The sequence below is a fragment of the Sphingomonas sp. GW821-FHT12D09 genome, assembly GCF_058807215.1.
Window position 1 is genome coordinate 274059 of the sequence record NZ_JBXAQL010000004.1, and the last position, 51633, is coordinate 325691.

The window sequence follows — 51633 nt, forward strand, 5'->3', positions numbered from 1 at the left end:
TGCCACGCCGATACCGGCGAACTGCATACCGAGATCGAGATGGTCAGCGTCCATGTCGACCTGGCAACGCGCAAGTCGAAGCCGATCCCGGAGAATGTGCGGGCACGGCTGGAGGGGCTGGGCGGCTGACCTGCCTGCTATTTTCGCTGGATCTGATGCGCGGCGTAGCAATGCGGGCGACCACCCTGCCCCCTTATCATGACATTCGCGGACGAACATGCGGGATTGACAAAATGCATCATATATGACACATCGTCATCACCGGGCGGTGGTCCGGATAAAGTCCCTCTGACGGGCAAACACGCGGCAATCCCGCCGCACACAAAAAAGGAGATGCTTATGAGAAATAGAATGTTCGAAAGGCGAAGATATGAAGAAGGTTACATTCTTTCAGACCGCTAATGGCAATCAGCTTGTAGCGGATTTCATTCGATCGCTTCCCGGCGATGACCGCGAGGTTATTGGTACCGACTTGATGAGACTGCAGATCGGCTACCCTATGGGCCCGCCTCTCTGCAAGCATATCAAAGGACCTATCTGGGAGCTTCGAAGTACCGTCCCCTCCAAACGGGAGGTTCGGTTGCTCTACTTTTTTGATGCCAACAGTCAGCAGATCATCGTTGTTCACGCTTTCATCAAAACGACACGAACAACGCCAAAGTCTGACATCGATCTGGCGGATAAGAGGCGGAGTGAGTTTTAAGGAGTAAAAATGGTGGAGAAGCAGGGTCCTAGAGATCCTAGCAACTTTACGAGCCTGAACGATCTTCTGGATGAGGATGGCATTCGTGAAGAAGTCACCGTCATGGCGATCAAGCAAGTGATTGCTGACGCCCTTCGTGGAGCCATGAAAGATCATGGCCTCACGAAGGCTGCCATGGCAGAAAGAATGCAAACCAGCCGGAAGCAGCTCGATAGAGTGCTTGATCCGAACGAACACAATGTGACACTTGAAACACTGGCTCGCGCAGCAAAAAGCGTTGGACGGACACTGAAGGTGGAGCTGGCATAAGCAGCTCCGCCTGCTTTTTGTGCCTCGCAATGCAAAATATCGTTGCTTAATAACGCTCGCGATCAAAAGGGGCGAGCTATCGACGGGAATTCTACTCCGCCGCCTTCACCTCGACTGCATCATCATCGCGCACCACATCCTCCGGCAGCGCCCAGAGCAGGTCGCCCTTGCCCAGCGCGCGCCCGTCATGGCTAAGCACCTGCACCGTCTGGATCGGCCGGCTGTCGCGCGCGTCGACCAGCACCGGGAAGGCCTGGACGCCGGTCTCCCAGCGCTCGCCCCATTGCCTGAGCGAAACCATCGCCGGCAGCAGCGCATAGCCCTTGTCGGTCAGGTGGTATTCGATCTTGCGGCGATCGTCGGCGCAGGGCTCGCGGTTCAGGATGCCCTTGTCGACCAGCCGTGCCAGCCGGTTGGCCAGGATGTTGCGCGCGATGCCCAGCTCGCTCTGGAATTCCTCGAAGTGATGCAGCCCGTTGAACGAGCCGCGCAGGATCAGGAACGACCAGCGTTCCCCCATCGCCTCCAGCGCCGCCGGCAGACTGCAGTCATTCGCCAGCTGCCGCAGCGATTCTCGAATGGCACCACCCATGACTTGTCACCCTAAAGCAAAAGCGGACGTTACGGAATGGCGTAACATCTTGCATTGCAGCAATAGTTTCTGGTTGCAACTTACCTTGTTGTCAATTAGACAATGAGTCGCGGCTTATGCTGCATGTTTTCAGATCCCCAGGAGGATTTCCCATGACCCGCTTTTTCGCCGCAGCGGCCGCGGCCACGCTGGCTCTCGTCCCCGCCGCCGGCATCGCGCAGGGTGCCACGAACGGCTATTACGCCGCGACCCCGGTGAGCGCGCCGGCCAAGGCCAGCGTCGTCACCCGCTCGACGCTGTGGAAGTGCGGCGAAGGCACCTGCATCGCCGCCAAGGCCAATGCGCGTGACGGCATCGTCTGCGAACTGGTTGCCCGCGAAGTCGGCAAGCTCTCGGCCTTCCGCGCCAATGGCGCCGAATTCGACGCTGCCAGCCTCGAGAAGTGCAACGCCAAGGCGCACTGAGCTGGCGCCCGCGCCACACCCGTTCAGGTAAAATGTTGAGCGCGGTCCGGAAAATCCCGGATCGCGCTCAATTTTATTGCAAAGCAACAGCGGCGCGCCCCATCTAGAACCCGTGCTGCGCCAATATGAACTTGTCGACCGGGTCCTGAGCTACGACCCCGATGCCGATGAAGCCATGCTCAACCGGGCTTACGTCTTCTCGGTCAACGCGCACGGCACCCAGAAGCGGGCCAGCGGCGACCCCTATTTCAGCCACCCGATCGAAGTGGCCGGCATCCTCACCGACCTGCACCTCGACGACGAGACGATCGTCACCGCGATCCTGCACGACACGGTCGAGGACACCGTCGCCACGCCCGAGGACATCCAGCGCCTGTTCGGCGACAATGTCGCGCGCATGGTCGACGGCGTGACCAAGCTCTCCAAGATCGAAGCGCAGACCGAGAGCGAGCGCGCCGCCGAGAACCTGCGCAAGTTCCTGCTCGCCATGTCGGACGATGTCCGCGTGCTGCTCGTCAAGCTGGCCGACCGCCTGCACAACATGCGCACGCTGGTCCACATCAAGAACCCCGACAAGCGCAAGCGCATCGCCCGCGAGACGATGGATATCTACGCCCCGCTCGCCGAGCGGATCGGCATGTACGAGTTCATGAAGGAGATGCAGACGCTCGCCTTCAAGGAGCTCGAGCCCGAAGCGTATGAATCGATCCACAAGCGGCTCGACAGCCTGAAGGTCGAGGGCGAGGACCGCATCGCCAAGATCGCCTCGGGCCTGAAACTCCTGCTGTCCCGCGGCGGCATCGAGGCCGAGATCACCGGGCGCGAGAAGCACCCCTATTCGATCTGGAAGAAGATGTCGGAGCGGCATGTGTCGCTCGAGCAGCTCAGCGACATCATGGCCTTTCGCGCGATCGTCGATACCGAGGAGGAATGCTACCGTGCGCTGGGCGTGATCCACCGCCGCTGGCCGATGGTCCCGGGCCGGTTCAAGGACTATGTCTCCACCCCCAAGCGCAACGGCTATCGCTCGCTCCACACCAGCATCATCCATGCCGGCGACACGCGCATCGAGATCCAGATCCGCACGCGCGACATGCATGCCCAGGCCGAGTTCGGCCTCGCGGCGCACTGGGCCTACAAGGCGAGCAACGTCCGCCCCGATACCCAGGTCAGCTGGATCAAGGACCTGATCGAGATCCTGGAACATGCCGAGAGCCCCGAGGAGCTGCTCGAGCATACCCGCATGGCGATGTACCAGGACCGGATCTTCGCCTTCACCCCCAAGGGCGAGTTGATCCAGCTGCCCAAGGGCGCGACGCCGATCGACTTCGCCTATGCGGTCCACTCGAACCTGGGCGACCAGGCGGTGGGCGCCAAGATCAACGGCCGCGTCGTGCCCCTGCGCACCGAGATCGCCCAGGGCGACCAGGTCGCGATCCTGCGCTCCAAGGCGCAGGACCCCCAGGCCAATTGGCTCAACTTCGCGATCACCGGCAAGGCGCGCGCCGCGATCCGCCGCCATATCCGCCACAAGGAGCGCGAGGAATCGATCGCGCTGGGCCGCAAGCTCTATGACGAGATCGTGCTGCGCCTGCCCACCCCGCCGGGCGAAGGTGCGCTCAAGGATGCCTTGAAGCGCCTCAAGCTCCAGGACGAGGCCGCGCTGATGGAAGCGATCGCCCGCCGCCAGTTCACCGATTTCCAGGTGATGGAAGCGGTGATGCCCGGCTCGACCGAGGGCGAGGACGTCCACGACCTGCCACCGCAGCAGCACGCGATCGAGATCAAGGGCCTCACCCCCGGCGTGGCGTTCCACTTCTCCGCCGATTGCCGCCCCGTCCCCGGCGACCGCATCGTCGGCATCCGCCGCGCCGGCGAGCCGATCGAGGTCCACCGCATCGACTGCCCCAGCCTGGCCGACACCGGCGAGGAGGACTGGGTCGATCTCACCTGGGGCGACAAGGCCGAGGGCGGCGTCGCCCAGATCGAGATCACCCTCAAGAACGAGCCCGGCGCGCTCGGCGCGATCGCCACGCTGATCGGCCAGCACAAGGCCAACATCCTCGGCCTGCGCATGGATAATCGCGACACGACCTTCCACACCAACACGATGGACCTGGAAGTGCGCAACGCCGCGCACCTGATGCGGCTGCTCGCAGCCCTGCGCGCGGCGGACGCTGTGAGCTCGGCCGAGCGGGCCTAGGGCCGACTTCCATCCAGTTTTCCCTCCCTGCAAGACAGGGGAGTCAGGCGGGAAGCCTCGGCGTTCCCGTCGCCCAGCTAACCCTTTTGGGTGGGTTGGCAGGCAGCATTGCCTCCCACAGACGGGACGGGCTTCTCCCCTTCTCGTCCCGGAGCCCAGCATGCGCCTCAACCGTCTCCTCCTCCTCGCCGTCGTGCTGGCCGCAACCACGCCCGGCGCCGCCATCGCGCAGCAGGCGCCGGCGGGATATGCGGTAGGCCCGCAGTACGACACGACGCATGTCTATGTCGCGCCGGCCGACTTCGACCGCTTCGTCGCCAGCGTGGTCGCGACCTTTGGCGGCACCCCGACCAAGAAGGGCGCCTTCCAGGTAACCCCGACCAGCAGCAAGACCCTGTCGCAGGCGATCCTCACCCCCGCCGGCTCCTTCTCCGTCTTCGGCTTTCTGACGCCGATCCCCTACCCGTTCGGCGCCGAGCGCACCGGCTATCTCGTCACCGACATCGACGCGGCGGTCGCCTCCGCGCAGCGCCACGGCGCCACCCGCCTGATCGCGAGCTTCCCCGATCCGATCGGGCGCGACGTCGTGGTGCAATGGCCGGGCGGGGTGAACATGCAATTCTACTGGCACACCCAGAAACCGAGCTACCCGGCCCAGACGACGGTGCAGGAGAACCGGATCTACCTGACGCCCGAGGCAGCGCCGGCCTTCCTGCGTGCCTGGACCGGCTATGCGCATGCCCGCATCACCGCCGACGACAAGGCCGCGCCGGGGATCGAGATCGGCCAGCCCGGCAAGACCTATCGCCGCATCCGCCTGACCTCGGGCTATGGCCGCATGACCGTGTTCGTCTCCGACAACCAGCTGCCCTGGCCCTATGGCCGCGAGATGACCGGCTATGAAGTCGCCGACCTCCCCGCGACCCTCGCCCGCGCCGGCAGCGCCGGCGTCGAGACCTTGGTCGCGCCGCATGCCGAACCCGGCCGCATCTCGGCGATCGTCCGCTTCCCCGGCGGCTATATCGCGGAGATCCACGCGCCGGCGGGCTGAGCCCCGTTATCCGAAGAGGTCGTCGATCGCCTTGGCGATATTGTGCGTCGTGTACGGCTTCTGCACCACGGTCGCCGATCGGTGGTCCATCGGCAGGCTCGCCTGCTCGCCATAGCCCGACGCGAAGAAGAAGGGGATGCCGAGCTCGGTCAGCCGGTCCGCGACGCCGAAGCTCGTCTGGTCGCCGAGGTTGATGTCCAGGATCGCGAAGTCGACGCGCTCCTGGTCGAGGATATTGTGCGCTGCCTCGGGCGTGGACGCGGTGTTCACCGTGGCACCGAAGCGGTCGAGAATATCCTCGGCATCGAGCGCGATGATCAGGCTGTCCTCGACCAGCAGGATCGATTTCTCGCCAAGGAAGGACGGATCGACCGGATGCTGGCTCGACACCGCCGGGCGAGGGACGCGGATCTGCGTGCCGCCATAGGATTTGGGCTCTGACACATGCCGGGCGGGAATGCAGAACTGCGCGCGCACGCCGTCCGGATTATAGTCGATGCGCGCCCGGCCGCCGAGATCATAGGGGACCGAGCGGTTGACGATCGTCGTGCCGAAGCCCTTGCGCTTGGGCGGCGACACCGGCGGGCCGCCTACTTCCTGCCACACCAGCACCAGGTCGCCCGTGTGATCGCGCGACCAGTCGATATGGACTTCGCCTTCACCCGACAGGCTGCCGTACTTGGTCGAGTTGGTGACCAGCTCGTGGATGACCAGCGCCATGGTCGAATAGGCCTGCGGGTTGAGCAGGATCGGATCGCCCTTGGAGATGATCGCGCTCTGGCGGGTCGCGGCAAAGGCGGCCGCCTCCGCATCGATCATCGCCGCGAGCGGGGCCGGGCCCCAATGGTCGTCGGTGATCTGGTTGTGCGCGCGGGCGAGCGCGTGGATGCGCCCGTCGACCAGCCGCACGAACTCCTTCACTTCGTCATTGTCCGGCTGCGACTGCCGGATCAGGCCGCGGATCACGCCGAGGATGTTGCGGACGCGGTGGTTGAGCTCCGCGATCAGCATCTCCTGGCGCGCCGTCGACTGGCGGCGCTCGGCGGCGGCTTCGTCCGCCAGGCGCAGCACCACTTCGATCAGGGTCGCGCGCAGCGTCTCGGCGACGCGCAGTTCCGCGGCGGTGAACGGCTCGGCATGGCCCTCGACGGTTTCCTGCCATTCCGCGAAGCTTTCGCGCGGCGTCAGGCGCGGGCCGTTGGGGCCATATTCGGTCGGCTTGTGGGGATCGCCCGCCCAGCGCACCGATTGCTTCAGCTCCGAGCGGAACAGCACGACATAGTCGCGCGGCGAGCGTGAGATCGGGATCGCGAGCAACCCGGCGGCGCTCGCGGCGAAGCCACCGGCATCCTCGATCAGGCTGCCGATATGGTCGGTCGTATAGACGCGCCCCGCCGCCAGGCCGTTCAGGGCGCGGACGATGCGGCGGAAATCCTCGGTAGGCGGAGTCGAGCCGGAAAAGGCGTAATTGCCATTGATCCAGATCCCGACGCCGTTGGCCGGAATCGCGCTGGTCAGGATATCGCCGAGCCAGTCGGGATCGTTGAGCAGCGTCTCGTCCGAAGCGACGGCACCGAGCAGCTGGTCCGATATGTCGCGCGCGCGCTGCTCATATTCGCCGATCAGCCGGCGCTCGCGCGATTCCAGCCGCATCGAGAACATCTGCGCGAACAGCTCGCACACCGAGCGCCGCTCGAAAGTCGGCGAGCGCGGCGAGTAATTATGGCAGGCGAACATGCCCCACAGCTCGTCATCGACCACGATCGAGATCGACAGCGATGCGGCGACGCCCATGTTCTTGAGATATTCGATATGGATCGGCGAGACCGAGCGCAGGATCGACAGCGACAGGTCGAGCCGCCTGCCCGCCGCATCGACCTCGGGGACGATCGGCACCGGCTCTGCACTCACATCGCGGATCACGCGGACCAGGTTGCGCTTGTAGAGCGCGCGGGCCTGGCGCGGGATGTCGCTAGCCGGGTAGTTCAGCCCCAGGAAGCTGCCGATGCCGGACTTGCAGGCCTCGGCGACGACCGCGCCGGCGCCGCTCTCGGCGAATTTGTAGACCATGACGCGGTCATAGCCGAGCAACGCCCGCACCTGCCGCGCGCCCTCGCGGTAGAAGGCAGTCATGTCCCGGGTCCGGTCTAGCCGCGACATCATCGCGCGGACGGCATTGGTGGCGTCGCTGCCCGCGGCCGTGCCCGGCTCCGCCTCGATGATGATCTGGCCGGCGGAGAAATGCACCGCGACGTCATAGGGCTGGCCCGAGGTGCCGATCTGGCAGCCGAACAGCCGCTCGACCATGTCGGGCTCGCTCAGATAGGAAATCTTGTTGCGCAGGTCGTGCAGCAGCGCCGCCGGCACGTAATCGGCGAGCGGATTGCCGATCAGGTCTTCGGGACCAAAGCCGAGCAGGTCGCGGATGTTTCGCGACACCCGCGCGATCATCCAGTCGGTGCTGACCGCGATGAGGAAACCGGGAGACTGGATCGCGCCGAGGAGGTGAATGGGTTCGCGGTCGCAGTTGGTCAGATCGACCTTTTCGAATTCAGCCACGCATACCCCATGTCGTCGGATGGCCGAAGCCGGTCTGGCGCTTTGGTAACGCCCGCGGATCATTTCGGTTGCAAATCGGTGGGTAGGCAGCCGTCGCGTCCAGCGCGAGGAAGCCTAAGGCCTGGCAAGCCCGCCGGCATTAATCTGGCGCAAGCGCTCCGCTCCGGGCGCCCTGCAGATGCGTCCGCCCGGCGATTTCGAACGCAGTGAACAGGGCGGCCGCGGCCTCGATCGCCTGTCGAAGCGCTTCCTCGCCCCCCAGGCGCGCATCCAGCATCGCCAGCAGCGATCGCCAGGCCGAGGAATCGACACCGCCCAGGAAGCGCGCCGGGAAATCGTCCGGCACCGCACGCTTGAGCACGGCTCCGCCCAGCCGCGAGCCTTCGAGGACATAGAGCGCGCCGAGCAAAGCCGGCTCGCCTTCGAAGACGAGATCGCCCGCCGGCGGCGGCATGCGCTCGCCCAGTTCCGCGAGATCGGCTTCGAGCAAGGCGGTGCGCCGCCGCGCCGGCCAGTCCGGCACCAGCTCCGCGATCCCACCACGCTCGAGCGCGCGTTCCGCGGGGATGTGCGCCGCCGCCTGGGCGCGGAGGAACTGCGCATAGGCGGCGCGATCGCGCAATTTCGCGGTCGAGAAGATCGCATCGACGCGGTCATGATGTCCGGCGGTCGCATCTCTCAAGGCGCTGCGCGCGCTGGCGGCAATGGTCATGACGCCCGTATAGGCGATCGGCTCTCGAATGGAACGGGCGCCCGGCCGACTCTGCAGGCCCGCGAAAACGCTCCTTCCAAAATAGGATTTCGCCTGTCACCCCGGACGGGCTCTTTCTCAGCGTCGAGTCGTCACCAGCACGATGTTCAACCACTCGGTTGAACGTCGTTCTCACACACGTGAGACTATCAAGAGATTCAACGAATCGTTCAACCACCCGGTTGAACATCATCCCACCGCAAAACAAAAAAAGGGGCGAGCCGGACGGGCTTGGGTTCCGTCCGGCTCGCCCCGACCCTCTCCGACCAAGGACAGAGGGCCTTTCCCGAGGGGGGAATTTAGTTCGCGGCCCTGGTCGCCTGGTCCATCAGTGCCTTGGCGGTCTTGATCGCCTCGGCTTCGCTGGTCTTGCCCTGCTGGATCTCGTCGGCGATCTCGAGCACCCGGCCGGCGATCACGGTGCCGTGATCGGCTTCCTCGGTGACCCGGATGCCGTGCTTGGCCGCGGCGATGCGATCCCATTCGGCGCGGATCGCGGCCCAATAGCCCTTGGTCGCCGCCCAATAGTCATCCGCTGCCTTCACGTCGAAATCGCCGAAGCGGGTATAGCTGTTGAGCACATATTCCTGGACGACGGGCGTGTCGGTGCCGTCCATCTTGAGATTGTCCTGCCAGTGGATCCAGCCGGCCGGCGAGATGGCATGGCGGTTGACCCCCAGATAGCGGTCATAGACCGGCCCGCGCACCGCATCCCGCCTTGCCAGCGGCCGCCAGGTCCGGTTCGACTCCCAGCGGCGCTGGCCGCCGACCGCGGTCCACTTGCCCCAGCCGCCATAGCGGGGGCTGTCGTCCACCTGGTACACCGTCTGCGACCAGGCGCCCTTGCGCTCGGCGGCGGGCACGTCGGCCCAGGTCCAGGCGTCGCGATCCGAATAGACCAGCACTTTGGCCGGCTCGTACTGCCAGTCCTGGCGCCAATGCTTGATCACCATCTTCTTGCCGTCGCCCATGTCGACGACGAGGAGATGCTGGAGCCGGATCATCCTGCCATTGTCCTCGATGACCCGGACGACTTCGTTGCCGCCCGACACCTTGACCGGGATCGGGGTATAGTCGGCGCGCCAGGAGGTGCTCTCCTGCATGTCGAACTTCACCTTGTAGGTGCCCGCCATCGCCAGGATGTCGGCGCGGTCCGCCTCGAAGGCCGGTTTGACCGCCGAGGCCGGCGCGCCCTGGGCAAGCAGGGGCGCCGGCGCGAACAACAACAGGGCAATTGGTAGAAGCAGCTTCATGATCTTGGTCCTCAGAAGCGGTTGACGTTAGAAGCGGTAGCTGACCGAGACCGAGCCGTTGCGGCCCGGCTGGGTATAGGCGTCCTTGACGGTCGACGTGCTGGGCAGGCCGCGCACGTCGTTCCACCAGGCGTATTTGGCGTCGAAGAGGTTGAACACGCCGGCGCGCAGCGTCAGCTCTTGGGTCACTCGGAAAAATGCCGTCGCGTCGAGGATCGTGAAAGCGCCCGGCGTGTAGCAGGTGCCGGTGCATACGCCGGTGGTGGCGCTCAGCTCCTTCTGGGCGCTGTGCGTCGCTGTCACGTCGCCGCCGAAGCCGCCGTCCGGCGCCCGGTAGCCGAGACCGACGACCAGCTTGAGCGGGTCGACCGTCGAGAGCGGCGAGCGCGCGCCGCTCGGGTCGATCACGTCGCCCTTGGCATAGGAGATCGCCATCTTGCCGAACAGGCCATTGCCCGCGGTCGCCGTGAAGGTCGCCTCGGCACCCTTCACCTCCACCTTGTCGAGGTTGATGAACTGGTAGACCGCCGGGTTTGCGGGCGTGAAGCCGCCGCTCGTCACTTCCTGCGAGATGAAGTCGTCATAGTTGGAGAGGAAGCCGGTGACGTTCAGCCCCACCGCGCCGCTGTTCAGCCGGAAGCCGGCTTCCCAGCTCTCGCTGGTCTCGGGGCGCAGGTTCGGGTTGGGCCGCGAGGTGTAGCCAAAGGCGAGGTTGGAGAAGAACTGATTGACCTGGCTCGGCTCGGGCGCCTTGAAGCCCTGGGCATAGTTGGCGAAGAAGCGGATCTCTTCGCCCAGCTTGAGCACCGCGCCCAGCTTGGGCGAGATGCGCGAGCCGGACTGCGCCGCGCCGGCAAAGGCGGGGAGCAGCGGGTCGGCTTCGGGCGAAAGGTCATAGGCGTCGAAGCGCAGCGCCGGGTAGAGCGTCAGCGGGCCGAACGCGATCTCGTCGGCGACGAACGCACCCGCCAACATGTAGTTGGTCTCGGGGAAGGCGCGGGTCGGGAAGGTCTCGCCGGCCGGCGGCACCACGCCGTCGCGCAGCCCTTCCTGGTGCGTCTTGCTGATGTCGCCGCCGAACAGCACGCGGTGCGTCACCGCGCCGGTGTCGAAGCGCATGCCGACTTCGGCCGAGCCGTCGAACACGGTGTTCTCGAAGGTGTTGAGCCGCTCGCGATCGGCCGCGGGGGTGCGGTCCTCGTCGGTGAACTGGCGGTTCTCGCCGTCCTGCCAATAGGCGCTGATCCGGGCATGGTCGAACAGGCCGTCGCCCTTCCAGAACCAGTCGCCGGCGATGCGGCCGCGCTTGGTGCTGTCATGCGCCTGGAGCAGGTCGACCGTGGTGCTGAGCCCAGTCAGCACGTTGGTGTAGACCTTGCTGTCCTGATATTCGCCGGTCAGGCGGAAGCGGTTCGAGCTGTCGGGCTCATAGACGATGCGGCCGAGCACGGCGTTGGACTGGCCGTCCTGCGGATTGGGCTCGGTGCGCGCCGCGCCGGTACCGCCCACGCTGCCCTTGTTGTCGAGCTCGCGGAAATCGCGGCGGGTATAGGAGAGCATCGCCGAGAGATCGCCGAAGCGGCCGGCGAGGATGCCGGTCTCGGCGAACTCGTTGTCCGCCGAGCTGTAGCCGGCGCGGACCAGGCCGCCGACCTTCTTGTCGCCGCCCAGGAAATCGGCGGGATCGCTGGTGGTGAAGCTGATCGCACCGGCCAGGCCGTCGCTGCCGTACAGCGCCGATGCCGGGCCGCGCAGGACCTCGACCGACTTGACCAGCCCGACATCGACATAGTCGCGGCCCGAGGACTGGGCGCCGAAGGTGAAGCCGTCGGGCACGCGCACGCCGTCCACCTGGATCAGCACGCGGTTGCCGCCGATGCCGCGGACGATGAAGCCTTCATTGCCCGCGCGCCCGGTGACGCCCAGCGCCGCGCCGAAGCGCGTTGGCCCGCGCGGCACGCTGATGCCCGGCTCGTAGCGGACCAGGTCCTTGATGTCGGTGACGAGCTGGTCGGCGATCTTCTTGTCGTCGATCACGGTGACGGTGGCGGGCACGTCCTTCACATCGGTCGGGATGCGCGTAGCGGTGACGGTGATCGTCGAATCCTCCTCGGCCGGCTTCTTGTCCTGGTCCTGCGCCAGCGCCGGCATCGCCGCTGCAAGTGCCCAAAGACTGATCCCCACCCCGATATACCCGCGCATGCCCTGAACTTCCTTCTGCTAATGCAACTGACTCTCAATTGCGATTGCGTTAGGCGGGCGCGGCGGGAGCGTCAACCCCGTAACGAAAGAGAGAGAGAGAGAGAGAGAGAGAGAGAGAGGGACCTGACCGCTGGCGCGGGCCTGAGCGATGATCCCCAATGAGATCATCCACCAGACGCCGCGGCTGCGCATCCTCGCCGCACTCGATGCCGAGGCCAAGGGCGCGCAGCTCGAATTCGCGCGGCTCAAGGCCATCTCCCAGGCGACCGACGGCAATCTCGGCGCGCATCTCGCGACGCTGGAAAAGGCGGGGTACATCGCGATCGAGAAAGAGCCGGTGGGCAAGCGCACGCGCACCCTGGTCGCGATCACCGCCGAGGGCCGCCGCGCCTTTGCCGAGCACCTGCTCTTCCTGCGGGACCTCGTCGATCGCGCGGGGGGATAATCCCCTTCTCGACGGCGGCCTGCCGCAACGCTAGAGCGTCCGGTCATGCAAAAGCGTCCCAAGCTCTCCGTCGTCATTCCCTGCTACAATGAAGAGGCGTGCCTCGAAGCGCTGCACGGCCGCGTCTCCGCCGCCGCGCGCGGCGCGGTGGGGGACGATTACGAGATCGTGCTGATCAACGACGGCTCGCGCGACAAGAGCTGGGAAGTGATGCAGCGCATCTCCGCCGCCGATCCGCGCCTCGTCGCGATCAACCTCTCGCGCAACCACGGCCACCAGCTCGCGCTCACCGCGGGCCTCGACCTGTGTTCGGGCGAGGAGATACTGATCATCGACGCGGACCTGCAGGATCCGCCCGAGCTGCTCACCGACATGCGCGCAGCGATGCGCTCGCAGGGCGCCGACGTCGTCTATGCCGTGCGCCGCAAGCGCGACGGCGAGACGATCTTCAAGAAGATCACCGCCGCCTTCTTCTACCGGATGCTCGACCGGATCACCGACACGCCGATCCCGCTCGACACCGGCGACTTCCGCCTGATGACAAGGCGCGCGCTCGACGCGTTCCTGTCGCTGCCCGAGCAGGCGCGCTTCATCCGCGGCATGGTCGCCTGGGTCGGCTTCCGCCAGGTGCCCTTCCCCTATGACCGCCATGAGCGCCTCGCCGGCGAGAGCAAATACCCGCTCGGCAAGATGATCCGCTTCGCCCTGGACGCGATAACCGGCTTCTCGACCGCGCCCTTGCGCTTCGCCAGCCATGTCGGCCTGGTGCTGACCGGCCTGTCCGCGCTGCTGGTGCTCTACATCGTCGCCGGCTTCCTGATGGGCGCGGCTATCCCCGGCTGGACCTCGCTGATGCTCGTCGTCGTCGTGCTTGGCGCAGTGCAGATGTTCGTGCTCGGCATGATCGGCGAGTATCTCGGCCGGCTCTATGTCGAATCGAAGCACCGCCCGCTCTACATCGTCGCCGATGTCGCCGGCCCGGTGATGGGCCATGCCAGGCTCGGCTATCGCTTCGAGGACAGCGCCGAGGCGCGCGAGTTCGCCGACGACAAGTAACCGTCATCCCGGCGAAAGCCGGGAAGGCGGGTTACTTCGGCGCCGCCAGCACGATGATCGACAGGCCGGGCGGCATCGGCAGCCGGCCGAGCAGGTGCCGCTCGATCCCGAACACCGCTTCGAACGCCGCGTTGAGCGCCCTGGGCGGCGGCGAATCGTCGCTGTCGTCCTTGCCGGTCAGCTTGCCGAACAGCCGCGCCGCGACCGCCACCGGGAAGAGCAGCGAGTTGAACCAGCGCAGCTTGCGCCAGCCCAGCCCCGCCTTTTCCAGCGATGCGGCGAGCGAGGCCTTGGAATAACGCCGCTTGTGGTGGTTCACCACGTCATGCGCGCTCCACATCCACTGGTGCGCCGGCACGGTGATCAGGATCTTGCCGCCGGGCTTGAGCACCCGCGCGATCGCCTGCAGCGCCGCGACATCGTCCTCGACATGCTCGATCACGTCGAGCACCGCGACCATGTCGTAGCTGTCGTTCTCGACACCGGCGAGCTCGGGCAGCGGCGACGAGCCGACCTTCTTGCCCAGCCGCTCGCTCGCCTGGGCGGCGGCGGTCTCGTCGATCTCGATCGCGTCGATCTCGCCGAACTGGGCGAGCATCGGCAGATTGTGCCCGGTACCGCAGCCGATCTCGAGGATGCGCGCGCCCGCGGGCACCTCGGCATAGCGCTTCAGATAGTCCGCCAGGATCTCGCGGCGCGCGCGATACCACCAGTGCGTGGTGTCATGCGCAGCCATGCGCTCGTAGACGATGCGGTCCATCTTACTTGAATACCAGATAGCGGTTGAGCGCGAAGGTAACGACGGGCGTGACGAAGATCACGGGGATGAGCGGTACCCAGGTCGGCTCGTGGAGCGGCCCGGTGAAGAGCCAGGTGAAGAAGGCATTCATTGCCATGCCGACCGACTGGACTGCCAGGAACTTCGACTGGGTGCCGACGCCGCCCTCGGCCTCGTGCCCCTTGAAGCTCCAGCGGCTGTGGAAGACCCAGCCGAACACCACCGCGACCAGGAAACCCGCGATCGAGGCGAGCACCGGCGGGATCGCATAGGTAGCCAGCGGCCAGTAGACGGCGGAATAGACGAAGGTCGATGCTAGGCCGACGATGCCGAAGCGCACCAGCTGTCCCAGCACGCCGTTCGCCCACATCTCTTCAAATCGCTTGATTACAGCCGTCACTATCGCTTGCCCAAGAACCGCGGGCCGCCCTAATGCGTGCAGCCGAGCGAGGGAAGCGATTTTGAAGTCAGACGCGCAGGGCGGGTTCCGCCTCGACCAGGAACTGGACCGCAACTGGCTGCGCTGGATGGCGCTCTTCTGGGTCTGCGTCGTCGCCTGGTTCCTCTACGATCGCCAGGGCAACATCTACTGGCTGTTGCTCGGCGATACCGACGACAACATGCGCCTGATGCAGGTCCGCGCCTGGCTCGCCGGCCAGGGCTGGTACGATCTGCGCCAATATCGCCTCGATCCGGCGCTGGGCGGCTTCGACATCCACTGGTCGCGCCTCGTCGACCTGCCGCTCGCCGGGCTGATCCTCGCATTGAAGCCCTTCGTCGGCACCGCCACTGCCGAGAAATGGGCGTGCGGCATCGCCCCACTGCTTCCGCTCGCCGTCACCATGACCGGCCTGTCGCTCGCGGTGCGCCGCCTCGTCGCGCCCTGGGCCTGGCCGGTGGCGCTGGTCGTGCTGATGGGCTGCACCTCGACCATGTCGATGTACGCGCCGATGCGGATCGATCATCATGGCTGGCAGCTCGCCTTCCTCGCGCTCACCGTCGCCGGCCTCGCCGACCCGAAGCGCGCCCGCGGCGGCGCCATGGTCGGCCTGTCGAGCGCCGCCTCGCTCACCATCGGGCTCGAGCTGCTGCCGTATTGCGCGATGGCCGGCGCGATCATCGCACTGCGCTGGATCTGGGACCGCGAGGATGTCCGCCGCATGCAGGTCTATGGCCTGACGCTCGGCGGCGGCTCGGCGCTCGGCTTTGCGCTCTTCGCCTCCAACGCCAACCAGGTCATGCGCTGCGACGCGCTGACGCCGGTCTGGCTGAGCGTCATGGTCGCCGCCGGCGCGCTGCTGTTCGGCCTGTCGCTGTTGAACCCCGCCAATCGCTGGGTCCGCCTCGCCTTCGCCGCGGCCGCAGGCGGCGTGATCGTCGGCGGCTTCGCGCTGTGCTTCCCGCAATGCCTGGGCCGCCCCGAGCAAGTCTCGGACGAGCTCGCCAACACCTGGCTCAACAATGTCCGCGAGGCGCGGCCGATCTACAAGCACGCCTTCAAGACCGCATTCCCGATGGCCGTGCTGCCGGTGATCGGCGTGCTCGGCGCGCTCTTCGCCACCTGGCGTGCCCGCCGCAGCGAAGCGCTGGTCGGCTGGGCCGCGGTCGCACTGTTCACTGCCTTCGCCAGCGCGATGCTGCTGTGGCAGGTCCGCGCAGCTCCCGCCGCGCAGTTGCTCGCAGTGCCGGGCTCGACTGCCCTGCTCGTCGTCGCAATCCCCTGGTTCCTCGGCAGCCGCGAGCCCTTTGCCCGCTGGATCGGCGAGGTCCCAGCCCGCCTGCTCGGCATCCTCGTGCGCGTATTCGGCACGGTCGGCGCCTTCCTGCTTCTCTCTGGCCTCTGGGCCGGGCTCGTTCCGCCGCTCTTCACCGGCGGCGATACCGCCAAGCCCGGCAAGCCCGCCCCGCCCGACAAGGTTGCCGCCGCCAACGCCGCCTGTGCGCGGATGAGCAACCTGCGCCTGCTCAACGATATTCCACCGGCGATCCTGTTCACCCATGTCGATCTGGGACCCCGGCTGATCACCGTCACCCATCACAGCGGCATCGCCGGCCCCTATCACCGCAACGGCCGCGCGATCCTCGACGTCCACCACGCCTTCACCTGGGCGACGCCGAACTTCCGCCCGATCGCCGCCGCGCATCATGCGCAATATCTGCTGGTCTGCCCGGACATGTCCGAAACGACGCTCTACCGCGCCCGCGGGCCCAATGGCTTCTATTCCCAGCTGGTGAACGGCGATGTGCCGAACTGGCTCGAACCGGTGAAGCTGCGCGACGGGCCAACCGGCAAGCCGCTGCCGTTCAAGCTGTGGAAGATCCGCTATGACCTGCCGGATGTGGCGGTGAAGGCTCCGGCAAAACAATAGCCGTCATCCCCGCGAAGGCGGGGATCCAGGGTTACTCTGCGCCGCGGTTCTACTTGACTCTGGATCCCCGCCTTCGCGGGGATGACGATTTTAGGGGTTCAATGCCCCGCCACCGCCCGCCCGGCGACCAGCGCAGCGCTGATCCCGTCGATCACGAACTGCACCGCCAGCGCGCCGAGCAGCACGCCGAGCAACCGCGACACCACTGCCTCGATCTTCGCCCCGACCACCCGCATCAGCGGACCCGCCGCCAGCAGCGCAAGCAGCGTCAGCAACAGGATCGCCGCCATCGCCGCGAGCACCACCACGGTGCGCTCGATCCCGTTGTTCTGCGACATCAGCAGCATCGTCGATGCGATCGAGCCCGGCCCGGCGATCATCGGCATCGCCATCGGGAAGATCGAGATATCGGCCGGCTCGCTCGCCTTCACCTTTTCGGCCCGGTCCTCGCGCCGCTCGGTGCGCTTCTCGAACACCATTTCGAGCGCGATCAGGAACAGCATGATGCCGCCGGCGATCTTGAAGGCGTTCAGGCTGATGCCGAGCGCACGCAGCAGCGCCTCGCCGAACAGCGCGAAGCCGAACAGGATGCACGCCGCGACCAGCACCGCGCGAGTCGCCATCACCCGGCGATGCACCGCGCTCGTCCCCGCGGTCAGACCGGCGAAGATCGGCGCGCAGCCGGGCGGATCGATCACCACGAAGAAGGTGATGAAGGTCGAGATGAAGAGTTCGATCATGCGAGCGCGCCCCGCATCAGATCACACCCTTCTCGAGCGGCACCCCGGCATTGCGGTGCGCGGCGACCAGCGTGTTGCGCAGCAGGCAGGCGATGGTCATCGGCCCGACGCCGCCCGGCACCGGCGTGATCGCGCCCGCGACGCTCGCCGCGCTGTCGAAATCGACATCGCCGACCAGGCCGTTGTCGGTCCGGTTGATGCCGACGTCGATCACGGTCGCGCCGGGCTTCAGCCACTCGCCCTTGACGAAATGGGCGCGGCCCACCGCGGCGACGACGATATCGGCATGCTTCAGATAATGCGGCAGGTTGCGCGTCCTGGAATGGACGAGGGTCACCGTGGCGCTAGCCCTGGTCAGCAGCGCGGCCATCGGCTTGCCGACGATGTTCGAGCGGCCGATCACCACGGCGTCGAGCCCGCTCAGATCGCCCAGCCGGTCCTCGAGCAGCATCAGGCAGCCGAGCGGGGTGCACGGCACGAAGCCGTTGAGCCCGGTTGCCAGCCGCCCGGCATTGACCGGGTGGAAGCCGTCGACGTCCTTGTCCGGGCTGATCCGGGTGAGCACCGCCTGCTCGTCGATGTGCTTGGGCAGCGGCAGCTGGACGAGGATGCCGTCCACCGCCGAGTCGCCATTGAGCTGGTCGATCAGCGCGATCAGGTCCTCTTCGCGCGTTTCGGCGGGCAGCTTGTGCTCGAAGCTTTCCATGCCCGCTTCACGGGTCATCTTGCCCTTGGAGCGAACATAGACCGAGGAGGCCGGGTCCTCGCCGACCAGCACTACGGCCAGTCCGGGCGCGCGCCCGGCGGCCTCGCGGAATGCAGGAACCAGGTCCGCCACGCGGGCACGCAGGCCCGCCGCGAACGCCTTGCCGTCGATGATCTCAGCCGTCATGCGACCCGCCATAGAGCCTGAGTGCGATCTCTTCCAGCGCCGCGGGGTCTCCTTCGATACGAAGCCGTTTCAGCCGCGCCGTATCGCCTGCGATCAGCGTCACCGCGCGCCTCGGCACCCCAAAGGCGCCCGCCACCAACGGCACCAGAGCCACATTGGCCGCGCCCTCCACCGGCGGCGCGGCAAGGCGCGCGGCGAAATGCGCGTCGGTGCCCGCGGCAAAGGCGTCGCGCGCGGCGCGCGGAGTCACCCGGACCGCGATCTCCACGCCGTCGGCGCTGCGCCGCCAGGCCGGCACGCGCGGCTCAGCCGGCGCTGGCGGCCAGTTGGGCGGCGATCGTCGGCAGCACGAAGTTGCTCAGCACATAGATGATCAGCAGCGCGACCAGCGGGCTCAGGTCGAGCGCGCCGAAATCGGGCAGGACCTTGCGGATCGGGCGGTAGATCGGCTTGGTGATCACGTCGAGCGCGTGCCAGACCGAGCGGACGAACTCGTTGTAGAGGTTGATCACGTTGAACGCGACCAGCCACGACAGGATCGCCTGGATGACGATGACGACGCTCAGCGCCCAGAGCAGAAAGCCGATGATGTCGACGATCATGAGAAGGAAGGGGATCAATGCGCTCTCCGCGTGGGGTTCTTGCCTCCAAGATTAGGGAATGCGGGGCCCCGCAACAACCCCGTCGCCGGGCACGCGCTTGCAATGTAGGATTTAGCCTGCTGGGCTCGCGCGGCCAGGCCTCGCGCCGGGCCGCTCTTTGACATGTTGGAAAGATAGGATCGCGCACGCGCAAGCATGTTGCGCCACGCCCGAAACTTCGCGCGGCATCCATGCCCGCAGTGCGCGCGTTTCGTAAAGTTCGAGCGCCACGGCGTGAAGTTTCACCGAGTCGCGCTGGATGCGCGTGTTGGGAACTCAGGCGTGGACCAGCGTGCCCGCGCCGCTCCGCGTGAAGATCTCGAGCAGCATCGCATGCGGGATGCGCCCGTCGAGGATCACCGCAGCATCCACGCCCCGCTCGACGGCATGCACGCAGGTCTCGACCTTGGGGATCATGCCCCCCTTGATCGTGCCGTCAGACTTCAGCGCCTCGATCCGCGCCGGATCGAGATCGGTCAGCAGCTCGCCCGACTTGTCGAGCACGCCCGCCACGTCGGTCAGCAGGAAGAAGCGCGAGGCACCGATCGCGGCGGCGATCGCCCCGGCCATGGTGTCGGCATTGATGTTGTAGGTGTGCCCGTCCGCGCCCAGCGCGATCGGCGCGACCACCGGGATGAAGTCCTGCGCCGCCAGCGCGTGGAGGATCGCCGGGTTCACCGCGGTCGGCTCGCCGACGAAGCCGAGGTCGACGTGACGTTCGATGCCCTGGAGCGGATCGGCCTCGCGGCCCGTCACCTTCTCGGCGGTGACCAGGCCGGCGTCCTTGCCCGAGATGCCGACGGCGCGCCCGCCCGCGGCGCCGATCCAGCTGACGATCTCCTTGTTGATCGATCCGGCCAGGACCATCTCGGCGATCTTCGCGGTCTCGGCGTCGGTGACGCGAAGCCCGCCGACGAAGTTCGATTCGACGCCGAGCCGCTTGAGCATCGCGCCGATCTGCGGGCCGCCGCCGTGCACGACGATCGGATTGATGCCGACGGCCTTGAGCAGCACCACGTCCTCGGCGAAGTCGCGTTGCAGCTCGGGATCGCCCATCGCGTGGCCGCCATATTTCACGACGAAGGTCGCCCCGGCATAGCGCTGCAGATAGGGCAGCGCCTCGGTGAGCGTTTCGGCCTTGGCAAGCAGCGCGGGATCAGGGGCGTTGGTCATGGCGGCCCCATAGGGCCAGTGGACCGGCCCCGCAACTTTCAGCGGAAAACCGGGGTGATGCGGACATAGGTCAGCCAGTTGTTCGAGCCGCGGCACTCGGGCATCGCGCGCGCCTCGGTCAGGACGAAGCCCTTGCCGTTCCACACATAGGCCTCGCTCGATCCGCAATCGCCGATGCCGCGCCCCTTGTTGTAGCTCGACAGCACGCCCTTCTCGAACCCGGCATTGACCAGCGCGCCGTCGCCGAAGTCGAAGTCTGCGCGGGTCGCCTTGCCGCCCGCCACGATGAAGGCGACGCTGCTGAAGTTATAGGCGCCGGCACCGCAGGGCAGCAGCGCCAGCGTCTTGCCGCCGCCGAGTGCGAACGTCTCGACCTCGGGCACGCTCTCGGCGCCCTTGTACAGGTCCTCGCATTCGGCCTGCTTCTCCATTCCGGCGCGCATCGCCTTGGAGACACCGGTCGGGGAGCCGGCGGGGCGGACGGCGACGATCCGTTCGGGTGCGGGCTCGGGCGGCACGGTGCCGGCGGGCTTTGCGCCCTTGGCGACCGCGGCGGTGACGGTGCCGGCGCGGCCCTGGTCGGCGTCGATGTAGCGCAACGCCGCCGAGGAGCCCTTGAGCGAGACCCGCGCCACGGTCTTGCCTGCGACATCGACTAGGGCGGCTTGCTTGCCGTTGGTCATCGCCGCGACTGCGCGGGCGGCCTCGGCATTGTCGAGGGTGATCCCGTCGTCCGAAGCGGCAGCGGTGGCGATCACCTTGTCGTCGATCGTGAAGCTCAGCGTGCCGGTGACGGTGCGATAGGCGGAGAACTCGAGCCGGAAGGCGCCGGTCGGGCCGGCCCAGCGCGTGAGCGACAGGCTGCCGGAATCGTCGTCCGGGATCGCCTCGTCGGCGGGGAACAACGACGTCATCTCGCAGCGATGGCCATTGTCGCAGGCGACGACCCAGTCGGCGAACGACTTGACCGCATCGTCTTGCGTGGCCTGGGCAGCGAGGAGAAGGGGGAAGGGCAGCATGGCGGCAAGCCTAGCCGATCGGTGCGCGAATCGATAGGAGCGGCGCAAAGGAGAAGGTGCGATGAAGACGGTTGGCGTGATCGGGGCGGGACAGATGGGCGCGGGCATCGCGCAGGTTTCGGCGCAGGCGGGCTATGTCGTGCTGCTCTCGGACGTCGACCAGGCGCGCGCCGAGGCCGGCAAGGCAGGTATCGCCAAGCATATCGCCCGCGCGGTCGAAAAGGAGAAGATCGGCGCCGCCGATGCCGAAACCGCGCTCGCCAACATCACCTGCGTCGGCGGCACCGATGGTTTCGCGCCTTGCGACCTCGTCATCGAGGCGGCGACCGAGCGCGAGGCGATCAAGCGCCAGATCTTCGAGAGCGTCGGCAAGGTGCTGGGCAAGGACGCGATCCTGGCGAGCAACACCTCGTCGATCCCGATCACCCGCCTGGCGCAAGCTTCGCCCGACCCCGCCCGCTTCATGGGCGTGCACTTCTTCAACCCGGTGCCGGTGATGGGCCTGATCGAGCTGATCCGCGGCCTCGCCACCTCCGATGTCACCGTCGCCGCGGTCGAGAAGTTCGGTCAGTCGCTCGGCAAGCGTATCGTCCATGCCAACGACGCGCCCGGCTTCATCGTCAACCGCGTGCTGATGCCGATGCTCAACGAGGCCTGCTTCGCGCTGGGTGAAGGCGTGGCGACGATCCCGGACATCGACGCCGCCTGCCAGCTCGGCCTCAACCATCCGATGGGGCCGTTCACCCTGGCCGACTTTATCGGGCTCGACACCTGCCTGGAGATTACCCGCGTGCTGTTCGAAGGCACCGGCGATCCCAAGTTCCGCCCGGCCCCGCTGCTGGTGAAATATGTCGAAGCCGGCTGGTATGGTCGCAAGACCAAGCGCGGCTTCTACGACTATAGCGGCGCGGAGCCCGTACCGACGCGCTGAGGCATCTCCATCCGGGCGGCGAACTCGGCCTGGCGGTCGAGCGCCCATTTGGCCAGCGTATCGAACGGGATCGCCGCGAGGAAGGCGATCCCCGCCCTCCCGCCATGTGCCCAGCGGACCACGCCGCGATGCGGATCGAGCCCGCGGATGCCGAGCGTCACTTCGTCGCCTTCGCGCAGCAGATCGGTCTCGATCTTGGCGCCGCCCTGCGACACGTCGATCAGCGTGAGCGACTGGCGTACCCCCTCTGCATGGAGGCACACCGGACAGGCGATGCGCAGCCGGGGCATGCGGTGGACGAGGCCCGCCTCGCCATGGACGGGCGCGTGGAGCACATCGAGCACGTCGATCTGCTCGTCGAACTGCACGCCGACCATGCCATCGGCCGACCAGGCGATGCGCCCGGAAATCTCGTTGCCCGAACGGATTTCCATCGACACCGCCTCGCCTGGAGGCAGGCTTGCATGGATCTTGCCCATCAGTCCGCCCGGCGAGATGTTGCGGATCAGGCAGAGCGCCTCGTAGCCGGCCCATCGCAGCATCGCCGAGCGATAGACGGAGATCTTCGAACGGTCATCGCTGCGGCGTTCCATGACGGGTACTTCAGGCTGGAAGGAGATTTCGGTGCGGGCGCTGTCCTCGAGGGGCGCGACCACGACTCTGGGCACCGGCGGTCCCTGACGCTTCGTAGAGGCTACCGCCCGCGGCAGCGCATGGATGCCCGGCCGGACGGGTTGAAAGGCCAGCGACAGGCAATCCCCGACCCGGCCCAACGCCTCTTCGCCGGGCGTGGGCGGGGGTTGGCGCAGGATGCGCAGCGGGCGGGGACCCGAGCCGGAAGAGGAACTCAAGTTAGTCACGCTTTACTCCGGTTACAGAAACTGGAGAGCGCACATCTGCCCCGTCTGGAACGGAGGAATGATGGCGCGCGACCCGCTCTCCATCCAATGTCGATTGTTATCGGCAGGATCGGCGCGCCCCCCGGCGCAGCGTCGTCCCTGCAACGTTACGCAGATTTTACCGGCCGCCCGGTATCCAAAAAGTTAACGCGCGGCTCGAAACCATCAGGGCAGCAGCAATCCGGCCAGCGCCGCGCTCATCAGATTGGCGAGGCTACCCGCGAGCAGCGCGCGCAGGCCTAGCTTGGCGATCATCGGCCGCTGGTTCGGCGCGAGGCTGCCGGTCGCAGCCATCTGGATCGCGATCGAGCTGAAATTGGCGAAACCACACAGTGCGAAGGTGATGATCGCCCGGGTGCGCGGCGCCAGGTCGGTCATCGCGCCGAGGTCGATGAAGGCGACGAACTCGTTGAGCACCACCTTGGTGCCGAACAGGCCGCCCGCCGCGGTCGCCTCGTGCCAAGAGATGCCGAGCAGATACATGACCGGCGCGAAGATCGTGCCGATGATCTTCTGGAAGCTGAGATTCTGGAGGAAACCCGCCCAGGCGGCGTGGCCGCTCAGATCGTAGACCCAGTTGCCCGCCCCGGCGAGCAAGCCATTGGCGAGTGCGACAAGTGCCACAAAGGCAAGCACCATCGCGCCCACCGCCACGGCGATCTTGACGCCGGTCGAGGCGCCCGAAGCAGCGGCCATGATGATGTTGGCGGCGCGCTCTTCCTCCACGTCATCCTCGGCGACCTTGATCGCCTGGTCCTCGACATCATCGCCGAGCGGCAGCTCGCCGTCCCTCACGGCATCGTCGGGCATGATGATCTTGGCCATCAGCAGGCCGCCAGGCGCGGCCATGAACGACGCGGCGAGCAGATAGGGCAGCGCGCTCGCACCGAGCAGGCTGGCATAGGCAGCGAGGATCGTGCCGGCGACGCCCGCCATGCCGACGGTCATCACTGCGAAGAGCTGCGACGGCGTGAGCCGCGCGAGATAGGGGCGGATGACCAGCGGCGATTCGCTCTGGCCGACGAAGATGTTCGCCGCCGCGCACAGCGACTCGACCTTGGAAGTGCCGACCACCTTCTCGATCGCGCCCCCGATCCAGCGGATCACGAACTGCATGACGCCGAGATGGTAGAGGATCGAAACCAAGGCGGCGAAGAAGATGATCACCGGCAGCGCCGCGATCGCGAAGCTGTTGCCGCCCAGCTCGGGCTTGGCGAGCGGGCCGAACAGGAAGCTGGTGCCGGCACCGGCATAGCCGAGCAGCGCCGAGACGCCGCCCGACAGGCCATGCAGCGCCGCCTGGCCCCAGCTCGTCCGCAGTACCAATGCCGCGATGCCGACCTGGAGGAGGAAGGCGGCGCCGACGACGCGCAAATTGATCCCGCGCTTGTTCGACGAAAACAGGAAAGCGATCGCAAGGATCGCGATTACGCCGAAGATGCCGATCGGAAACTGATTCAATTGCCCAAACCCCCAAGGCAAACGCCCAAGCCTGTGAGCATACACGCTCGATACGACATGGCCAGAGGCAGCCGACTCCGTTCCCCGGAGATCCCTGCGCGGCGGGAAAGTCACAAAGGTCCCGACATCTCGCGTGCCTGCGCCCACTCGCATGCACGGGGCGAACGCTTCGCGGCCCCGCCCGGTGGAGGCGGCCAGGCGGGAGATAACGGAACAGAATGTGTGGAGCTTCGGTGAGCCGATAGAACAAATAAAGAACATTGTCAAGGCCAAAGTGCCGCACCCAGGCGGCAGGGCTTGCAGCGCGGGCATTTCGCGCTAGCGTCCCGCCATGGACACTATCCGCCTCCCGCGTTCGCTCTTCTTCCTGTCTATCTTCTATGGCGGCATGGTCTGCATTGCCGGCGTGCTGGGCAACAAGCAGGTTGCACTCGGCCCGATCTCGCAGATCGGCAACTGGGTCGGCGTCGGCCCGCTTGCGGTGGAAGCGGGGATCTTCGCCTTCCTGCTGCTCGTCTCGGTCTCGAGCGCCGTCGCCGAACTGCACGGACCGGACACGGCGCGGCGGCTGGTGGTGATCGGCTTCGTGCCGCTGGTTACTTCCGTCCTCCTCTCGATGCTCGTCCTCGCCCTCCCCCCTTCACCGAGCATGGCGCCCGACCGTCTCAATGCCTTCGACCTGATGATGAGCGGCACGCCGCGCATCTGGCTGGGCGGGATCGTCGCCTATGGCATCTCGCAGATCCTCAACGTCACCATCTTCTCCGCGCTCAAGAGCGGCGGCGGCAAGCTGCTCTGGCTGCGCGCCGCGATCGCATCGGTGCTGAGCCAGATCGCCGACACGCTGATCTTCGTCACCATCGCCTTTTACGGCGTCTTCCCGATCGGCGAGCTGCTGGTCGGGCAGATGCTGAGCAAGGTGGTGCTGAGCATCGTGCTGGTGCCGGCGCTGATCTACATGTTCGTCGCGATCGGGCGCTCGCTCGATGGGCGGCGGGGGTTGAACTGAACTAAGCCCATCTCCCTTTTATCGTCATCCCGGCGAAAGCCGGGACCCAGAGCCAAAAAGCGCCGTCGCCCGTTACCCTGGGCCCCGGCTTTCGCCGGGGTGACGCAGCGCATCACGGCGCCAGGCGGATCGGCTGGGCTTCGCAGAGGATCAGCGCGAACCAGTCATTCTCGTCGGTCCATTCCTGAAGCGGGGTCCAGCCGCCGGCGCGCAGCAGCATGCGGGCGCCGTTACGGCCGTATTTATGGCTGTTCTCCGTGTGGATCGTCTCGCCGGCCCGCATCGAGAAAGGCCGCCCCTCGACGGTGAACTCCATGTCGCGCACCGCCTCTAGGTGCATCTCGATCCGCGCGGCATCGTCGTTCCACACAGCGACGTGGCGGAAGGCCTCGACGGGGATCGTGCCGCCCAGCTCGCGGTTGATCCGCTCGAGCAGGTTGAGGTTGAACGCCGCAGTGACCCCTTGCGCATCGTCATAGGCGGGGACGAGCACCTCGGGCGGCTTGACGCGGTCCATGCCGATCAGCAGCCGCGCGCCGTCGCCCAGCCAGTCGCGCATCGCGCGCAGCAGATTGACCGCGTGGAAGGCCTGCATGTTGCCGATCGTCGAGCCGGGGAAGAAGCCGAGCTTGGGCATGCCGGCGACTTGCTCGGGCAGCGGCACGGGCCGCAGGAAATTGGCCTCGACCGGATAGACCGGCAGGCCGGGGAATGCCTGGCCCAGCTCGGCGGCGGACTGGCGGAGGAAATCGCCCGAAATGTCGATCGGCACATAGGCGGCGGGATCGATGGCCCGCAGCAGCAGCGGCGTCTTCACCGACGAGCCCGATCCGAACTCGACCACCGCCGCGCCGCGCGCCGCCAGCGCACCGAGTTCGGGCCCGGTCCTGCGGAGCAGCTCGGTCTCGGTGCGGGTGGGATAATATTCGGGAAGCTGGGTGATCTCCTCGAACAATTCCGACCCGCGGCGGTCGTAGAACCAGCGGGCAGGGATGGCGCGGGGACGCGCTTCGAGGCCGCTCAGCACATCGGCGCGGAAATGCGGATCGGCGAGGCTGGCCTGGCCGTCTTCGAGTTCCTGCTTGAGCATTACTGGCCGGCCTTTCTCAAAGTTACGCCATCCCGGCGAAAGCCGGGACCCAGAGCACCAAACGCCAGGCCTCGTGACTCCTGGGCCCCGGCTTCGCCGGGGTGACGGAGAAAAGGCGGCGCGGTGCCCGCATCAAATATCTTTCGCCAAGCGGACGCCGGTGAACTGCCAGCGCTGATGGGGATAGAAGAAGTTGCGGTAGCTGGCCCGGCTGTGCCCCCGGGGCGTGGCGCAGGACGAGCCGCGCAGCACGAACTGGCCGCTCATGAACTTGCCATTATACTCGCCGACCGCGCCCTCGGCCGACTTGAAGCCGGGATATGGGCGGAAGGCGCTGCCGGTCCATTCCCAGACATCGCCGAAGAAGGCGGGCCCTTCCGCCGAAGGGCGTGGCTCGACGGGGCCCGCGGCGTCGAGCTGGTTGCCGCCATTCGGATCATGCGCCGAGGCGGCCGCTTCCCATTCGAACTCGGTGGGCAGGCGGGCGCCAGCCCAGCTGGCATAGGCGTCGGCCTCGAAGAAGCTGACATGGGTGACCGGCGCGGCGGGATCGATCGGGCGGCGGCCGTCGAGCCCGAAGCGGGTCCATGTTCCCCGCTCCTGGCGCCAGTAGAGCGGCGCTTCGATGCCTTCCGCCTTCACCCAGGCCCAGCCGTCGGACAGCCAGTGGCGCGGATCTTGGTAGCCGCCATCGGCGATGAAGGCCGCCCATTCGCCGTTGGTGACGGTGCGATCGGCCAGGGCATGCGGGGTGAGCAAGGCCTGGTGGCCGGGGCCTTCGCAGTCGAAGAAGAAGCCGTCATTCAACCGATCGGTTGAGCGATTCATTGAATCCCTTGACACGCCCACGTGCACGAGGCCCGCCTGCCCCTCCATCCAGCCGATCGGGCCGGGCATCGCCACGGGGACCTTGGGAGGGCCCTGCCACACCGCCGGCTCGAGCGGGTTGACCGAGAAATGGTGGAGGATGTCGGTGAGCAGCAATTCCTGATGCTGCTCCTCATGATTGCACCCCAGCAGGACAAGCGCCTGCGCCGCCTCCGGCAGATCGGGCAGCGCATCGACCAAGGCGGCATCGACATGCGCGCGATAGGCGAGGATCTCGGCCAGGCTGGGCCGCGAGAGCATGCCGCGGCGCGGGCGCGCATGGCGCTGCCCCTCGGCCTCGTAATAGCTGTTGAACAGGAACGGCCAGCGCTCGTCGTGAAGCGCATAGCCCGGGACATGGTCGCGCAGCACGAAGGTTTCGAAGAACCAGGTCGTGTGGGCGAGGTGCCATTTGGCCGGCGAGGCATCGTCCATCGACTGGATCGTGGCGTCGGCATCGGAGAGCGGGCGGATCAGCGCTTCGCTGAGTGCGCGTACGCCGGAGAAACGCGCCTCTAGCGCGCTGGAAGCCGGAGCGGATCCCGTTTCCGTTCTCATTATGTTCTCCTAGAGGCGTGCGCCATCGCCGTCAACCGGAGAGATATAGGTGTCCGAATTGCCCCCGGTAGGCGTTAAACGTCGCGCGAATGGCTTTTGTTCAGCACGATCGGGAATAAGCGTGCGAAAGCAGCGGCTTCGCGCTCATCGCGAGGCGCCGGGAACCCAGAGCACGTCGCCCGCCTCATTCTGGTTCACCGCGCGGGCGGCGACGAAGAGCAGATCGGACAGGCGGTTGAGATAGGCGAGCGGCTGCGGGCTGACCCCGGCGGCGACGGCAGTGCGCTCGGCCCGGCGCGTGACGGCGCGGGCGAGGTGCAGCTCGGCCGCGCCGGGGGCACCGGCGGGCAGGACGAAGCTGGTCAGCGGCTCGAGCGCGGAGTTGATATGGTCGATGCGCTCCTCGAGCCAGGCGACCTGGGCCGGGGTGATGCGCAGCGCGCCTTCGATCCCCGCGGGCGTAGCGAGATCGGCGCCGAGGTCGAACAGGTCGTTCTGGATATGCGCGAGCATGCCGCCGAACGCGTGATGGCCGAGCCGGGCACGGGCGACGCCGAGCGCGCAATTGGCTTCGTCGACATCGCCGATCGCGGCCATGCGCAGGCTTGCCTTGGATACGCGCGAGCCGTCGACAAGACCGGTGGTGCCATCGTCGCCGGTGCGGGTGTAGATCTTGTTGAGCTTGACCATGATGCGGGCGCTTTACGCCTGTGGGGGAAGCGGATCAAATTCCTCCCCGGGCAAAGCTCGGGGAGGAATGCATGGAGTCAGGCATGCTTGGAGCGGAGCAGCAGCAGCCCGAAGCCGATGAAGACCGTGCCAGTGACGCGGTTGAACCATTTCTTCAGCGCGGGCCGCTCGAGATGGCGGGCGAGGCCGCGGCCGCCGAGTGCATAGACTGCGTACCAGAAGCACTCGATCACTGCGAAGGTGAGCACCAGGATGGCGAATTGGGGCGGCTTGGGGGCGGCGGCGCTGACGAACTGGGGGAAGAAGGCGGCGGCGAAGAGCAGCGCCTTGGGGTTGGAGATGCTGATCGCGTAGCCGCCGCGAAAGAGCTGGGCCGGGGTAAGGCGCTTGTCGGCGAGCGCGGTGTCGTCGGTCATGTCGAGCGGGGTCGGGTCGGCGCGCCAGGCCTTGATGCCGAGCCAGATCAGATAGGCGGTGCCGGCCCAGCGCAGCACTTCGAACGCGCCGGGAATGGCGAGGAGCAAGGCGGTGAGGCCGGCCGCCGATGCCGCGAGGATCGTCACCAGCCCGGCGAGGCACCCGGCCATCGCCAGCACGGTACGGCGCAGGCCAAAATCGACGCTGCGCGAGAGGATGTGGAGCATGTTGGGGCCGGGCGTTCCCGAGAGCAGGAACACGGCCAGGACGAACAGCCACCAGGTCTGGAGAGTCATCGCGGGACCCGTCGATAGTCTTGGGAGGAAAGGGGCGCCTGGCCCCGGCGCGTCAGCTCTTGGCCGACAGCATCATCAGGATGAGCGCGATGATGCCGATCGCGATCGCCTGGAACAGGATGCGCTGCTGCATCAGCTTTTGCGACTTGAGCGCGCGCGGGCTGGGGCCGTCGCCTTGATGCTCCATATCCTGGCTGGTGGTGCCCGCCATGTTCACCAGCCCCTTGATGAGGATGAACAGGGTCGCGAGCATCGCGGCGACGAGCAGGATGGCAAGGAAGATCATGGCGCTCAGCTTAGTCCCGCGCGGCGGCGATGCCAACCGGCAGTTGTCCTGCACGCAACTGGTCGGCGAGGGCGCGGCCGTCGGTGCCGGCAAGCCGCATCGCCTCGAGGCTGGGCGCGCCGTGGCGCTTGGCGAGCCGCTGGCCGTCGGAGCCGAGCAGCAGGGGGTGGTGGCGATATTCGGGCGTGGGCAGGCCGAGCAGCGCTTGCAGCAGCCGGTGGACATGCGTGGCGGCGAACAGGTCGACGCCGCGGACGATGTCGGTGATGCCCTGGGCGGCATCGTCCAGGGTGACGGCCAGGTGGTAGCTGGCGGGCGCGTCCTTGCGGGCGAGGACGACGTCGCCTGCCGAGCGGGGGTCGGCCTGGATCCAGCCGGCAAAGGCGTCGTGCCACCATAAATCCCTCTCCCCTTGTGGGAGAGGGAGATTTAAGGCTCTCTCCATGTCCAGCCGCCAGCAATGCGGCCTGGTGAGGTCCGGCGCTTCCAGCCCGCGGCAGGTGCCGGGATACACCGCGCCCTCGGGCCCATGCGGGGCGGAGGCGCTGGCGGCGATGTCGGCGCGGGTGCAGAAACAGGGATAGAGCAGGCCTTCGCCACGCAGGCGATCCAGCGCGCCCTCGTACAAGGCGAGACGCTGCGACTGGAAGGTCACCTCACCGTCCCATTCCAGCCCGAGCCATTCGAGGTCGCGCAGGATCGCCGCGACATGCTCGGGGCGCGAGCGGGTCCCGTCGATATCCTCGATGCGTAGCGTGAAGGCTCCGCCACGGTCGCGCGCGAAGTCGTGCGCCTGGGTCGCCGACCAGGCATGCCCCAGGTGCAGGCGGCCGGTGGGGCTCGGGGCGAAACGGGTGTGGATAACCATCAAAGCGGCCCTTGACCGCGAGTCGCGGGATATGGTGTCATCACCCGGTCACGCTTCTCGGCGAGATGCGTGCCATCGACTTTGGGCGAGGGAGGCGCATGTATCATCCCGATCTGATCCGACATCCGGACGGCTGCCCTGCCCTTGTGCTCAACGCCGACTATACGCCGCTCAGCTATTATCCGCTGAGCGTGTGGCCCTGGCAGACGGCGGTCAAGGCGCTGTTCCTCGATAGGGTGGACGTGGTCTCCTATTACGAGCGCGAGGTGCGAAGTCCCAGCGCGAGGCTGAAGCTTCCTTCGGTCATCGCGCTCAAGCAATATGTCAGACCTTCGCAATTCCCCGCCTTCACGCGCTTCAACCTGTTCCTTCGCGACAAATTCTCCTGCCAATATTGCGGGACCCAGCGCGACCTCACCTTCGACCATGTCATTCCCCGCGCCCAGGGCGGACGCACGACCTGGGAGAATGTCGCGACGGCATGTGCGCCGTGCAACCTCAAAAAGGGCGGGCGCACGCCCCTGCAGGCCGCGATGCCGCTCCACATCCAGCCGATCCGGCCGACCAGCTGGCACTTGCAGGAGCATGGCAAGCGCTTCCCGCCCAACTACCTCCATGAGACGTGGCGTGACTGGCTCTACTGGGACGTGGAGTTGCTGGCCTGAGCCCCAAGCGACACGGCAAAGAAACCCTGGGCCCCGGCTTTCGCCGGGGTGACGGCAGGGGGGATGGGCGCTAGCATTCCGCGAACGACGTCTTGCGGGGGATATTAGGATGAGCGGATTCCAGACGACGCGGCGGCAGGCCATTGCGCTATCGCTGGGGAGCACGGCGGCGCTGGCGATCCCGCGCTGGGCATATGCCGCCGAACTCGACGAAGCCGCGATCGATGCAATCGTCCAGCCCTTCCTCGCCGCGTTCGAGACGCCGGGCGTCGCGGTGGCGATCGTGCGCCCGGGGATGCCGGCGTTCGTGAAGGGATACGGCGTGCGCACGCTCGGCAGGCCCGCGCCGGTGGACGCGCACACCCGCTTCGGCATCGCGTCGCACTCCAAGGCGTTCACCGCCGCCGCGCTGGCGCTGCTCGTCGATGACGGCAAGCTCGGCTGGGAAGACCCGGTCGTGAAACACATCCCCGAATTCCGCATGTCCGATCCCGCGGTCACCCAGATGATGACGGTGCGCGACCTGCTGGTGCACCGCTCCGGACTTCCGCTCGGTGCCGGGGACCTGATGTTCTTCCCGGCCGGCACGCATGTCGCCGCCGACGTGCTCAAGGCGCTGCCCTATCTTAAGCCGGCGCGCGGGTTCCGGGCGGGCTATGATTACGACAATATCCTCTACATCGTCGCCGGCATCCTGATCGAGCGCGCCTCGGGCATCCCCTGGGACAAGTTCGTCGAGACCCGGCTGTTCGTGCCGCTCGGCATGGGCGACGCCGTGGGCGCGCGGCGCTCGCTCAGGACCGACAATGTCGCCGGGCGGCATGCCCGGCTGGGCCCGCCGGTGCGCGGAGTCGGCAAGCTCGAAGTGGTGCAGCCCGACGAAGGCGACATGGTCGATGCCGCGGGCGGGATCAACGCGAGCGTGACCGACATGGCCAAGTGGCTGCAGGTGCAGCTGGCGCAGGGCAAGCTGCCCGACGGCAAGCAGCTCTGGTCGAAGGAACAGGCCCGCGAGATGTGGAAGCCGCAGACGATCACCGCGTCGAGCGACGGGCCCACCGCCGACAATCCGTCGCGGCCGATCCTCCAGGCCTATGCGCTGGGCTGGTTCGTCCAGGATTATCGCGGACTAAGGATGATCCAGCACAGCGGCGGCCTGTCGGGCCAGGTGACGTATAGTGGATTGCTGCCGTCGCGCGGGATCGGCGTGTCGGTGTTCAGCAATGTCGAGGAGCCGGTCTCCTCGGCGATCCGCAACGCGATCCTCGACCGCCTGATCGACGCGCCGGCGTTCGACTGGGTCTCGGCCTATCGCACCCGGATGAAGGCGGGGGCGGACGAGGCGCTGGCCAGCGTCGAGGGCGGGGTGGACAAGGCGCCGGCGGGCGCACCGTCGCTGCCGCTTGCCGCCTATGCCGGGCGCTACCGCGATCCCTGGTATGGCGACGTCGTGGTCAGCACCAAAAGCGGCAAATTGTGGATCGACTTCACCCCGACCCCGGTTTTCAAGAGCGTGCTCGAGCCCTGGGGGCCGGACGCCTTCCGCACCCGCTTCGCCAAGGATGCGGGCGAGGACGCAGTGGTCAGCTTCGTCGTGAAGGACGGCAAGGTTACGGCCATGACGATGAAGCCGCTCTCGCCACTGGCCGATTTCAGCTATGATTATCAGCACCTTGCCTTCGTGCCGGTGCCGTAATCAACTGTATTATTGAAGTAATACAGATGCTGCGCTAATAGGGTGCCATGCACGCGGCGGATTCGACCATAGATGGCTGACGGCGACGATCCGAAGAACGTGCGCTTCCCGCTGCGGCGGTCGGGCGACGATTTCGAGCCGACGCCCATAGCGGCGCCGAAGCCCGAGCCGCGTGCCTGGCGCCCGCCTTCGGTGGAGAAACTCGGCGAAGGGCTGGGCGAGGCGCTCAAGCGGCTCAAGCCCGAGAAGCAGGCGCCGCTCGAGCTTTCGGGGGGCCTGCCGCCGCCCGAGGCCGCATCGATCCGCCCGCGCTGGCGCGCGACGCCACCCCCCCCTCCCCCGCCGCCGATCCAGCCCGGTTATCCCGAACCGCTGCCGGCAGGCGGCTACACCAGCAACTTGCCGGTGGTGCTCAAGAAGCGGAGCTGGCTGCGCTATGCGAGCTGGGTCATCGCAGGGTTCATCCTGCTGTTCTTCATCGCGGTCGCCTGGCTGGCGCTGACCGCACCGCTCTCCAAGTCGCTGCAGCCGCCGGCACCGCCGTCGATCACCTTGCTCTCCGCCGAGGGCAAGCCGATCGCGCGGCGCGGTGCGGTGATCGCCGAGCCGGTCGATGCGTCCAAGCTGCCCGAGCATGTCCGCAACGCGTTCGTCGGCATCGAGGACCGGCGCTTCTACAGCCATTGGGGCGTCGATCCGCGCGGGATCATGCGCGCGTTCGTGCACAATGTTTCGAGCAGCGGGGGATCGCAGGGCGGCAGCACGATCACCCAGCAGCTCGCCAAGAACGCCTTCCTCAATTCGCAGCGGACCTTTGGGCGCAAGGCGCAGGAAGTGCTGATCGCCTTCTGGCTGGAGGCCTGGCTGAGCAAGGACGAGATCCTCTCGCGCTATCTCTCCAACGTCTATTTCGGCGACAATGTGTATGGGTTGCGCGCAGCGGCGCGGCATTATTTCAGCACCGAGCCCGAGAATCTGAACCTGAGCCAGGCGACCCTGCTCGCCGGGCTGGTGCAGGCGCCGAGCCGGCTGGCGCCGACGGGCAACCTCAAGGGCGCGCGCGAGCGGCAGAAGCTGGTGATCAGCGCGATGGTCGATGCCGGGCTGATCAGCAAGGCGCGCGGCGACTCGATCCGCCCGGCGGTGCTTCATGTCAGCAAGTCCGAGGACAACCTGCCCAACGGCACCTATTTCGCCGACTGGGTGCTGCCCCAGGCGCGCGACCAGGCTGGCGGCGTGAGCACCGAGCAGACCGTGCAGACCACGCTGGAGCTCAATGCGCAGCAGGCGGCCGAGCGCGCGGTGCGCAGCGCTGGGCTGCGCAAGTCGCAGATTGCGATCGTGGCGATGCACTATGACGGCACCGTGATCGCGATGGTCGGCGGCAAGAATTACGCCGAGAGCCCGTTCAACCGCGCCACCCAGGCGCGGCGCCAGCCGGGATCGACCTTCAAGCTGTTCGTCTACCTGGCGGCGCTGCGCGGCGGGATGACGCCGGACACGATCGTCGAAGACAGCCCCGTGCAGATCGGCGACTGGAAGCCGGAGAATTCGCATGGCAACTATGCCGGCAGGATCACGCTGCGCCAGGCCTTCGCCAAATCGTCCAACGTCGTCGCGGCGCGGCTGACGCAGAAAATGGGCGTGCGCGAAGTGACGCGGGCGGCACGCGACCTGGGCATCTCGACGCCGATCGGGGACGACGCCTCGATCGCGCTGGGCACCTCCACGGTGTCGCTGCTCGAGCTGACCGCCGCCTATGCCTCGGTCGCCAATGGTTCCTATCCGGTGCGTCCGCAGGGGCTGAGCGACGACGAGGCGGCGAGCGACTGGTTGGCCAAAAGGTTGGGCGCGCCGTCGCGCTTCAATGGCGCGCAGCTCGACGATCTGCGGAGCCTGCTGGCGACGGTGGTGGAGGACGGCACCGGGCGCAGCGCGATGCTGCCGATCGCGACCTATGGCAAGACCGGCACGACGCAGGACAATCGCGACGCGCTGTTCATTGGATATGCTGGGGGCATCGTCTGCGGCGTGTGGCTGGGCAATGACGACAACTCGCCCAATCCGGGCCTGTCGGGCAGCGGCTTGCCGGCGCGGGTATGGCGCGACTTCATGACGCGCGCGCTCGACCTCAAGATCCCGCCGCCCGAGCCGACGGTAGAGCCCGACGGCAATGACGTGACGCTCGACGATGTGCTGAACGGCGTGGGCGACTTCATCCAAGGCACGGGGATCGAGACGCAGGTGGTGCCGGACGGCGTCGATCCCGACGAGCAGGGCGAGGCCCCGGTCGAGGACCGCCGTCGCCGGCGCGAGCAGGCGCCGGACGGGCCGCCGGACCGGTTCCGGCCCGATGATCGGCGGGGCGAGGAGCGGTAATCCCACAATTCCTCCCCGAGCTTGGCTCGGGGAGGGGGACCATTTGCGCAGCAAATGGTGGAGGGGCCGGCGCGACCGCGCCGGTGCCCGGCGCACCCCTCCACCACCGCCTTCGGCGGCGGTCCCCCTCCCCCAGGCAAGCTGGGGGAGGAATTTAAGGTGACATGTTGACGCCGCCAGCGCCCCCCAGCATGGACCAGCCATGCGCTTCTTCTCCGACAACGCCGCCGCCGTCTGCCCCGAAGTGCTTGCCGCACTGGGGAGCGTGAACCAGCTCGACACCGCCTATGACGGCGATCGCTGGTCCAAGTCGCTCGACGGGGCGTTTTCGGATCTGTTCGGCACGCTAGTCCGCGCGCTGTGGGTGCCGACCGGCACTGCGGCGAACAGCCTGGCGCTGGCGGCGCTCTGCCCGCCCTATGGCGGGGTGGTCTGCCACCGCGACGCGCACATCAATGTCGACGAATGCGGCGCGCCCGAATTCTACACGCACGGTGCCAAGCTGCTGGTCGGCGAAGGCGAAGGATCGAAGCTTACCCCGGACGCAATCCGTGCGGTGATCGATCCGATTCGCCCGGACGTCCACCAGGTCCAGCCGCATGCGATCTCGATCACCAACGCAACCGAATATGGCCTGGCCTATACGCCCGACGAAGTGGCGGCGATCGGGGCGCTGGCCCGCGAACGCAAGCTCGGGCTGCACATGGACGGGGCGCGCTTCGCCAATGCGGTGGCGCATCTGGGCTGCCATCCGGGCGACGTGACGTGGCGGGCGGGCGTGGATGCGCTGAGCTTCGGCTTCGTCAAGAATGGCGGGATGAGCGCCGAGGCCCTGGTTTTCTTCAAACCCGAGCTGGCGGACGCGACGCTCTATCGCCGCAAGCGCGCGGGGCTGCTGTTTTCCAAGGGGCGCTATCTGGCGGCGCAGATCCTGGCGCTGCTCGAAGGGGATCTTTGGCTGAAGAACGGGCGCGCGGCCAATGCGGGTGCGGCGCTGCTGGCGCAGGCGGCGGGAGATCGGCTGGTGCATGCCGTCGAGGCGAACGAGGTGTTCCTGCAGGTGAGCGCCGAGGAGGCCGCGTCGCTGCGGGCGCTGGGCTTCGACTTCTACGACTGGGCCGTCGGTGAAGCGCGGCTGGTGATCTCCTGGGACCAGAGCGAGGATGCGATCAAGCCGCTCGCGGACGCGATCGCCGGGTTGTGAGGGTGGGCTATTCTAATTCCTCCCCGGAACGGGGAGGGGGACCATTCGCGCCAGCGAATGGTGGAGAGGGGGCCCGTTCCCCTCAAGGGATTCCGCTGATCGAGTGGGGGCTCCCTCCACCACGCCGCTTCGCGTCGCGGCCCCCCTCCCCGTTCCGGGGAGGAATTAGATGAACTCCCCCCGCTCCGCCCGCCTCACCGTCCTGATCCCGTTCGCGATCATCACCTTGATCTGGGGATCGACCTGGATCGTGATCCGCGACCAGCTTTCGGTGGTGCCGCCGAGCTGGTCGGTGACGTACCGCTTCACCGTTGCCGGGGTGACGATGCTCGCCTGGGCGCTGCTGCGCGGGGACGGCCTGAAGCTCGACATGCGGGGCATGCGCTTCGCGGTGCTGCTGGGGCTCGCGCAGTTCGTGTTCAACTTCAACTTCGTCTACCGCGCCGAGCAGCACATCACCTCGGGCGTAGTGGCGGTGGTCTATGCGCTGCTGCTGGTGCCCAATGCCGTGCTGGCGCGGATCTTCCTGGGGCAGAAGATGGGACGGCAGCTGCTGGTCGGCTCCGGGATCGCGATGGCAGGCGTGGCTTTGCTGTTCGTGCATGAGGCACGGTTGAGCCCGGTGGGGCCGCATGCGGCGCTGCTCGGCATCGGCATCGCGATGCTCGGGGTGATGAGCGCGTCGATCGCCAACGTCATGCAGGCGACGCAGACCGCCAAGGCCTATCCGATGGCGACCATGCTCGGCTGGGCGATGCTGACCGGGGCGGCGATCGACGCGGTCTTCGCGCTCGCCACGGTCGGACCGCCGATGTTCGATCCGCGGCCGAGCTATGGGCTGGGCATCCTCTATCTCGGCGTGCTGGGATCGGCGGTGTCGTTCAGCCTGTATTTCCAGCTGATCCGCACGATCGGGCCGGCCAAGGCAGCCTACACCAGCGTGCTGATCCCGGTGATCGCGATGCTCTTCTCGACATTGTTCGAAGGCTATCGCTGGTCGGTGCTGGCAGGCGGCGGCGCGGTGCTGGTGGTCGCGGGGCTGGTGGTGGCGCTCAAGGCGCGCAGGCCCAACCGGTAATCGGGGTAAAGCGGGCGCCAGCCCAGCACCCGCTTGGCCTTGGCGTTCGCGATGCGGCGGTTCTCGGCATAGAAGGCGCGGGCCTGGGGAGTGAGGTTCGCCTGGTCGAGCGGGACCAAAGGCGGGACCGGCAGGCCGAGCAGCGCACAGCCATAGGCGATGACGTCGCTCTGCGGCGCAGGCGCGTCATCGGCGAGGTTATAGGCACCGGGTGGGCCGTCAAAGCCCGCGATGATGCCTTCCACGATATCGTCGACATGGACGCGGCTGAAGACCTGGCCGGGGATGTCGATGCGGGTTGTGGTGCCGCCGCGGATGCGGTCGAGCGCGGAACGGCCGGGGCCGTAGATGCCGGGCAGGCGGAAGACATGCGCATTCGGCAGCGCGAGCCATCGGGCATCCGCCTCGCTGCGGGCGGTGCGGCGGCCGGTGCCGGTGGGGGCGGTCTCATCGACCCAGGCGCCTTGGGTGTCGCCATAGACACCGGTCGAGGAGAGATAGCCGATCCACGCGCCGGAACTGGCGATCTCGCTCTGGTAGGCGGCGAGCACGGGGTCTTCGTCGCCCGGCGGGACGGTGGAGAGGATATGGGTGGCGTGGGCGATGTCCTGCGCGCGGTTGGCGAAGGTGTCGCGGGTAACGCTGGTCATGTCCGCCTGGCCGGCAAGGCGCGCGATCAGGCGAGAGGCGGTGTAGCCGGCGCCGAAGATCAGGAGGCGCACGTCACAACTCCTAAGTCGTCATCCCGGCGAAAGCCGGGACCCAGAGCCAAAAGCGCACGCAGAGAAACCCCGGGCCCCGGCTTTCGCAGGGGTGACGACAGGAGGTCACTGCGCCCCATATCCCCCGAACTGCACGCCGAAGAAGTCACCCTTGTTCCAGCGCGGGCGATCGGCGCCGTCGGTGAGCGCGCGGGCGACGGCATAGTTGACGCGCATATATTTGGCGGCCGAATCCCAGTTGAACGGCAGGTCGATCTGGTCCGAAGGCTTGTGGTAATTCTCCGCCAGGAACTTGCGCTGCGCCACCGCGCCCTCGCCGCCCGGGCCCGTATCGAGCGACACGGCCGGGATGCCCGACTTGACGAAGCTGTAGTGATCCGAGCGGACGAAGAACATCTCCTCGGGCGCGGGATCGGGGACGACGCCCAGCCCCTCGGTGGCAGCTGCCGCGGCGATCACGGGCCCGAGGCTCGAGCGCTCGCCGCCCAGCGCGACGAGATCGACCACCGGATAGGTGAGGATCGGCATGTCCATGTTGACGTCGGCGACGAGCTTGTCCTTGGGCACCGGCGGATAATGCGCGAAGAAATCGGAGCCGATCAGCCCCTTCTCCTCCGCCGCGAGTGCCACGAACAGCATCGAGCGCTTCGGCTTCTCGCCCGAGGCAATGAACTTGCGCGCGACCTCGAGCATCGTCGAGACGCCGATCGCATTGTCCATCGCGCCGTTATAGATGCGGTCGCCGTTCACCGGATCGCCGATGCCGACATGATCGAGATGCGCGGAGAGGACGACATATTCGTCCCTGAGACCGGGATCGGAGCCGGGGATCAGCCCGACCACGTTGCGCGTCGCCTGGATGACGATCTTGGTCTTGCTGGCTAGCTTGAGCGTGCCGAGCAGCGCGCCCGTCGGCACCTTGGTCGCCTTGCGCTGGGCGCCGAGCACGTCGGCCCATTTGATCCGGGAGCCCTGGAACAGCTTCTCCGCGCCGGCCGGGCCGATATAGCCGACCGGCGGCGCACCTGCGGCGGTGGCGAAGGCCGTGCCGTCGGGCCGCGCCCAGCCGCTGCGCTCATAATCATAGAAGCTGGCGAAGGTCTCGAACGGGAATTGCTCGCGCTGCGCCAGCGACTCGAGGACGATCACCGCGACCGCGCCCTTGTTCTGGGCGATCAGCGCCTTCTGGTCGTCATCGCCGAAATGCGCCTCGACCGCGTTGGGCAGGCCCTTCGGCACGCCCGCCAGCACCGCGACGATCTTGCCACGCACGTCGAGCCCCTTGAAATCGTCGCGCTTCCCCTCGGGATAGACGATCCCGTAGCCGGCGAAGACGATCCCGCCTTCGGCCTTGAAATCAGGGGTGGCGGGGGCTGGCGTGTTCACGAAATCGATGCCGAACTGGAGCGGGATCTCCGCCGATCCGCGCAACAGGCTCCATTTGGCCTTCTCGGCGGGCTTGTAGCCGATCAGCTTGAAGGGCTGGAACCAGCTTCCCTCCGCGCCCGGCTGCAGGCCGATCGCGAGCATCTGCGCGGCGACATATTCGGCCGCCACGTCATAGTCGCGCGTCCCCGCCTCACGCCCGCGCAGGGCATCGGAGGCGAGGAACTGGACATGGCTTTTCAGCGCTGCCTGCTCGGGAGTGAGCGCCGCGGGCGCCGGAGCCGGAGAGGTTTGAGCCTGGGCCAGCGGCGCCGCGAACAGGGCCGCGGCGGCGAGCAGGAAGCGCTGGAGGATCACTTCGCCATCGGCCCCTTGTAGAGCGTGCCGAAGAAGTCGCCCTTGTTCCACACCGGCTTGTCATCGGCATCTGCGATGGCGCGGGCGATCGCATAATTGAGGGCGACGAAGCGCAGCCCCTGCTTCCAGTCGATCAGTTCCACCTGGTCCGAAGGCTGGTGGTAATGCTTGTCGAGGAACTCCTTGGTCGCCGCGGCACCGGGGCCGCCCGGCCCGAGATCGAGCGACACCGCGGGGATGCCTGCCTTGACGAAGCTGTAATGATCCGAGCGGACGAACGAAGCTTCCTCGGGCGTGGGATCGGGGACGAGCTTGACGCCCTGCGCCGCCGCCGCTGCCTCGACCAGCTTGCCGACGGTGCTGCGATCCGCGCCATAGGCGACGAGATCGACGAAGTCATAGGTCAGGATCGGCATGTCGAGATTGACGTCGGCGATGATCGATCCCTTGGGCACCGTCGGATTGGCAGCGAAATATTCGGAGCCGACCAGGCCCTGCTCCTCCGCCGTCACCGCGACGAACAGCATCGAGCGGCGCGGCGCCTTGCCCGAGGCCTGGAAGCGCCCGGCGACTTCGAGCATCGAGGCGGTGCCGACGGCATTGTCCATCGCGCCATTGTAGATGGTGTCGCCCTTCGCATCGGGCGTGCCCACGCCGACATGATCGAGATGGGCGGAGATCACGACATATTCGCCCGCCTTGTCGGTGCCCGGCAGCATGCCGACGACATTGTTGGCGGTGAGCGTGCGGACTTCGGTGTTGGAGGTACCGGTGGCGGTCACGCCGAGTGCGCCCGTCGGCAGCTTCTTGTCCGCCTTGTCTGCGGCAAGAACCGCGTCCCATTTGATCTTCGAGCCGGCGAACAGCTTGGCCGCGCCATCGAACCCGACATAGGCGAAGGCCGGTGCGGCGGCGCCTTCGGGCGAGCCCTGCCAGCTCATCGCGCCGCTCTTCCAGCGGGGGGCGGTCTGGCCGAACGAATAGAGCGCGTGGCGGGCATTGCCCTCGATCAGGATCACCCCGATCGCGCCGTGTGCCGCCGCGGTGCGCGACTGCTCGACCGGCGTGCTTAGATGCGCGCGGATATCGCTGGGCTGGTCATGCGGCGAATCGCGCAGCACCGCGACGATCGCACCCTTGGCATTCAGCCCCTTATATTCGACCTCGCTGCCATAGCCGGCAAAGACCACCGGCGCCGACAGGCTGAGCTTGGGGTTGGAGGGGACGGAGCGGGTGAGATAGTCCTTGCCCCATTCCATCACCGTCTCGACCGAACCGCGCTTGAGGACGAGGCTGCCATGATCGGCGGGATTATAGGCGACCAAAGGCACCGGCTGGAGCCAGCTGCCGTTGACGCCGGCGGGCTTGAGGCCGGCGGCGAGCATCTGGGCTGCGACATATTGCTCGGCGATCGTCAGCTCGGGGCTGCCGGTGTCGCGGCCCTTCATTGCATCGGACGCGAGGAACTGGACATGCGCCTTGAGCGCGGCATCCTGGCTGAGGTCCTGGGCGAAGGCGGGCGTTGCCGCGAACAGCGCGGTCGCGGCGAGTAGGAGTGCGCGCTTCATCTTACTTGGCTCCCGGGCCGTTATAGGTGACCCCGAAGAAATCGCCCTTGTTCCACACCGGACGCTGGTCGCCATCCGCGATCTCACGGGCGATCCGGTAGTTCACGTCGACGAAACGCACGCCCGATTCCCAATCGATCGCCGGCAGCTGGCCGACTTCGTCCGAGGGCTGGTGATAATGGTTCTTCATGAAGTCATCGATTGCCGCGCGACCGGGGCCGCCCGCACCGGGCCAGAGGAAGACCGAGGGCACGCCCTTGCGGACGAAGTTGTAATGGTCGGAACGGACGAAGATGTTCTCGCCGGGCAGCGGATCATCCGACAGCGGCACGCCGATCGCCTTGCCGGCGCGCTCGACGATGGGCCCCAGTGTCGAATGGCTGGCGCCGTACACCACCACGTCCTGGAACTTGTAGGTGATGATCGGCATGTCGAGATTGACGTCGGCGACGATGTTCTCCGCCGGCACGGTCGGGTGGTTGGCGAAATAGTCCGAGCCGATCAGGCCCTTCTCCTCGGCGGTGACCGCGAGGAACAGGATCGAGCGGCGGGGCTTGGTGCCCACCGTCTTGAAGCGCTTGGCCTCCTCGATCAGCGAAGCGATGCCGACCGCGTCGTCGAGCGCGCCGTTGTTGATCGTGTCGCCGGTCTTGTCCGGACGGCCGACGCCGATGTGATCGAGATGCCCGGAGAGGACGACGACTTCCTTGGACAGCGTCGGATCGCTGCCGGGGATCAGGCCGGCGACATTGTAGCTCTGGACGGGCGTGAGCGCGGTCTTGGCGGCGACGGTGACGGTGACCGGCAGTACTTCTGCCTTGAACACCGCGTCGGGCACATTGGCGGCGGCCTGCACCGCTTCCCATTTCTGCTTGGCGCCCGCGAACAGCTTGGCGGCACCGATCATGCTGATCGTGCCGGCCGAGGGTGTGCCTGGCGCTGCGATATGGCCGGTGCCGTCCGGATTGGCCCAGGTGAAGCGCGGACGCGTCACCGCGCCGGCATAGAAGCTGAAGGGGCGCGAAACGGCGGTGCGCGGCGATTCGAGCGTGATCGTGGCGACCGCACCGTGCTTGGCCGCGATCTCCGACTTTGCGGCGGGATTGGAGAAATGCGCGGCGACTTCGCCGGGGAAGCTCTCGGGCGCGCCGCCGAAATAGGCGACGATCTTACCCTTCACATTGACGCCCTTGTAGTCGTCTCGCCCCTGGCCGACGATGCCATAGCCGACGAACACCACCGGCGCGGTGACGGTGTAGTTCGGTGTCTCGGGATTGGCCGAGGAGACGAAGTCGGTGCCGAATTCGAGCGCGACCGGGGCGGTTCCCTTGCGCGCCAGCGACATCGTTCCCTGGCCATCGAGCTTGGCGCTGATCAGCGGCACGCTCTGGAGATAGCCGCCGTCATCGCCGGCCGGCTTCAGACCCGCGGCATAGAATTGCGCCGCGACATATTGCGCGGCGATGTTGAATTCGGGGCTGCCGGCCTCGCGGCCCTTCATTGCGTCCGACGCCAGGAACATCACATGGCTCTTGAGCGCGGCCTGGTCGGCGGGCAGCTCGGCGTTGACGATCGCATTGCGCTCGGCGGCGCTGGGCGTCGGGGCCGGCGCGGGAGCCGAAGCCGGTGCGGTCTGGGCATAGGCAGGCATTGCCAGCATCAGCGCAAGGGCGAGCGGCGTCGTGGTGCGAAACATGGGGGAAACCTCTTGGGGGAATTCGGGTTGTCGCTTGGGTAGCACGGCTTGGCGCAGGCGCAAGCTGGCAGATTTTCGAGGTGGCGAGCGGCGTGCTTGCCCTTATATCCGAGGTATCATGGTAGACGCACGCACCGCTCCGCAGACTCCCCACATCACCCGCCGCGAGGATTATCGCGCGCCCGACTGGATGGTGCCGGAGATCGCGCTCGACTTCGAGCTGGATCCGACAGCGACGCGGGTTCGCGCCGTGCTGAAGGTCGAGCGCAATGGCGCGCATGACCGGCCGCTGGTGCTGGACGGCGACGGGCTGGCCGCGGAATCGGTCAGGGTCGATGGCACCGAGGCGCAGGGCTGGCGGATGGACGGGCCCAATCTCGTCATCCCGCTCAGCGGCGACGCGCACGAGATCGAAACGGTCGTGACGATCGCGCCCGAGCGCAACACGCAGCTCCAGGGGCTCTATGCTTCGTCCGGCATGCTGTGCACCCAGTGCGAGGCCGAGGGCTTCCGCCGCATCACCTTCTTCCCCGACCGGCCCGACGTGCTCTCCCGGTACAAGGTGCGCATGGCCGGCGACAAGGCGCGCTTCCCGGTGCTGCTCGCCAATGGCGATCCGATCGCGCAGGGCGAGGGCGAGAACGGCACGCACTGGGCCGAGTGGCATGATCCCTTCCCCAAGCCGAGCTATCTGTTCGCGCTGGTCGCCGGCGACCTGGTCGCCAACAAGGGCGTCTTCACCACGATGAGCGGGCGCAGCGTCGAGCTGGGCATCTGGGTGCGCGAAGGCGATTTGCCCAAGACCGATCACGCGCTGCACGCGCTCAAGCTTTCCATGGCCTGGGACGAGAGCGTCTATGGCCGCGAGTACGATCTCGACGTGTTCAACATCGTCGCGGTGGACGATTTCAATTTCGGCGCGATGGAGAACAAGGGGCTGAACGTCTTCAACAGCCGCTACATCCTCGCCGACCCCGATACCGCCACCGATTACGACTATGACGCGATCGCCGCGGTGGTGGCGCATGAGTATTTCCACAACTGGTCTGGCAACCGCGTTACGTGCCGCGACTGGTTCCAGCTGAGCCTGAAGGAAGGCTTCACCGTCTTCCGCGACCAGAGCTTCTCGGGCGACCAGGGCAGCAAGGCAGTCAAGCGGATCGAGGATGTGCGCGGGCTTCGGGCCAGCCAGTTCCCCGAGGATTCGGGGCCCCTCGCGCATCCGGTACGCCCGGACGAATATATCGAGATCTCGAACTTCTACACGGCGACCATCTACAACAAGGGCGCCGAAGTGATCCGGATGATGTCGACCATCCTGGGGCCGCAGAAATTCCGCGCGGCGACCGATCTCTATTTCGACCGGTTCGACGGCACCGCCGCCACCTGCGAGGATTTCGTCCAGTGCATGGAGGAAGCCGGCGGGGTGGACCTGCAGCAATTCCGCCGCTGGTACAGCCAGGCGGGCACGCCGCGCGTCTCGGCCAATTTGACCCAGGAAGGCGGCCGTGCGCGGCTGAAGCTCGCGCAGAGCGTGCCGCCGACACCTGGCCAGCCGGTCAAAGAACCGATGGTGCTGCCGCTCAAGATCAAGCTGTTCGGCGGCTTCACCGGGCGGCCGATGTGCGAGGAGCAGCTGGTGCTGCTCAAGGACGCGGCGCAGGAGATCGTGTTCGAGAATTTGTCCGAAACGCCGGTGCTGTCGGTCAACCGCGGCTTCTCCGCGCCGGTGATCGTCGAGACCAACCGGACCGCCAAGGACCTCGCCTTCCTCTCCGCGCACGATGACGATCCCTTTGCCCGTTACGAGGCGATGCAGCAGCTGATGCTCGATACGCTGGTCGCCGCAGTGGCGAGCGGCAAGGGCGATCATGACGCGCTGATCGAAGCGGTGCGGGGTACGCTGACCGACGGCGCGCTCGACCAGGCGTTCATCGCCGAAGCGGTGCTGCTCCCTTCGGACAGCTTTGTCGGCGACCAGATGGCGGTGGTCGACCCCGACGCGATCTTCGCGGCGCGCGAAGCGCTGCGCGCGGACCTGGGCCAGGCGCTCGATGCCGAATGGCGCGCGGCGTATGACGGGGCGCAGGCCAATCGCTTCGAATATTCGCCGGCGGCCAAGGGCGCGCGGCGGGTGAAGACGGTGGCGCTCGGCTATATCGCGGCGAGCGGCGCGGCGGACGCGCCGGAATTGGCGTTTGGCCAGTTCGAGGCGGCGGACAACATGACCGATCGCCAGGGCGCGCTGACCACGCTCGTCAACGGCAGCTCGGACAAGCGCGAGGCGGCGCTGTCGGCCTTCTACCAGCGCTATGCCGGCAATGCGCTGGTGCTCGACAAATGGTTCCAGACCCAGGCGCTGTCGTCGCGCGACGATGCGGCCCAGGCGGTCGAGGCGCTGGCGACGCACAAGGACTTCACGCTCGCCAATCCGAACCGCGCACGGGCGCTGATCGGGGCGTTCAGCGTCAACCAGCGCGCGTTCCATGACGTTTCGGGCCGCGGCTATCGCTTCGTCGCCGACCAGCTGATCGCGCTCGACCGGCTCAATCCGCAGACCGCGGCCAAGCTGGTGCCGCCGCTCGGCCGGTGGAAGCGCTTCGACGCGGCCCGCGCGGCCAAGATGCGCGCCGAGCTGGAGCGGATCGTCGCGACGCCGGGGTTGAGCAAGGACATGTTCGAGCAGGCGTCGAAGTCGCTGGACTAAGAAGTCGACGAACCAATATCGTCATCCCCGCGAAGGCGGGGATCCAGAGTCGCAAGGGACATCGCTCTGTTACCCTGGATCCCCGCCTTCGCGGGGATGACGGATTGGCTTTGATGGCAAGCTGCGGGAAGCGATCAACGGCGGCGTGCCCTATATCGCCAGGGCAAGGAGAAACCCGATGACCCTGTCGACCAAGACCATCGCCTCGCCCGTCGGCGACCTCACGCTCGTTGCGAGCGACACCGGGCTCGTCGCGATCCTGTGGGAGAAGGACCGGCCCGACCGCGTGAAGCTGGGCGATGTCGCCGAGGATGAGGGCCACCCGGTGCTGGCGGCGGCCGAGGCGCAGCTGGGCGAGTATTTCGCCGGCAGCCGCACCCGTTTCGAGCTGCCGCTCGATTTCCGCGGGACCGATTTCCAGAAAAGCGTGTGGGCGGAATTGCTCGCCATCCCGTTCGGCGAAACGCGCTCGTACGGCGAGATCGCGATGAAGCTCGGCCGGCCCAGGGCCTCGCGCGCGGTGGGTGCCGCCAATGGCCGCAATCCGATCTCGATCGTCGCGCCGTGCCACCGGGTGATCGGATCAACCGGCAAGCTGACCGGCTTTGCCGGCGGGCTGGCGGCGAAGGACTATCTGCTCTCGCTGGAGCGGCGCGCCGGCTGAGGGAGCGTTCGCGCCGGGCCCGCGTTGGCCCGGCATGATCAAGCTCATTGCCGCCACTGCCCGCGACCAGCACCGCGTGCGCGAGATCGCCGCGGTCGCCGGGCGCTTCGGGCTGGGGGTTTTGCTCGCCCGGCTCGGCTTCGCGGGCGATAGCCAGGAGCCCGATTCCGGCGTGCCGCTGCCCCGCCGCACACGGCTGGCGCTGGAGGCGCTGGGACCGAGCTTCGTCAAGATCGGCCAGATCCTGGCGACGCGCGGCGACCTGCTGCCGCCAGAATGGATCGCCGAGCTCGAGCAGCTGCACAGCGACGCGCCCACCCTCGACTTCGAGACGATCCGCGCGGCGGTGGAGGAAGCGCTGGGCGAGCCGCCTGAAACTGCGTTCGCGCGCTTCGATCCCGTGCCGCTCGCGGCCGCATCGATGGCGCAGGTCCACCGCGCGCAGTTGAAGGACGGGCGCGAAGTGGTGCTCAAGGTCCGCCGGCCGGGCATCCGCAAGGCAATGGAAGCCGACATGCGGCTGATCGCCGAACTCGCCGCTTTGGTCGAGCGAAGCAGCGCCGAGGCACGGCGCTTCGAGCCGGTCGCGCTCGCCCGGCAATTGCGACATGCGATGCTGGAGGAACTCGACTTCACGCAGGAAGGCCGCAACGCCGACCGGATCCGCGCGGACCTGGCCGGCAATGCCGGCGCGGTGGTACCCGAAATCCATTGGGACTGGACCAGCGAGACGCTGCTGGTGATGGACTATATCGAAGGCGTGAAGCCGCTTTCGCCCGAGGCACTCACTGCGCAGGGCATCGACCCGCAGGCGATCGCCGAGCTGGGCGCCGACCTCGTCATCGAGATGGTGCTGGTCCATGGCCGCTTCCACGGCGACCCGCACCCGGGCAATCTCCTGTGCCTGCCCGGCAACCGGCTGGCGCTGCTCGACCTGGGCTCGATCGGCCATGTCGGGCCGGGGCGGCGCGAGGAGTTCCTGGGCTTCGTGATGTCGCTCGCCTCGGGCAATCCCCGCGCGCTGGCGGACACGCTGGCGCTCTGGTCCGAAGGGCACGGCGTGCCGCGCCGGACAATCGATCGCGCCGCCGAGCAGATCGTCCAGCGCCACGGCGGCGGACGGATCGTGATGGCCGAGATGGTCCCCGACTTCCTGCGGCTGCTGCGCGAGGAAGGGCTGGTGATGCCGCCCGACCTGCTGCTGGTGTTCAAGGCATTCGTGACGATGGACGGCGTGCTCGGACGGATCGCGCCGGGCTTCGACCTATCGGGCGCGATCCGGCGGGCGCAGCTGCGGCTGGTCGCCGAGCGCTTCGCTCCGTGGCGGCTGGCGGCGAGCGGCGGGATGCTCGCCTGGACGCTTGCAGGGATCGGCGACGATGCGCCGCGGCTGGTGCGCGCGGCGATCCGGCGGATCGAGGCGGAGCCGCCGAACGACGCCGCGACCGCCGGCGCGATCCGGGCGGCGGGCGGCTGGATCGCTGGCGCACTGCTGGGCGGAGCGGCGATTTTGGCAATAACACTGGCACTAACCTAGAAGCCGTCATCCCCGCGAAGGCGGGAATCCAGGGTGGCAGAGCGACGCCCTTCGTGACTCTGGATCCCCGCCTTCGCGGGGATGACGAAAATGAGCTTAGGCCATCACATTCCTACCACGGTTCACCACCGCCGTGTGGCCCACACTGGCCTTGAGCGTGCGCTGGGTGATCGTGTCTACGAACACCCAGTCGTTGCGCGCCTTTTCGGGCGTGAGCGTCAGCGCCATGTACCCGCGGCGGCTGGTGTCGCACCATTTCAGCTCGGGATTGGCAGCGACCAGGCCGGCGGCGACGATCTTGGGATCGACGCCCACCGAGCCTTCATAGCCCGGCGAGGTGACGCTGTGGCCGGCGAACTCGACGCCGGCGGGCTTGCCGTCCTGGCCCAGATCGAACGCCCAGGCATTGTGGCTGTCGCCGCAAATGACGAGCAGGTTCGCGCCCGCCGCCTGTGCGGACTTGAGGAAGCGCGCACGCGCCGCGGGGAAGCCGCCCCAATTGTCGAAGTCCGATGGCAGGCCGAGCTTGCTGGCGATCACGCCATTGCGGATACGATCGCGGACGGCACCCGCCGCGGCGCCGGGCTTGAGCCAGTCGGCCGCCTGTTCGGGCATGCGCTGCTTTCCCATGATCGTGCCGAAGCCGACCACCTGCCACTTCTGTCCCGAGCGCACCGACTTCTTCAGGGCATGGCCGAGCCAGGCCTCCTGCTCGGTGCCGAGCATGGTGCGCGCCGGATCCTGGAGCGCGCCGTCGCGGAAATCGATCAACGCCTTTTGCGCATCGGCCGAGCGGAACAGGGGCCCGAGTTCCGGTTCATCGCTGCGATAGAGCAGCCGGCTCTCGGTGCGGAACAGCGTGGCGAGGCCGCCGATATCGTAGCTGCCCCAGGGTGTTTCGGACACCGGCATCCATTCCTTGAAGGCCTGGAGCGCGGCGGCCTTGCGGTCGTTCCAGTCGGCTTCGCCCGGCTGGTTGTTCTGCGCGCTCATCTCGCGGCTGTTATTGGCGCTTTCATGATCGTCCATCTGGACGAGCATCGGCTTGACCCGGTGCAGCTCCTGCAGGTCGGGATCGGCACGATAGCTGGCATAGCGCAGGCGGTAATCGGCGAGATGGATCATCTCGGTCGCCGGCTCGGGCCAGCGGCCATCGACCGCGCCGCCGGCGGGCGCGTAGCCGCCCTTGGCATATTCATAGAGATAGTCGCCGAGATGGACCCACAGGTCGATGTCGCCACGCGCGGCGGCGTGGCCATAGGCGTTGAAATAGCCATAGGGCATGTTGGTGCAGGAGAAGATCCCGATCCCGAACCTGGCCGTGTTACCGACCGGCAGCGTCTTGGTGCGGCCGACCGGCGAGACGCTGCCATCGGGTGCCACGAAGCGGTAGAAATAACGGGTGCCGGGGGTGAGCCCCTCGACCGTGATCTTGGCGGTGTGATCGCGCCACGGGCCGGTGATCTGCTCGCCGCCCGAGACGACCTTCGCGAAATCCTCGGTCTTGGATATCTCGGCCTTGAGCTTCACCGGGCCGCCATCGGTGGGAACGTAGCGCGTCCACAGCAGCATCGTGTCCGGACCCGGCTCACCGCTCGCCACCGAATGGGTGAAGCCGCTCGCCAGCGCCTGCGCCAGCGCGAATCCGGGAATGGCCAACGCGCCCAGGCCCAGCGTGCCGGTGAGGAGGAGCGAGCGACGATCGATGCGCAGTGTCATTTGAAGCGTTCCCAAGCTATTTCGCCGCAAGCCTTGCCGGGTGCGCGTGTCGAGTTCGTGACAGCGCACGCGGACGAGGCTAAGCACGCCGCCAGTCGCACGCAACAAGGCCCAATCGAACCCGATGCCGCACCACCTTCCGCCCGGGGCTTTGCGCTCCTGATGGCAAGCAAGTCCGAAGTGCTGGGGAGCCGGACGACTCGCCTGACCGATCTGAGCGCCGCGATTGCGACATTGCCGCGCTGGTCGATCCTGCTGTTCGCCGCCATCGCGGTGCGCGCGCTGACATTCGGCAACCCCGTCGTCCATGTCGATGAGGAGTTCTACTTCGTCACGGCGCAGCAGATGCTGCACGGCGCGGTGCCCTTCGTCGATGTGTGGGACAGGAAGCCCGTCGGGCTGTTCCTGATCTATCTGCTGCCCGCCGCCTTCGGCGTGCCGGCGGGGATCTGGATCTATCAGGCGATGGCGCTGGCCGCGGTGGTGGGCACCGCGGTGCTGATCCTGCGCCTGGCCGAAAAGGCCGGCTGGGGACGCGGCGGGCTGGTCGCTGCGTTGCTCTACATCTTCATGCTCAACTTCGGCGACGGCCAGGGCGGCCAGGCGCCGGTATTCTACAACCTGCTGATGGCCTGGGCAGTGCTGCTCGTCGTGCCGAGTCCCGAGGACCGCAGCGACGACCACCGCCGCGTCCAGCGCGCCATGTTTGCGATGCTGATCGTCGGCGTGGCGATGCAGGTCAAATATTCGGTGGTGTTCGAGGCGATGTTCCTCGGCCTGTGGCTGATGTGGCGCGAGATCCGGCTCGGCACCAGCACCGTGCACGTGATCCGCCGCACCTGCCTGTGGGCCTCCGCCGTGTGGCTGCCGACCTTCATCGCCTGGGCGATGTTCATCCTGCTCGGGCATGGCGATGCCTGGTTCTACGCCAATTTCGGCTCGATCGTCGACCGGCTGAGCGATCCGCCGCTGGTGCTGCTGCGCGCCTTCCTGAAGGTGGCGTTGATCCTGGCCGTGCCGCTGATCGTCTCGGGCCTGTCGCGTCACGTGCCGGTCAATGACCGCAGCGAGCATCCCGTGCGGGCGCTTTTCTTCGGCTGGCTGATCGCATCGGTGATCGGGCTGCTCGTGTTCGGCAGCTGGTTCAACCACTATGCGCTGCCGGTGATGCTGCCTTCCAGCCTGTGCTGCGCCGGCTATCTGGGCAGCACCGCGTTCGGCCGGAAATGGCTGGGCCCGGCGATGCTGCTCGCGGCATGCGGGGGCGGCGAATATACCGCTTGGAGCGCCAAGTGGCACCGCGGCAATGCCGACCAGCTCGACGCGCTGGCCGACGGCATCGGCCATGGCAGCGGCTGCATGTACGTCTATTCGGGCAACGCGATCCTCTACAGCTATACCGGCCGCTGCGCGCTGACGCCGTGGATCTTCCCGAGCCATTTGTCGCGCGAGCGCGAGAATGGCGCGCTGGGCGTGGACCAGCTCGAGGAGATCGACCGCATCTTCGATCGGAAGCCGGAGATCGTGGTGATGCGCCCGACCTATTTCGGCGAGCGCATGGACTCGCACCGGCTGGCGGTGAAGCGGATGGAGGAGATGGGCTATCGCCTGCGCGGCCGCTGGCCGCTCGGCGACCTGCTGATCTCGGTCTACGAGCTGCCGGCGGCCCGCAATGGCGCGCCG

General features: G+C 67.1%; 46 protein-coding genes (1 of these 46 cut by a window edge). 20 read left to right on the forward strand and 26 right to left on the reverse strand.

What is annotated here, in order from left to right; translation table 11 throughout:
• From AC1RPL_RS18540 to AC1RPL_RS18550, 3 genes are all read left to right on the forward strand, one after another.
• Positions 1–129, forward strand: the 3' portion of a protein-coding gene (locus AC1RPL_RS18540) for an acyl-CoA thioesterase (RefSeq protein WP_493071436.1). The gene continues 291 nt to the left of window position 1, outside the view; the window shows 129 of its 420 coding nt (coding positions 292–420); its start codon lies beyond the left edge, outside the window; the stop codon is at positions 127–129.
• 241 nt (positions 130–370) lie between these two features.
• Entirely contained in the window at positions 371–703 is a 333-nt protein-coding gene (locus AC1RPL_RS18545) for a type II toxin-antitoxin system RelE/ParE family toxin (RefSeq protein ID WP_493071438.1), read from the forward strand.
• Between the two features lie 9 nt (positions 704–712).
• Positions 713–1012: a Fis family transcriptional regulator gene (locus tag AC1RPL_RS18550; RefSeq protein WP_493071439.1), complete on the forward strand. Its 300-nt coding sequence runs from the start codon at positions 713–715 to the stop codon at positions 1010–1012.
• Positions 1013–1103: 91 nt separating this feature from the next.
• On the opposite strand, the gene AC1RPL_RS18555 is transcribed toward AC1RPL_RS18550, so the two are convergent.
• Positions 1104–1604 (reverse strand): winged helix-turn-helix transcriptional regulator, encoded by a 501-nt coding sequence (locus AC1RPL_RS18555; protein WP_493071441.1) that lies wholly within the window; start codon positions 1602–1604, stop codon positions 1104–1106.
• Between the two features lie 152 nt (positions 1605–1756).
• On the opposite strand from AC1RPL_RS18555, the gene AC1RPL_RS18560 reads away from it, so the two are divergent.
• The 3 genes from AC1RPL_RS18560 (at position 1757) to AC1RPL_RS18570 (ending at position 5322) form a co-directional block, all read left to right on the forward strand.
• Positions 1757–2068 (forward strand): CC_3452 family protein, encoded by a 312-nt coding sequence (locus AC1RPL_RS18560; RefSeq protein WP_493071442.1) that lies wholly within the window; start codon positions 1757–1759, stop codon positions 2066–2068.
• A gap of 112 nt (positions 2069–2180) precedes the next feature.
• Positions 2181–4271 (forward strand): RelA/SpoT family protein, encoded by a 2091-nt coding sequence (locus AC1RPL_RS18565; RefSeq protein WP_493071444.1) that lies wholly within the window; start codon positions 2181–2183, stop codon positions 4269–4271.
• Between the two features lie 160 nt (positions 4272–4431).
• Positions 4432–5322: a VOC family protein gene (locus AC1RPL_RS18570; protein ID WP_493071446.1), complete on the forward strand. Its 891-nt coding sequence runs from the start codon at positions 4432–4434 to the stop codon at positions 5320–5322.
• Positions 5323–5328: 6 nt separating this feature from the next.
• Here AC1RPL_RS18570 and AC1RPL_RS18575 read toward each other — a convergent pair whose 3' ends face one another.
• The 4 genes from AC1RPL_RS18575 to AC1RPL_RS18590 all read right to left on the reverse strand — a co-directional run bounded on the left by AC1RPL_RS18575 (position 5329) and on the right by AC1RPL_RS18590 (position 12087).
• Entirely contained in the window at positions 5329–7881 is a 2553-nt protein-coding gene (locus AC1RPL_RS18575; RefSeq protein WP_493071448.1) for an HWE histidine kinase domain-containing protein, read from the reverse strand.
• Positions 7882–8020: 139 nt separating this feature from the next.
• Positions 8021–8593, reverse strand: a complete 573-nt coding sequence (locus AC1RPL_RS18580; protein ID WP_493071450.1) for a biliverdin-producing heme oxygenase — start codon at positions 8591–8593, stop codon at positions 8021–8023.
• Between the two features lie 338 nt (positions 8594–8931).
• On the reverse strand, positions 8932–9885 hold the full coding sequence (locus tag AC1RPL_RS18585; RefSeq protein ID WP_493071452.1) for a DUF6607 family protein: 954 nt from the start codon (positions 9883–9885) through the stop codon (positions 8932–8934).
• A gap of 27 nt (positions 9886–9912) precedes the next feature.
• A complete protein-coding gene (locus AC1RPL_RS18590) occupies positions 9913–12087 on the reverse strand; it encodes a TonB-dependent hemoglobin/transferrin/lactoferrin family receptor (protein WP_493071454.1) in 2175 nt (724 codons plus the stop codon).
• Positions 12088–12235: 148 nt separating this feature from the next.
• Between AC1RPL_RS18590 and AC1RPL_RS18595 the strand changes: the two genes are divergently transcribed.
• Positions 12236–12532, forward strand: coding sequence for a transcriptional regulator (locus tag AC1RPL_RS18595; protein ID WP_493071456.1), 297 nt, complete (start codon positions 12236–12238; stop codon positions 12530–12532).
• 45 nt (positions 12533–12577) lie between these two features.
• A complete protein-coding gene (locus tag AC1RPL_RS18600) occupies positions 12578–13588 on the forward strand; it encodes a glycosyltransferase family 2 protein (RefSeq protein WP_493071458.1) in 1011 nt (336 codons plus the stop codon).
• 31 nt (positions 13589–13619) lie between these two features.
• Here the strand turns inward: AC1RPL_RS18600 and AC1RPL_RS18605 are convergent, their stop codons facing one another.
• Both AC1RPL_RS18605 and AC1RPL_RS18610 read right to left on the reverse strand, forming a co-directional pair.
• Positions 13620–14348 (reverse strand): class I SAM-dependent methyltransferase, encoded by a 729-nt coding sequence (locus tag AC1RPL_RS18605; RefSeq protein WP_493071460.1) that lies wholly within the window; start codon positions 14346–14348, stop codon positions 13620–13622.
• Position 14349: 1 nt separating this feature from the next.
• Positions 14350–14766, reverse strand: a complete 417-nt coding sequence (locus tag AC1RPL_RS18610) for a GtrA family protein (RefSeq protein WP_493071461.1) — start codon at positions 14764–14766, stop codon at positions 14350–14352.
• A 127-nt stretch (positions 14767–14893) separates the two neighbouring features.
• On the opposite strand from AC1RPL_RS18610, the gene AC1RPL_RS18615 reads away from it, so the two are divergent.
• On the forward strand, positions 14894–16735 hold the full coding sequence (locus AC1RPL_RS18615; RefSeq protein WP_493071803.1) for an AcrB/AcrD/AcrF family protein: 1842 nt from the start codon (positions 14894–14896) through the stop codon (positions 16733–16735).
• A gap of 98 nt (positions 16736–16833) precedes the next feature.
• On the opposite strand, the gene AC1RPL_RS18620 is transcribed toward AC1RPL_RS18615, so the two are convergent.
• The 6 genes from AC1RPL_RS18620 to AC1RPL_RS18645 form a co-directional block, all read right to left on the reverse strand.
• Complete coding sequence (locus AC1RPL_RS18620; RefSeq protein WP_493071463.1) at positions 16834–17475, reverse strand: MarC family protein; 642 nt, start codon at positions 17473–17475, stop codon at positions 16834–16836.
• Between the two features lie 16 nt (positions 17476–17491).
• The gene (gene folD, locus AC1RPL_RS18625) at positions 17492–18367 is read right to left on the reverse strand and encodes a bifunctional methylenetetrahydrofolate dehydrogenase/methenyltetrahydrofolate cyclohydrolase FolD (RefSeq protein WP_493071465.1); all 876 of its coding nucleotides are present in this window, start codon (positions 18365–18367) and stop codon (positions 17492–17494) included.
• Complete coding sequence (locus tag AC1RPL_RS18630) at positions 18357–18665, reverse strand: DUF167 domain-containing protein (RefSeq protein WP_493071467.1); 309 nt, start codon at positions 18663–18665, stop codon at positions 18357–18359. Before AC1RPL_RS18630 ends, folD begins: the two co-directional genes overlap by 11 nt.
• Positions 18666–18672: 7 nt before the next feature.
• Positions 18673–18987 (reverse strand): YggT family protein, encoded by a 315-nt coding sequence (locus tag AC1RPL_RS18635; RefSeq protein WP_493071469.1) that lies wholly within the window; start codon positions 18985–18987, stop codon positions 18673–18675.
• Between the two features lie 297 nt (positions 18988–19284).
• Entirely contained in the window at positions 19285–20181 is an 897-nt protein-coding gene (gene argB, locus AC1RPL_RS18640; RefSeq protein WP_493071470.1) for an acetylglutamate kinase, read from the reverse strand.
• A 38-nt stretch (positions 20182–20219) separates the two neighbouring features.
• On the reverse strand, positions 20220–21200 hold the full coding sequence (locus AC1RPL_RS18645) for a DUF1176 domain-containing protein (RefSeq protein ID WP_493071471.1): 981 nt from the start codon (positions 21198–21200) through the stop codon (positions 20220–20222).
• 61 nt (positions 21201–21261) lie between these two features.
• On the opposite strand from AC1RPL_RS18645, the gene AC1RPL_RS18650 reads away from it, so the two are divergent.
• Positions 21262–22131, forward strand: coding sequence for a 3-hydroxyacyl-CoA dehydrogenase NAD-binding domain-containing protein (locus AC1RPL_RS18650; RefSeq protein WP_493071473.1), 870 nt, complete (start codon positions 21262–21264; stop codon positions 22129–22131).
• Here the strand turns inward: AC1RPL_RS18650 and AC1RPL_RS18655 are convergent.
• On the reverse strand, positions 22098–22799 hold the full coding sequence (locus tag AC1RPL_RS18655) for a PilZ domain-containing protein (RefSeq protein ID WP_493071474.1): 702 nt from the start codon (positions 22797–22799) through the stop codon (positions 22098–22100). The two genes, AC1RPL_RS18650 and AC1RPL_RS18655, sit on opposite strands and share 34 nt — an antisense overlap.
• A gap of 396 nt (positions 22800–23195) precedes the next feature.
• Positions 23196–24491, reverse strand: coding sequence for a NupC/NupG family nucleoside CNT transporter (locus AC1RPL_RS18660; protein ID WP_493071476.1), 1296 nt, complete (start codon positions 24489–24491; stop codon positions 23196–23198).
• 331 nt (positions 24492–24822) lie between these two features.
• Here AC1RPL_RS18660 and AC1RPL_RS18665 point away from each other — a divergent pair, with 331 nt between their 5' ends.
• Positions 24823–25500 carry a queuosine precursor transporter gene (locus AC1RPL_RS18665; RefSeq protein WP_493071478.1) on the forward strand — a complete coding sequence of 226 codons (678 nt, stop codon included), beginning with the start codon at positions 24823–24825 and terminating at the stop codon, positions 25498–25500.
• A gap of 112 nt (positions 25501–25612) precedes the next feature.
• Here AC1RPL_RS18665 and egtD read toward each other — a convergent pair whose 3' ends face one another.
• From egtD to gluQRS, 6 genes are all read right to left on the reverse strand, one after another.
• Entirely contained in the window at positions 25613–26590 is a 978-nt protein-coding gene (gene egtD / locus AC1RPL_RS18670; protein WP_493071479.1) for an L-histidine N(alpha)-methyltransferase, read from the reverse strand.
• Between the two features lie 132 nt (positions 26591–26722).
• Entirely contained in the window at positions 26723–28015 is a 1293-nt protein-coding gene (egtB, locus tag AC1RPL_RS18675) for an ergothioneine biosynthesis protein EgtB (protein WP_493071481.1), read from the reverse strand.
• A gap of 144 nt (positions 28016–28159) precedes the next feature.
• Complete coding sequence (locus tag AC1RPL_RS18680) at positions 28160–28705, reverse strand: cob(I)yrinic acid a,c-diamide adenosyltransferase (protein ID WP_493071483.1); 546 nt, start codon at positions 28703–28705, stop codon at positions 28160–28162.
• Positions 28706–28782: 77 nt separating this feature from the next.
• Positions 28783–29418: a LysE family translocator gene (locus AC1RPL_RS18685; protein ID WP_493071485.1), complete on the reverse strand. Its 636-nt coding sequence runs from the start codon at positions 29416–29418 to the stop codon at positions 28783–28785.
• 52 nt (positions 29419–29470) lie between these two features.
• Positions 29471–29704 carry a twin transmembrane helix small protein gene (locus AC1RPL_RS18690; protein WP_493071487.1) on the reverse strand — a complete coding sequence of 78 codons (234 nt, stop codon included), beginning with the start codon at positions 29702–29704 and terminating at the stop codon, positions 29471–29473.
• Between the two features lie 10 nt (positions 29705–29714).
• The gene (gene gluQRS, locus AC1RPL_RS18695) at positions 29715–30572 is read right to left on the reverse strand and encodes a tRNA glutamyl-Q(34) synthetase GluQRS (RefSeq protein ID WP_493071488.1); all 858 of its coding nucleotides are present in this window, start codon (positions 30570–30572) and stop codon (positions 29715–29717) included.
• 98 nt (positions 30573–30670) lie between these two features.
• Between gluQRS and AC1RPL_RS18700 the strand changes: the two genes are divergently transcribed.
• From AC1RPL_RS18700 to AC1RPL_RS18720, 5 genes are all read left to right on the forward strand, one after another.
• Positions 30671–31237 (forward strand): HNH endonuclease, encoded by a 567-nt coding sequence (locus AC1RPL_RS18700; protein WP_493071490.1) that lies wholly within the window; start codon positions 30671–30673, stop codon positions 31235–31237.
• A 109-nt stretch (positions 31238–31346) separates the two neighbouring features.
• Entirely contained in the window at positions 31347–32933 is a 1587-nt protein-coding gene (locus AC1RPL_RS18705) for a serine hydrolase (RefSeq protein ID WP_493071492.1), read from the forward strand.
• Positions 32934–33005: 72 nt separating this feature from the next.
• On the forward strand, positions 33006–35312 hold the full coding sequence (locus tag AC1RPL_RS18710; protein WP_493071494.1) for a transglycosylase domain-containing protein: 2307 nt from the start codon (positions 33006–33008) through the stop codon (positions 35310–35312).
• A gap of 202 nt (positions 35313–35514) precedes the next feature.
• Positions 35515–36516 carry a threonine aldolase family protein gene (locus AC1RPL_RS18715; RefSeq protein WP_493071496.1) on the forward strand — a complete coding sequence of 334 codons (1002 nt, stop codon included), beginning with the start codon at positions 35515–35517 and terminating at the stop codon, positions 36514–36516.
• A 169-nt stretch (positions 36517–36685) separates the two neighbouring features.
• Positions 36686–37594 carry a DMT family transporter gene (locus AC1RPL_RS18720; RefSeq protein WP_493071498.1) on the forward strand — a complete coding sequence of 303 codons (909 nt, stop codon included), beginning with the start codon at positions 36686–36688 and terminating at the stop codon, positions 37592–37594.
• On the opposite strand, the gene AC1RPL_RS18725 is transcribed toward AC1RPL_RS18720, so the two are convergent.
• From AC1RPL_RS18725 to AC1RPL_RS18740, 4 genes are all read right to left on the reverse strand, one after another.
• Positions 37504–38316 carry a Rossmann-fold NAD(P)-binding domain-containing protein gene (locus AC1RPL_RS18725; RefSeq protein WP_493071500.1) on the reverse strand — a complete coding sequence of 271 codons (813 nt, stop codon included), beginning with the start codon at positions 38314–38316 and terminating at the stop codon, positions 37504–37506. The genes AC1RPL_RS18720 and AC1RPL_RS18725 overlap by 91 nt on opposite strands.
• Positions 38317–38421: 105 nt before the next feature.
• Positions 38422–40059 (reverse strand): M28 family peptidase, encoded by a 1638-nt coding sequence (locus tag AC1RPL_RS18730; RefSeq protein ID WP_493071502.1) that lies wholly within the window; start codon positions 40057–40059, stop codon positions 38422–38424.
• Positions 40056–41627, reverse strand: coding sequence for a M20/M25/M40 family metallo-hydrolase (locus tag AC1RPL_RS18735; protein ID WP_493071504.1), 1572 nt, complete (start codon positions 41625–41627; stop codon positions 40056–40058). The genes AC1RPL_RS18730 and AC1RPL_RS18735 overlap by 4 nt, the downstream gene beginning before the upstream one ends.
• Before the next feature lies 1 nt (position 41628).
• On the reverse strand, positions 41629–43323 hold the full coding sequence (locus AC1RPL_RS18740; RefSeq protein ID WP_493071506.1) for a M28 family metallopeptidase: 1695 nt from the start codon (positions 43321–43323) through the stop codon (positions 41629–41631).
• Between the two features lie 118 nt (positions 43324–43441).
• Between AC1RPL_RS18740 and pepN the strand changes: the two genes are divergently transcribed.
• The 3 genes from pepN to AC1RPL_RS18755 all read left to right on the forward strand — a co-directional run bounded on the left by pepN (position 43442) and on the right by AC1RPL_RS18755 (position 48231).
• Positions 43442–46030 (forward strand): aminopeptidase N, encoded by a 2589-nt coding sequence (gene pepN, locus AC1RPL_RS18745; RefSeq protein ID WP_493071508.1) that lies wholly within the window; start codon positions 43442–43444, stop codon positions 46028–46030.
• Between the two features lie 178 nt (positions 46031–46208).
• Positions 46209–46694 (forward strand): methylated-DNA--[protein]-cysteine S-methyltransferase, encoded by a 486-nt coding sequence (locus tag AC1RPL_RS18750; RefSeq protein ID WP_493071510.1) that lies wholly within the window; start codon positions 46209–46211, stop codon positions 46692–46694.
• 34 nt (positions 46695–46728) lie between these two features.
• Positions 46729–48231 (forward strand): ABC1 kinase family protein, encoded by a 1503-nt coding sequence (locus tag AC1RPL_RS18755; RefSeq protein WP_493071512.1) that lies wholly within the window; start codon positions 46729–46731, stop codon positions 48229–48231.
• A 96-nt stretch (positions 48232–48327) separates the two neighbouring features.
• Here the strand turns inward: AC1RPL_RS18755 and AC1RPL_RS18760 are convergent, their stop codons facing one another.
• The gene (locus tag AC1RPL_RS18760; protein WP_493071514.1) at positions 48328–49950 is read right to left on the reverse strand and encodes an alkaline phosphatase D family protein; all 1623 of its coding nucleotides are present in this window, start codon (positions 49948–49950) and stop codon (positions 48328–48330) included.
• 162 nt (positions 49951–50112) lie between these two features.
• Between AC1RPL_RS18760 and AC1RPL_RS18765 the strand changes: the two genes are divergently transcribed.
• The coding region (locus AC1RPL_RS18765; RefSeq protein ID WP_493071516.1) for an ArnT family glycosyltransferase at positions 50113–51633 on the forward strand (1521 nt) is incomplete at its 3' end.

Excerpts from the sequence above, each read along its gene's own strand:
- AC1RPL_RS18720 (WP_493071498.1), top strand. The coding sequence starts at position 36,686 with ATGAACTCCCCCCGCTCCGCCCGCCTCACCGTCCTGATCCCGTTCGCG.
- AC1RPL_RS18740 (WP_493071506.1), bottom strand. The coding sequence starts at position 43,323 with ATGTTTCGCACCACGACGCCGCTCGCCCTTGCGCTGATGCTGGCAATG.
- AC1RPL_RS18760 (WP_493071514.1), bottom strand. The coding sequence starts at position 49,950 with ATGACACTGCGCATCGATCGTCGCTCGCTCCTCCTCACCGGCACGCTG.
- AC1RPL_RS18600 (WP_493071458.1), top strand. The coding sequence starts at position 12,578 with ATGCAAAAGCGTCCCAAGCTCTCCGTCGTCATTCCCTGCTACAATGAA.
- AC1RPL_RS18650 (WP_493071473.1), top strand. The coding sequence starts at position 21,262 with ATGAAGACGGTTGGCGTGATCGGGGCGGGACAGATGGGCGCGGGCATC.
- AC1RPL_RS18590 (WP_493071454.1), bottom strand. The coding sequence starts at position 12,087 with ATGCGCGGGTATATCGGGGTGGGGATCAGTCTTTGGGCACTTGCAGCG.
- folD (WP_493071465.1), bottom strand. The coding sequence starts at position 18,367 with ATGACGGCTGAGATCATCGACGGCAAGGCGTTCGCGGCGGGCCTGCGT.
- pepN (WP_493071508.1), top strand. The coding sequence starts at position 43,442 with ATGGTAGACGCACGCACCGCTCCGCAGACTCCCCACATCACCCGCCGC.
- AC1RPL_RS18750 (WP_493071510.1), top strand. The coding sequence starts at position 46,209 with ATGACCCTGTCGACCAAGACCATCGCCTCGCCCGTCGGCGACCTCACG.
- argB (WP_493071470.1), bottom strand. The coding sequence starts at position 20,181 with ATGACCAACGCCCCTGATCCCGCGCTGCTTGCCAAGGCCGAAACGCTC.
- egtD (WP_493071479.1), bottom strand. The coding sequence starts at position 26,590 with ATGCTCAAGCAGGAACTCGAAGACGGCCAGGCCAGCCTCGCCGATCCG.
- AC1RPL_RS18755 (WP_493071512.1), top strand. The coding sequence starts at position 46,729 with ATGATCAAGCTCATTGCCGCCACTGCCCGCGACCAGCACCGCGTGCGC.
- egtB (WP_493071481.1), bottom strand. The coding sequence starts at position 28,015 with ATGAGAACGGAAACGGGATCCGCTCCGGCTTCCAGCGCGCTAGAGGCG.
- AC1RPL_RS18615 (WP_493071803.1), top strand. The coding sequence starts at position 14,894 with ATGGCGCTCTTCTGGGTCTGCGTCGTCGCCTGGTTCCTCTACGATCGC.
- AC1RPL_RS18550 (WP_493071439.1), top strand. The coding sequence starts at position 713 with ATGGTGGAGAAGCAGGGTCCTAGAGATCCTAGCAACTTTACGAGCCTG.
- AC1RPL_RS18585 (WP_493071452.1), bottom strand. The coding sequence starts at position 9,885 with ATGAAGCTGCTTCTACCAATTGCCCTGTTGTTGTTCGCGCCGGCGCCC.
- AC1RPL_RS18665 (WP_493071478.1), top strand. The coding sequence starts at position 24,823 with ATGGACACTATCCGCCTCCCGCGTTCGCTCTTCTTCCTGTCTATCTTC.
- AC1RPL_RS18735 (WP_493071504.1), bottom strand. The coding sequence starts at position 41,627 with ATGAAGCGCGCACTCCTACTCGCCGCGACCGCGCTGTTCGCGGCAACG.
- AC1RPL_RS18705 (WP_493071492.1), top strand. The coding sequence starts at position 31,347 with ATGAGCGGATTCCAGACGACGCGGCGGCAGGCCATTGCGCTATCGCTG.
- AC1RPL_RS18555 (WP_493071441.1), bottom strand. The coding sequence starts at position 1,604 with ATGGGTGGTGCCATTCGAGAATCGCTGCGGCAGCTGGCGAATGACTGC.
- gluQRS (WP_493071488.1), bottom strand. The coding sequence starts at position 30,572 with ATGGTTATCCACACCCGTTTCGCCCCGAGCCCCACCGGCCGCCTGCAC.
- AC1RPL_RS18710 (WP_493071494.1), top strand. The coding sequence starts at position 33,006 with ATGGCTGACGGCGACGATCCGAAGAACGTGCGCTTCCCGCTGCGGCGG.
- AC1RPL_RS18570 (WP_493071446.1), top strand. The coding sequence starts at position 4,432 with ATGCGCCTCAACCGTCTCCTCCTCCTCGCCGTCGTGCTGGCCGCAACC.
- AC1RPL_RS18715 (WP_493071496.1), top strand. The coding sequence starts at position 35,515 with ATGCGCTTCTTCTCCGACAACGCCGCCGCCGTCTGCCCCGAAGTGCTT.
- AC1RPL_RS18580 (WP_493071450.1), bottom strand. The coding sequence starts at position 8,593 with ATGACCATTGCCGCCAGCGCGCGCAGCGCCTTGAGAGATGCGACCGCC.
- AC1RPL_RS18645 (WP_493071471.1), bottom strand. The coding sequence starts at position 21,200 with ATGCTGCCCTTCCCCCTTCTCCTCGCTGCCCAGGCCACGCAAGACGAT.
- AC1RPL_RS18620 (WP_493071463.1), bottom strand. The coding sequence starts at position 17,475 with ATGATCGAACTCTTCATCTCGACCTTCATCACCTTCTTCGTGGTGATC.
- AC1RPL_RS18680 (WP_493071483.1), bottom strand. The coding sequence starts at position 28,705 with ATGGTCAAGCTCAACAAGATCTACACCCGCACCGGCGACGATGGCACC.
- AC1RPL_RS18595 (WP_493071456.1), top strand. The coding sequence starts at position 12,236 with ATGATCCCCAATGAGATCATCCACCAGACGCCGCGGCTGCGCATCCTC.
- AC1RPL_RS18685 (WP_493071485.1), bottom strand. The coding sequence starts at position 29,418 with ATGACTCTCCAGACCTGGTGGCTGTTCGTCCTGGCCGTGTTCCTGCTC.
- AC1RPL_RS18545 (WP_493071438.1), top strand. The coding sequence starts at position 371 with ATGAAGAAGGTTACATTCTTTCAGACCGCTAATGGCAATCAGCTTGTA.
- AC1RPL_RS18690 (WP_493071487.1), bottom strand. The coding sequence starts at position 29,704 with ATGATCTTCCTTGCCATCCTGCTCGTCGCCGCGATGCTCGCGACCCTG.
- AC1RPL_RS18560 (WP_493071442.1), top strand. The coding sequence starts at position 1,757 with ATGACCCGCTTTTTCGCCGCAGCGGCCGCGGCCACGCTGGCTCTCGTC.
- AC1RPL_RS18700 (WP_493071490.1), top strand. The coding sequence starts at position 30,671 with ATGTATCATCCCGATCTGATCCGACATCCGGACGGCTGCCCTGCCCTT.
- AC1RPL_RS18605 (WP_493071460.1), bottom strand. The coding sequence starts at position 14,348 with ATGGACCGCATCGTCTACGAGCGCATGGCTGCGCATGACACCACGCAC.